General features: G+C 69.8%; 56 protein-coding genes, 1 tRNA gene and 1 riboswitch (2 of these 58 running past the window's edge). Of the genes, 23 read left to right on the top strand and 34 right to left on the bottom strand.

The genetic code is table 11. The annotated features are described in order from the left end of the window. From Afe05nite_RS29110 to Afe05nite_RS29135, 6 genes are all read right to left on the bottom strand, one after another. Positions 1–479 carry the 5' portion of an ABC transporter ATP-binding protein gene (locus tag Afe05nite_RS29110; protein ID WP_239118278.1) on the bottom strand. The gene continues 241 nt to the left of window position 1, outside the view, so 479 of the gene's 720 nt are visible here — the first part of the coding sequence; it begins with the start codon at positions 477–479; the stop codon falls past the left edge of the window. A 221-nt stretch (positions 480–700) separates the two neighbouring features. Next, on the bottom strand, positions 701–1,753 hold the full coding sequence (locus tag Afe05nite_RS29115; RefSeq protein ID WP_203820419.1) for a FecCD family ABC transporter permease: 1,053 nt from the start codon (positions 1,751–1,753) through the stop codon (positions 701–703). Further along, complete coding sequence (locus Afe05nite_RS29120; protein ID WP_203820420.1) at positions 1,750–2,670, bottom strand: ABC transporter substrate-binding protein; 921 nt, start codon at positions 2,668–2,670, stop codon at positions 1,750–1,752. Before Afe05nite_RS29120 ends, Afe05nite_RS29115 begins: the two co-directional genes overlap by 4 nt. 123 nt (positions 2,671–2,793) lie before the next feature. Beyond that, positions 2,794–2,866, bottom strand: a riboswitch (cobalamin riboswitch). A 59-nt stretch (positions 2,867–2,925) separates the two neighbouring features. Further along, positions 2,926–3,276, bottom strand: a complete 351-nt coding sequence (locus Afe05nite_RS29125; RefSeq protein ID WP_203820421.1) for a DUF4229 domain-containing protein — start codon at positions 3,274–3,276, stop codon at positions 2,926–2,928. A gap of 10 nt (positions 3,277–3,286) precedes the next feature. Beyond that, positions 3,287–3,718: a hypothetical protein gene (locus Afe05nite_RS29130; protein WP_203820422.1), complete on the bottom strand. Its 432-nt coding sequence runs from the start codon at positions 3,716–3,718 to the stop codon at positions 3,287–3,289. A 23-nt stretch (positions 3,719–3,741) separates the two neighbouring features. Further along, the gene (locus Afe05nite_RS29135) at positions 3,742–4,815 is read right to left on the bottom strand and encodes a radical SAM protein (protein WP_203820423.1); all 1,074 of its coding nucleotides are present in this window, start codon (positions 4,813–4,815) and stop codon (positions 3,742–3,744) included. Between the two features lie 273 nt (positions 4,816–5,088). Here Afe05nite_RS29135 and Afe05nite_RS29140 point away from each other — a divergent pair, with 273 nt between their 5' ends. Beyond that, on the top strand, positions 5,089–6,696 hold the full coding sequence (locus Afe05nite_RS29140; RefSeq protein WP_239118279.1) for a C40 family peptidase: 1,608 nt from the start codon (positions 5,089–5,091) through the stop codon (positions 6,694–6,696). Positions 6,697–7,578: 882 nt separating this feature from the next. On the opposite strand, the gene Afe05nite_RS29145 is transcribed toward Afe05nite_RS29140, so the two are convergent. Further along, the gene (locus Afe05nite_RS29145; protein ID WP_203820425.1) at positions 7,579–7,875 is read right to left on the bottom strand and encodes a hypothetical protein; all 297 of its coding nucleotides are present in this window, start codon (positions 7,873–7,875) and stop codon (positions 7,579–7,581) included. Positions 7,876–8,440: 565 nt separating this feature from the next. On the opposite strand from Afe05nite_RS29145, the gene Afe05nite_RS29150 reads away from it, so the two are divergent. From Afe05nite_RS29150 to Afe05nite_RS29160, 3 genes are all read left to right on the top strand, one after another. Then, positions 8,441–8,815 carry a hypothetical protein gene (locus tag Afe05nite_RS29150; protein ID WP_203820426.1) on the top strand — a complete coding sequence of 125 codons (375 nt, stop codon included), beginning with the start codon at positions 8,441–8,443 and terminating at the stop codon, positions 8,813–8,815. 254 nt (positions 8,816–9,069) lie between these two features. Then, entirely contained in the window at positions 9,070–10,635 is a 1,566-nt protein-coding gene (locus tag Afe05nite_RS29155; protein WP_239118268.1) for a DEAD/DEAH box helicase, read from the top strand. Between the two features lie 56 nt (positions 10,636–10,691). Further along, complete coding sequence (locus tag Afe05nite_RS29160; RefSeq protein WP_203820428.1) at positions 10,692–11,318, top strand: putative glycolipid-binding domain-containing protein; 627 nt, start codon at positions 10,692–10,694, stop codon at positions 11,316–11,318. Here the strand turns inward: Afe05nite_RS29160 and Afe05nite_RS29165 are convergent. After that, positions 11,308–11,760, bottom strand: a complete 453-nt coding sequence (locus tag Afe05nite_RS29165) for an Lrp/AsnC family transcriptional regulator (protein ID WP_203820429.1) — start codon at positions 11,758–11,760, stop codon at positions 11,308–11,310. The two genes, Afe05nite_RS29160 and Afe05nite_RS29165, sit on opposite strands and share 11 nt — an antisense overlap. A 210-nt stretch (positions 11,761–11,970) precedes the next feature. Between Afe05nite_RS29165 and Afe05nite_RS29170 the strand changes: the two genes are divergently transcribed. Next, positions 11,971–12,246, top strand: a complete 276-nt coding sequence (locus Afe05nite_RS29170) for a BldC family transcriptional regulator (protein WP_203820430.1) — start codon at positions 11,971–11,973, stop codon at positions 12,244–12,246. On the opposite strand, the gene Afe05nite_RS29175 is transcribed toward Afe05nite_RS29170, so the two are convergent. The 3 genes from Afe05nite_RS29175 to Afe05nite_RS29185 form a co-directional block, all read right to left on the bottom strand. After that, positions 12,219–12,857: a UbiX family flavin prenyltransferase gene (locus Afe05nite_RS29175; RefSeq protein ID WP_203820431.1), complete on the bottom strand. Its 639-nt coding sequence runs from the start codon at positions 12,855–12,857 to the stop codon at positions 12,219–12,221. The two genes, Afe05nite_RS29170 and Afe05nite_RS29175, sit on opposite strands and share 28 nt — an antisense overlap. Before the next feature lie 108 nt (positions 12,858–12,965). Beyond that, positions 12,966–13,862, bottom strand: a complete 897-nt coding sequence (mqnP, locus tag Afe05nite_RS29180) for a menaquinone biosynthesis prenyltransferase MqnP (RefSeq protein ID WP_203820432.1) — start codon at positions 13,860–13,862, stop codon at positions 12,966–12,968. Next, positions 13,859–15,319, bottom strand: a complete 1,461-nt coding sequence (locus tag Afe05nite_RS29185; RefSeq protein ID WP_203820433.1) for a menaquinone biosynthesis decarboxylase — start codon at positions 15,317–15,319, stop codon at positions 13,859–13,861. The genes mqnP and Afe05nite_RS29185 overlap by 4 nt, the downstream gene beginning before the upstream one ends. A gap of 114 nt (positions 15,320–15,433) precedes the next feature. Between Afe05nite_RS29185 and Afe05nite_RS29190 the strand changes: the two genes are divergently transcribed. Continuing rightward, positions 15,434–16,444 (top strand): hypothetical protein, encoded by a 1,011-nt coding sequence (locus Afe05nite_RS29190; RefSeq protein WP_239118269.1) that lies wholly within the window; start codon positions 15,434–15,436, stop codon positions 16,442–16,444. On the opposite strand, the gene ccsB is transcribed toward Afe05nite_RS29190, so the two are convergent. From ccsB to hemL, 6 genes are read right to left on the bottom strand one after another with little or no spacing between them, the layout of a single operon-like run. Beyond that, positions 16,445–17,437 carry a c-type cytochrome biogenesis protein CcsB gene (gene ccsB, locus Afe05nite_RS29195; protein ID WP_203820434.1) on the bottom strand — a complete coding sequence of 331 codons (993 nt, stop codon included), beginning with the start codon at positions 17,435–17,437 and terminating at the stop codon, positions 16,445–16,447. Further along, on the bottom strand, positions 17,361–19,025 hold the full coding sequence (resB, locus tag Afe05nite_RS29200; RefSeq protein ID WP_203820435.1) for a cytochrome c biogenesis protein ResB: 1,665 nt from the start codon (positions 19,023–19,025) through the stop codon (positions 17,361–17,363). The genes ccsB and resB overlap by 77 nt, the downstream gene beginning before the upstream one ends. Then, positions 19,022–19,825 carry a cytochrome c biogenesis CcdA family protein gene (locus Afe05nite_RS29205; RefSeq protein ID WP_203820436.1) on the bottom strand — a complete coding sequence of 268 codons (804 nt, stop codon included), beginning with the start codon at positions 19,823–19,825 and terminating at the stop codon, positions 19,022–19,024. The genes resB and Afe05nite_RS29205 overlap by 4 nt, the downstream gene beginning before the upstream one ends. Then, the gene (locus Afe05nite_RS29210) at positions 19,825–20,385 is read right to left on the bottom strand and encodes a TlpA family protein disulfide reductase (protein ID WP_438869066.1); all 561 of its coding nucleotides are present in this window, start codon (positions 20,383–20,385) and stop codon (positions 19,825–19,827) included. The genes Afe05nite_RS29205 and Afe05nite_RS29210 overlap by 1 nt, the downstream gene beginning before the upstream one ends. Next, positions 20,382–21,029: a histidine phosphatase family protein gene (locus Afe05nite_RS29215; RefSeq protein WP_203820438.1), complete on the bottom strand. Its 648-nt coding sequence runs from the start codon at positions 21,027–21,029 to the stop codon at positions 20,382–20,384. Before Afe05nite_RS29215 ends, Afe05nite_RS29210 begins: the two co-directional genes overlap by 4 nt. Continuing rightward, positions 21,026–22,366 (bottom strand): glutamate-1-semialdehyde 2,1-aminomutase, encoded by a 1,341-nt coding sequence (gene hemL / locus Afe05nite_RS29220; protein ID WP_203820439.1) that lies wholly within the window; start codon positions 22,364–22,366, stop codon positions 21,026–21,028. Before hemL ends, Afe05nite_RS29215 begins: the two co-directional genes overlap by 4 nt. A gap of 134 nt (positions 22,367–22,500) precedes the next feature. On the opposite strand from hemL, the gene Afe05nite_RS29225 reads away from it, so the two are divergent. From Afe05nite_RS29225 to Afe05nite_RS29235, 3 genes are read left to right on the top strand one after another with little or no spacing between them, the layout of a single operon-like run. Continuing rightward, complete coding sequence (locus Afe05nite_RS29225; RefSeq protein WP_203820440.1) at positions 22,501–22,830, top strand: STAS domain-containing protein; 330 nt, start codon at positions 22,501–22,503, stop codon at positions 22,828–22,830. Positions 22,831–22,878: 48 nt separating this feature from the next. Further along, positions 22,879–23,256: a MerR family transcriptional regulator gene (locus tag Afe05nite_RS29230; protein ID WP_203820441.1), complete on the top strand. Its 378-nt coding sequence runs from the start codon at positions 22,879–22,881 to the stop codon at positions 23,254–23,256. Next, entirely contained in the window at positions 23,241–23,576 is a 336-nt protein-coding gene (locus tag Afe05nite_RS29235; RefSeq protein WP_203820442.1) for a thioredoxin family protein, read from the top strand. Before Afe05nite_RS29230 ends, Afe05nite_RS29235 begins: the two co-directional genes overlap by 16 nt. 28 nt (positions 23,577–23,604) lie before the next feature. Here the strand turns inward: Afe05nite_RS29235 and Afe05nite_RS29240 are convergent, their stop codons facing one another. Together Afe05nite_RS29240 and Afe05nite_RS29245 are read right to left on the bottom strand one after the other, a co-directional pair. After that, entirely contained in the window at positions 23,605–24,153 is a 549-nt protein-coding gene (locus Afe05nite_RS29240) for a response regulator (RefSeq protein ID WP_203820443.1), read from the bottom strand. Between the two features lie 11 nt (positions 24,154–24,164). After that, positions 24,165–28,553 (bottom strand): HAMP domain-containing protein, encoded by a 4,389-nt coding sequence (locus Afe05nite_RS29245; protein WP_203820444.1) that lies wholly within the window; start codon positions 28,551–28,553, stop codon positions 24,165–24,167. A gap of 123 nt (positions 28,554–28,676) precedes the next feature. Here Afe05nite_RS29245 and Afe05nite_RS29250 point away from each other — a divergent pair, with 123 nt between their 5' ends. Together Afe05nite_RS29250 and Afe05nite_RS29255 are read left to right on the top strand one after the other, a co-directional pair. Next, positions 28,677–30,752 carry a SpoIIE family protein phosphatase gene (locus Afe05nite_RS29250; RefSeq protein WP_203820445.1) on the top strand — a complete coding sequence of 692 codons (2,076 nt, stop codon included), beginning with the start codon at positions 28,677–28,679 and terminating at the stop codon, positions 30,750–30,752. Positions 30,753–30,780: 28 nt separating this feature from the next. Next, complete coding sequence (locus Afe05nite_RS29255) at positions 30,781–31,389, top strand: dihydrofolate reductase family protein (RefSeq protein WP_203820446.1); 609 nt, start codon at positions 30,781–30,783, stop codon at positions 31,387–31,389. A 4-nt stretch (positions 31,390–31,393) separates the two neighbouring features. On the opposite strand, the gene Afe05nite_RS29260 is transcribed toward Afe05nite_RS29255, so the two are convergent. Continuing rightward, entirely contained in the window at positions 31,394–32,497 is a 1,104-nt protein-coding gene (locus tag Afe05nite_RS29260) for an FAD-binding oxidoreductase (RefSeq protein ID WP_239118270.1), read from the bottom strand. A 160-nt stretch (positions 32,498–32,657) separates the two neighbouring features. Here Afe05nite_RS29260 and Afe05nite_RS29265 point away from each other — a divergent pair, with 160 nt between their 5' ends. Beyond that, on the top strand, positions 32,658–34,730 hold the full coding sequence (locus Afe05nite_RS29265) for a S9 family peptidase (RefSeq protein WP_203820447.1): 2,073 nt from the start codon (positions 32,658–32,660) through the stop codon (positions 34,728–34,730). A 61-nt stretch (positions 34,731–34,791) separates the two neighbouring features. Here the strand turns inward: Afe05nite_RS29265 and Afe05nite_RS29270 are convergent, their stop codons facing one another. Genes Afe05nite_RS29270 through Afe05nite_RS29295 form a run of 6 tightly spaced genes read right to left on the bottom strand, consistent with a single transcriptional unit; the run spans position 34,792 to position 40,346 of the window. Further along, positions 34,792–36,321: a SpoIIE family protein phosphatase gene (locus Afe05nite_RS29270; protein WP_203820448.1), complete on the bottom strand. Its 1,530-nt coding sequence runs from the start codon at positions 36,319–36,321 to the stop codon at positions 34,792–34,794. Next, positions 36,318–37,646, bottom strand: coding sequence for a sensor histidine kinase (locus Afe05nite_RS29275; RefSeq protein ID WP_203820497.1), 1,329 nt, complete (start codon positions 37,644–37,646; stop codon positions 36,318–36,320). The genes Afe05nite_RS29270 and Afe05nite_RS29275 overlap by 4 nt, the downstream gene beginning before the upstream one ends. A 14-nt stretch (positions 37,647–37,660) precedes the next feature. Further along, positions 37,661–38,689 (bottom strand): ATP-binding protein, encoded by a 1,029-nt coding sequence (locus tag Afe05nite_RS29280; protein WP_203820449.1) that lies wholly within the window; start codon positions 38,687–38,689, stop codon positions 37,661–37,663. Beyond that, positions 38,686–39,090: an ATP-binding protein gene (locus Afe05nite_RS29285; protein WP_203820450.1), complete on the bottom strand. Its 405-nt coding sequence runs from the start codon at positions 39,088–39,090 to the stop codon at positions 38,686–38,688. The genes Afe05nite_RS29280 and Afe05nite_RS29285 overlap by 4 nt, the downstream gene beginning before the upstream one ends. After that, positions 39,087–39,500 carry an STAS domain-containing protein gene (locus tag Afe05nite_RS29290; protein WP_203820451.1) on the bottom strand — a complete coding sequence of 138 codons (414 nt, stop codon included), beginning with the start codon at positions 39,498–39,500 and terminating at the stop codon, positions 39,087–39,089. Before Afe05nite_RS29290 ends, Afe05nite_RS29285 begins: the two co-directional genes overlap by 4 nt. Further along, positions 39,501–40,346: an STAS domain-containing protein gene (locus tag Afe05nite_RS29295; RefSeq protein WP_203820452.1), complete on the bottom strand. Its 846-nt coding sequence runs from the start codon at positions 40,344–40,346 to the stop codon at positions 39,501–39,503. A 168-nt stretch (positions 40,347–40,514) separates the two neighbouring features. On the opposite strand from Afe05nite_RS29295, the gene Afe05nite_RS29300 reads away from it, so the two are divergent. The 3 genes from Afe05nite_RS29300 to Afe05nite_RS29310 all read left to right on the top strand — a co-directional run bounded on the left by Afe05nite_RS29300 (position 40,515) and on the right by Afe05nite_RS29310 (position 41,730). After that, entirely contained in the window at positions 40,515–40,865 is a 351-nt protein-coding gene (locus Afe05nite_RS29300) for an STAS domain-containing protein (RefSeq protein ID WP_203820453.1), read from the top strand. 115 nt (positions 40,866–40,980) lie between these two features. After that, on the top strand, positions 40,981–41,433 hold the full coding sequence (mscL, locus tag Afe05nite_RS29305; protein WP_203820498.1) for a large conductance mechanosensitive channel protein MscL: 453 nt from the start codon (positions 40,981–40,983) through the stop codon (positions 41,431–41,433). 63 nt (positions 41,434–41,496) lie between these two features. After that, positions 41,497–41,730, top strand: coding sequence for a hypothetical protein (locus Afe05nite_RS29310; RefSeq protein WP_203820454.1), 234 nt, complete (start codon positions 41,497–41,499; stop codon positions 41,728–41,730). A 43-nt stretch (positions 41,731–41,773) separates the two neighbouring features. On the opposite strand, the gene Afe05nite_RS29315 is transcribed toward Afe05nite_RS29310, so the two are convergent. After that, positions 41,774–42,667: a zf-HC2 domain-containing protein gene (locus Afe05nite_RS29315; protein ID WP_307835656.1), complete on the bottom strand. Its 894-nt coding sequence runs from the start codon at positions 42,665–42,667 to the stop codon at positions 41,774–41,776. 73 nt (positions 42,668–42,740) lie between these two features. Next, positions 42,741–43,379 (bottom strand): CGNR zinc finger domain-containing protein, encoded by a 639-nt coding sequence (locus Afe05nite_RS29320; RefSeq protein ID WP_239118272.1) that lies wholly within the window; start codon positions 43,377–43,379, stop codon positions 42,741–42,743. Positions 43,380–43,541: 162 nt separating this feature from the next. Between Afe05nite_RS29320 and Afe05nite_RS29325 the strand changes: the two genes are divergently transcribed. Beyond that, positions 43,542–44,360 carry a L,D-transpeptidase family protein gene (locus Afe05nite_RS29325; RefSeq protein ID WP_239118273.1) on the top strand — a complete coding sequence of 273 codons (819 nt, stop codon included), beginning with the start codon at positions 43,542–43,544 and terminating at the stop codon, positions 44,358–44,360. Here Afe05nite_RS29325 and sthA read toward each other — a convergent pair. Further along, positions 44,357–45,760 carry a Si-specific NAD(P)(+) transhydrogenase gene (gene sthA / locus Afe05nite_RS29330; RefSeq protein ID WP_203820456.1) on the bottom strand — a complete coding sequence of 468 codons (1,404 nt, stop codon included), beginning with the start codon at positions 45,758–45,760 and terminating at the stop codon, positions 44,357–44,359. The genes Afe05nite_RS29325 and sthA overlap by 4 nt on opposite strands. A gap of 203 nt (positions 45,761–45,963) precedes the next feature. Beyond that, positions 45,964–47,148: a cellulose-binding domain-containing protein gene (locus tag Afe05nite_RS29335; RefSeq protein ID WP_203820457.1), complete on the bottom strand. Its 1,185-nt coding sequence runs from the start codon at positions 47,146–47,148 to the stop codon at positions 45,964–45,966. A gap of 156 nt (positions 47,149–47,304) precedes the next feature. Here Afe05nite_RS29335 and Afe05nite_RS29340 point away from each other — a divergent pair, with 156 nt between their 5' ends. The 3 genes from Afe05nite_RS29340 to Afe05nite_RS29350 all read left to right on the top strand — a co-directional run bounded on the left by Afe05nite_RS29340 (position 47,305) and on the right by Afe05nite_RS29350 (position 50,438). Next, positions 47,305–47,985 carry an MBL fold metallo-hydrolase gene (locus Afe05nite_RS29340; protein WP_203820458.1) on the top strand — a complete coding sequence of 227 codons (681 nt, stop codon included), beginning with the start codon at positions 47,305–47,307 and terminating at the stop codon, positions 47,983–47,985. A 105-nt stretch (positions 47,986–48,090) separates the two neighbouring features. Beyond that, positions 48,091–49,236 carry a glycosyltransferase family 4 protein gene (locus Afe05nite_RS29345; RefSeq protein WP_203820459.1) on the top strand — a complete coding sequence of 382 codons (1,146 nt, stop codon included), beginning with the start codon at positions 48,091–48,093 and terminating at the stop codon, positions 49,234–49,236. Then, positions 49,233–50,438, top strand: a complete 1,206-nt coding sequence (locus tag Afe05nite_RS29350; protein WP_203820460.1) for a glycosyltransferase — start codon at positions 49,233–49,235, stop codon at positions 50,436–50,438. Before Afe05nite_RS29345 ends, Afe05nite_RS29350 begins: the two co-directional genes overlap by 4 nt. On the opposite strand, the gene Afe05nite_RS29355 is transcribed toward Afe05nite_RS29350, so the two are convergent. Continuing rightward, positions 50,334–50,714: an STAS domain-containing protein gene (locus Afe05nite_RS29355; RefSeq protein WP_203820461.1), complete on the bottom strand. Its 381-nt coding sequence runs from the start codon at positions 50,712–50,714 to the stop codon at positions 50,334–50,336. The genes Afe05nite_RS29350 and Afe05nite_RS29355 overlap by 105 nt on opposite strands. A 382-nt stretch (positions 50,715–51,096) precedes the next feature. Here Afe05nite_RS29355 and Afe05nite_RS44860 point away from each other — a divergent pair, with 382 nt between their 5' ends. Genes Afe05nite_RS44860 through Afe05nite_RS29370 form a run of 3 tightly spaced genes read left to right on the top strand, consistent with a single transcriptional unit; the run spans position 51,097 to position 53,598 of the window. Continuing rightward, positions 51,097–51,432 carry a YciI family protein gene (locus Afe05nite_RS44860; RefSeq protein ID WP_203820501.1) on the top strand — a complete coding sequence of 112 codons (336 nt, stop codon included), beginning with the start codon at positions 51,097–51,099 and terminating at the stop codon, positions 51,430–51,432. Beyond that, positions 51,429–52,676, top strand: coding sequence for an RNA polymerase sigma factor (locus Afe05nite_RS29365; RefSeq protein ID WP_203820462.1), 1,248 nt, complete (start codon positions 51,429–51,431; stop codon positions 52,674–52,676). Before Afe05nite_RS44860 ends, Afe05nite_RS29365 begins: the two co-directional genes overlap by 4 nt. Before the next feature lie 43 nt (positions 52,677–52,719). Continuing rightward, entirely contained in the window at positions 52,720–53,598 is an 879-nt protein-coding gene (locus Afe05nite_RS29370) for a hypothetical protein (protein WP_203820463.1), read from the top strand. 3 nt (positions 53,599–53,601) lie between these two features. On the opposite strand, the gene Afe05nite_RS29375 is transcribed toward Afe05nite_RS29370, so the two are convergent. The 3 genes from Afe05nite_RS29375 to Afe05nite_RS29385 form a co-directional block, all read right to left on the bottom strand. Next, positions 53,602–53,676 (bottom strand) — tRNA-Lys (locus tag Afe05nite_RS29375). A 211-nt stretch (positions 53,677–53,887) separates the two neighbouring features. Beyond that, positions 53,888–54,070, bottom strand: coding sequence for a hypothetical protein (locus Afe05nite_RS29380; RefSeq protein ID WP_203820464.1), 183 nt, complete (start codon positions 54,068–54,070; stop codon positions 53,888–53,890). Between the two features lie 280 nt (positions 54,071–54,350). Then, a complete protein-coding gene (locus Afe05nite_RS29385) occupies positions 54,351–55,007 on the bottom strand; it encodes a methyl-accepting chemotaxis protein (protein ID WP_203820465.1) in 657 nt (218 codons plus the stop codon). On the opposite strand from Afe05nite_RS29385, the gene Afe05nite_RS29390 reads away from it, so the two are divergent. Then, positions 54,976–55,629, top strand: partial view of a GGDEF domain-containing protein gene (locus Afe05nite_RS29390; protein ID WP_203820466.1) — the 5' portion only. 540 nt of this gene lie beyond the right edge of the window; only the first 654 of its 1,194 coding nucleotides appear in the window; its start codon is at positions 54,976–54,978; its stop codon lies off the right edge, out of view. The genes Afe05nite_RS29385 and Afe05nite_RS29390 overlap by 32 nt on opposite strands.

Here is a 55,629-nt window from a genome sequence, read left to right on the forward strand (position 1 = left end):
ACTTCCTGCTGGTGCCCGATGTCGAGGGCGCTGGTCGGCTCGTCGAGCAGCAGGATGCGAGCGCCCTGCGCCAGCGCCCGGGCGAGGAAGACCCGCTGCCGTTCGCCTCCGCTGAGCGTGTCGAGCCGCCGCCCGGCGAACCGCTCCAGGTCGAGTGCCACCAGCACGTCCTCGACGGCGGCGAGGTCGGCTTCCGACTCCCGGCCCAGCGGCGGCACATAGGGCGTACGCCCGAGCAGCACGTAGTCGAAGACCCGCATGGCGGACGGAACCACCGGCGACTGCGTGACGGTGGCGATCGTCTTGGCCCGTTCGCGCCGGGGCAACCGCTCGACGGCCGCCCCGTCCAACTCGACGCTGCCCTCGAAGGGAAGCAGCCCGCCGATGGCCCGGAGCGCTGTCGACTTGCCCGCCCCGTTCGGCCCGATGATCGTCACCCATTCCCCCCGGGCGACGTCGAGGTCGACACCGTCCACGATGAGCGTCCGCTCGAGCCGGACCCGAAGCCCCCGAACCGCGACAGCCGGCCCGGCCCCGCCTCGGTCGGCCCCGCCCCGGTCGGCCCCGCCCCGGTCGGCAGCCGTCTTCGGCCGGTCGTTCCCGGCGTCGCCCAGCGCCGGAGTCGCGGGTGCGGCGGTGGGGCGGCGGCCCGAGGTCGGGGCGTGCGGGCCGGGGCCGGGTGGGGCCGGGTCGAGGGTGGTCACAGGGCGGCCGTCCGGGTGGTTCGGAGGACGACGATGAAGAACGGGGCGCCGAAGAGCGCGGTCACCACCCCGATCGGGATCTCGGCCGCGCCGCCGGCGGTTCGGGCGACCAGGTCGGCGAGGGTCAGGAACGCGCCGCCGAACAGGACCGACAGCGGGAGGATCGAGCGGTAGCTCGGGCCGGCGAGCAGGCGCATCGTGTGCGGGACGATGATGCCGACGAAGCCGATCAAACCGGAGACCGACACCGCCGCAGCCGTGCCCAGGGACGCCGCGATGATCAGCAGATAGCGGCTCCGCTGCGGGTGCAGACCCAGGCCGGCTGCTTCCTCGTCACCCACCGTCAGGACGTCCAGTTCGCGGCGCTGCGACAGGACGATCGCCCCGGTCACTGCGGCGTAGGGCAGAACCAGCAGCACATCGTGCCAACCGGCGGTGGCGAGGCGGCCGAGCAGCCACGAGTAGACCTCACGCAGGGTGTCGACGTGCTGCTGCATGACATAGGTCTGGGCGGCGGCAAGGAACGTCGAGACCGCGACCCCGGCCAGGATCAACGTGGCCGGTGCGCGGTCCCGGCCACCCGCGGCGCCGAGGAGCCAGGTCAGCGCGGTCGCGACGAGCGCGCCCGCGAACGCCGCGAACGGGACACCGAACGGGAGGTTGGTGGTGGCCTCGCCGGCCGTCGAACGGAACGCGATCACCATGGTCACACCCAGGCCGGCGCCCGCCGCGACGCCCAGCAGGTGCGGGTCAGCCAGCGGGTTACGGAAGACGCCCTGGTAGGCGGCACCGGCCAGGGCCAGCATGCCGCCCACCAGCAGGCCGAGGAGCACGCGCGGCAGCCGCAGCTGGGTGACGATCGCGATCTCACGCTCGGTGAGACCGCTGTGCAGCCGTACACCGGGAATGAGATTCAGCAGTTCGGCCGCGACCCCGGCGGGCGGGAGCGCGACCGAGCCGAAGGCGAGGCCGGCGACCACCGCCACCAACACCGCGAGAAGGCCCGCCAGAAGCCAGACCGGCCGCAGGCCGGCGGGCCGAACATTCACGCCGGGACCTTGGCCACCGCGTCCGCGACAGACTGCACGAGATCAACGGTACGGGGGCCCCAGCGCGACGCGATGTCGTCGTCGAGGGCGTAGATTCGGCCGGCCTTGACCGCGTTGATGGTGTTCCAGCCCTTGCGCGTGGTGACCGTCTGCGCCGACTGCTGGCAGCACTTGCTGTCGGCCAGGAAGATCGTGTCCGGATTGGACTTGATCAGCGCTTCCTGGGAGAGCTGCGGGTAACCGCCCTTGGAACCGTCGGCGTCGGCGGCGTCCGCCACATTTGTCATGCCGAACAGCGTGAAGATCGAACCGATGAACGTCTTCGAGGTGACCGAGTAGAACGTCGGGTCGAGCTCGTAGTAATAGCTGAGCGGCTTCGACCGGGCCGGCACCTCCTTCACGATCTTGTCGATCTGGGTGGCCATCCGCTGGTGCAGCGCCTCGGCCTCGGCCTGATGGCCGGTGAGCGTGCCGATCTCGCCGATCTCCCGATAGCTGTCGTCCAGGGTGGTCGCGGCCGGAGTCAGGTAGACCGGGATCTTGAGGGTGGTCAGCTGCGACACGATCTTGTCGGTGTCGTTCGACAGGAGCACGAGGTCGGGGTTCTTGGCGGCGATCGCCTCGGCGTTGGGCTTGAAGCCGGAGAGGTCCGTCTTGGGCGCGTCGGCCGGGAAGTTCGACTGGTCGTCGACGGCCACGACCTGCGGGCCGGCCCCGATCGCGTACAGCATCTCGGTGCCGCTCGGGGTGAGCGAGACGATCCGCTCGGGTCGCTTGTCGAGCGTCACGCTCCCGGCCGTGACCGGATAGGCGGCTGATGCCGAAGTGGTGGGCGACACCTGTGTCTTGTCGTCGCCGCACCCGCCGGCAAGCAGCAGGGCGGCGGTGGTCACGGCGGCGATGAGCACACGTTTCATGTGGGTCCTCCGGTCGGCTCGGCGTGCGGTGGTGCTTCGCCGACAGGACCCGGGACGATCACCGGTCCGTCCGCGAGGCGCCCCTCCCCGAGAGCGCTTTCTTCGCGACCGTCGTCCAGGCGACCTGGCTGAACCTCGCCGTTCTCAGCAAACGGGAGGCATCACAGTTGCGGGACAGCGCCGGACTCGCACCGGCTTCGCTGAGACGCGGTCACCAGCACGCTATCCCACGAGATGGACACGGGCGGCGCCGGATTACTTCTTGGGCTCGTCCGCCGGCTCACTGTCGAGCTGGACGACCCGATCGCCGGTCGCCGGCTCGCTGTCGTGCCGGACCACCCGGTCGCCGGCCGCCGCGGCATCCTCGTCGCCGGCCAGGGCGGCCCGCAGCCGCTCCTTCTCGGTGGTGCGCCGGGACGCGGCCCCGGCCAGCTGCTCGCCCAGCCGGTTGCGCCAGTCGGCCAGCAGGAAGTAGGACAGCACGGCCGAGGCCAGCAGCGCGAGCATCGCTTTCACCAGGATGTTCAGCGGAAGCGGCAGCATCAGCACGAAGAGCAGCACGAACAGGCCGAGCCGGCCGAGCGTGTATTTGATGGCGGGACTCATGAGCTCTTTCCTAACCCGCGCGGTGGCTGAGCCACCGAAGGCCGTAGAACCAGATCAGGCAATAGACGAGCGTGAAGCCGGCGGCGCCGGCGATGCCACTGATGAGTACGGGGAAAAGCGGCGCCGCCAAGCTCGCGAAACTCAGCCCGGTCGCCACCCCGAAGCCCGCCGCCAGCACCGCCACCACGACCCGGTTCGGTCCGCTCGGACGGGCCGCCCGGAACTCCTCGACGAAGAGCCACAGCGGCAGGGCGAGGGCGAGCCAGCCACTGGTGTCGCCGAAGTCACCGGCCCGCACCAGCGCCAGGATCGCCTCGAAGGCGAGCAGCAGGACGACGCCGATCACCAGTCCGGCAAGCGCGGTGCCGAGCAGATCGCCGATGGTGGCCAGGCGTCCGCTCGCGTCACGGCGTGGTCGCCGCTCACTCTTGGTCTCGGTCATGACCCCCCGAGGGTACTGCTCGTTTACGCCCAGACCGTGGCCGGCTCGGCGCGGCGCGATGCCAAGGACGGGGCCGGCTCGTGTTCGCGGACCACCTCGTAGCGCGAGTTGCGCTCGACCGGCTGGAAACCGGCATCCCAGATCAGCTCGAGCACGTCGTCGCGGTGCATCGAGTGCGGTGTCGCCTCGGCCGTCACCACCGAGCCGTCGAGGTCGTCGGCGCCGAAGTTGAGGGTGAGCTGGGCGACGGACGGCCCGTGCATCGCCCAGATGCTCTTCAGGTGCGGCACGTTGTCGAACAGCAGCCGGGACACCGCGAACGTCTTCAGCGACTCGGCCGGCGCCGTGCCGCCCTCGTCGCGCACCGGGATGAGGACCGCGAAGCCGCCGGTCTCGTCCTGCAGCTCGCGCAGCCGGAGCACGTGATCGACCCGCCGGCGGGGCTCGTCGCGGGGGCCGTAGAGCATCGTGGCCGGCGTCTTCATACCTTTTTCATGGGCGACGCGATGGATGCGCGCCCAGTCGTCCCACCGGTTGTCGTCGCGGTCGAAGATCTCCGAACCGCCGCCGGTGAGCGACTCGAGGCCGGCGTCCCGCAACTCGTCGAGGATCTCGCCCGCGGAGCGCCCGCTGATCTGCTCGAGGCGCTGGATCTCGGTGGCGTTGAAAGCGAGGAGCTCGACCCCGGGCAACGCGGCCGTCAGCTCCCGCAGGGCCTCGGCATATCGACTCAGTGGCAGCGCGAGCCGCAGGCCGTCGACGAGGTGCAGCTCGGACAGCTGCTCGCCGGCCATCTCCCGGGCCGTGCGCACGACCTCGTCGAGGCCAAGCGCCCCTCCGGAACTAGGGGGGTTTTCGTCCGATTCGCGGCTGAAGGAACAATAGGCGCAACTTGCCGCGCAGACATTTGTCAGATTGAGGTGCCGGTTGACGTTGAACATCACCCGCTCGCCGTTCAACTCGGTGCGCCGGCGATGGGCCAGCCGACCAAGCCAGGCGAGGTCGTCCGACCCGTACAGCGCGACGCCGTCCTCGCGGGTCAATCGCTCACCTGCATATACCTTGGCCTCGAGCTCACGCTTGCGTCCGGCATCCATCGGCGCCCCTCCTTCTACCCGCGGACGAGCCTACGTCCCACCCCTGACAAGATCACGACCGCCGGGTTCCGGGGCGGCCCGGCCCACGATGTCGATCTTCGGATTTACAGGCTTCTTTCATCTCTGATCAATCGACAGCCGTAGGAGCCATGAGGTAAGCCTTTAGAGGGACGAGAAGTGGCGAGTACCTTCGTCACGGACGGGGAGCAAATGGCTACTGCACGTTACGGAGACCGGCGAAGGCGATCGGCGCGCCCATGGTGGCGCCCCGTGATGTTTTCGGCTGCCGCCGCCGCTGCGATCGCCGCCCTGTTCAACCCTCTTCCCGCGGTCGCCGCCCCGCCGAGCGTGCCGCAGGTCCCGGCCGCTCCCGCCGTGCCCGACGCCGGCTCCCGACCGATGGCGCTCGGCACCCTGTTGATGCCCGGTCAGGTCGCGTCCACACCCACGGTCACGCCGACCCTGATCGGGTCCGCGACCAGCCCCGTGCTGCAGCAGATCGAGAAGGGCCGCGCCGAGATCGCCACCATGGGCGACGATCTGATCAAGCTCGGCCAGGACCGCGATCTCGCGCAGACCCAGTTCAAGACCACCGAGCAGCGTTACGACGACGCCGCCGCCAACCTCCAGGACGCGCGTACCGCCGCCGCCGACGCCGCGGCCAAGGCGCTGCGCGAAGCCGCCGCGATGCCACCTGGCGCCTACGTTCCCGGCCTGGCCGGGCTCGACGACCTGGCCCGCATCCAGCGCGGTGACGCCTCCACCGAGCAGGCGACGACCCGCCAGATCGAGTCGGCCGAGACCGCCGTCCAGCTCGCTCTCGACGAGGAGACCCTCGCCAAGAAGCACTGGGACGACCTGGTCGCGCAATACACCAAGACCAACACCACGCTCAACCAGAAGCAGGCGGCGCAGCAGACCCTCGAGCTCGCCCACGTCGACGAGCTCAGCGCGGCCGAGACCAGCGAGACCGCCGCCGACAGCGCCCTGGGCGCGCAGTACCTGACCGGCGCCGAAGCCGGCCGCGGCGCCGACGCGCGCGCCGTCAAGGCCGTGGAGTTCGCGCTGTCCCAGCGCGGCAAGCCATACGAGTGGTCCGAGGAGGGCCCGAACACCTACGACTGCTCCGGCCTGATGTGGGCGTCCTACCGCACGGTCGGATTCCAGCTCCAGCGCGTCTCCCGCGACCAGTACTGGCAGACCCGCAACAAGGTCGTCGACCGCTATTCGCTGCTCCCCGGCGACCTGCTGTTCTTCAGCTATTCGAACAGCTGGCGCGGCATCCACCACGTCGCGATGTACGCGGGCAACGGCATGATGGTCGAGGCCCCGCGCACCGGCCTCAACGTCCGCCTCACCCCGGTCCGCTGGTCCCGGCTCTTCCAGGCCACCCGGGTCTTCGGCTCGGTGCCCGGGGTCACCGAGGGCCCCGTGCTCGGCGCCCCCGACCCCGACCCGGCCGACTCCGCCACCGGCGGCCCGAAGCCGCCCACGACCCCGGCCGGCAGCAGCAAGCCGACCACCCCGACCACCCCCGCCAAGCCCACCACAAGCCCGACCGGCGGCACCAAGCCGACCACGAGCCCGACCCCGAGCGGCTCCACCCCCGCCACGCCGCCCACGACCACGCCGCCCACCACGACGCCGCCGGTAACGACGACGTCGCCGCAGCCCGCGGAGACCTCCGCGCCGCCCACCGGCGGCACCAGCTCGGGTGGCACCAGCTCGGGCGGCACCAGCTCGGGCGGCACCAGCTCCGGCAGCGAGAGCAAGCCGGCCAGCAGCTCGACGTCGTCGCGGGCGAGCGCGACAAAGGAAACCAGTTCCTCCAGCGCCGCTCAGTCGGCATCGTCGTCCTCGGCGTCCGCATCCTCAGACTGAGCCGCCCGTTTGCCTTGGAAACCGGGCGGGAAAGATCGTCTTTTCCGGTGGCAACCCACCGGCCGCACGATTGGCCCCACTCGGTGCCGGGTGCGTTCACGAGCACGGATGTGGCACGGTAGGGACACAGCGTCCGGCGTCCGAACCGTCGGCACGCGGTCGGGAGGCTTTCATGGACGAGCGGCAGGCGACACCGGACAACGGCACAAAGCCGACATCCGGTGACGACCAGGAGGCGTACGCTCCGCCGCCGCCCCCTGCCCCCGGCGCCCTCTGGGCACCGTCGGCCCCGCCCGCAGCCGCACCACTCTCGGCCCCGCCCGCAGCCGAGCCACTCTCGGCCCCGCCCGCAGCCGAACCTTCCGCTGCCCAGCCGTCCGTCGCCGGAGCCTCCGTCGCCGCGCCCGCCGCTGCCCCGCCCGGCAACCGCACCGCCAGCGGGCGCGCCACCGTGGGCCGCCCGACCGGCTCCAGCTCCGCCAGCGGCTCCAGCTCCGTCAGCGGCTCCAGCTCCAGCTCCCTGAGCGGCTCCAGCTCCCCGAGCGGCTCCAGCTCCCCGAGCGGCTCCAGCTCCGGTTCTAACTCCCTGAGCGGCTCCGGCTCCGTCAGTGACTCCGGTTCGGTGAGCGGGCCCGGTTCGGTGAGCGCTTCCGTTCCCGTGTCGACCAACCCGGCCTCCGCCACAAGCGGCCGGGTCACCGGATCCGCGCGGCCGGTCAGCGCGCCCGCTGCCGGACCGATCCCGGAGCGGGTCGACGGCTCGTCTCGTCAGTTGCCCAGCCAGCCGAGTTCCGGCGCGGCTCGGGCCTCGGTGCCCGGCTCCATCAGCCCCGACTCGGCCGCCGTGCGCGCCGCGACGTGGCCGAGCGGCCAGGCGAAGGTCTACGGGGGCGCAAGCAGCAGCCCGGCCGAGTTCGAGTCGAGCCCGAAGCCGTCGGTCTCCTCGACATCGATCGGCACTGCCTCGGTGTCCATCAAGCCGCCCACCGACGAAAAGCCCGCCCCGGACGCGCAGCTGCCCACGGACGGCAAGCTCGCCACGGACGCGAAACCGGAGTCGCAGTCGGCCGCGGCGAAGACCGCGAACGGCAACTTCGTGGATGCCCGGCCCGCGGAGGCGAAGCGGGCCGACTCGTGGCCCGCCAGTGCGGCGTTCGACGATGCGACGTTCGTGGGCAAGGCCGCGGAGCCCGAGCAGCCGGGCGACCCGAAGCCGGCCGAACCCGAGCCCAGCGAGCCCGACCCGGTCAAACCGCAGCCGAGCGAGCCCGAGCCGGCCCCGGGGCCGGCTCCGGAGCCGGCCCCGGACAAGCCCTGGCCGACCCCGGAGAAGCCGGAGCCACTGCGCCCGGCACCGAGGCCCGAGCCGGGCCCGTTCGAGCCGCCCGCACCGACCCCGTTCCCGCAGCCCAGGCCGTTCCCGGGGCCCGCGCCGACGCCGCCCGGTCCAGTTCCGCCGAGCCCCGGTCCCTCCCCGGTGCCGCCGAGCCCCGGTCCCTCCCCGGTGCCGCCAGGGCCAGGGCCGTCACCGGTGCCGCCCGGTCCAGGACCCTCGCCGGTGCCGCCAGGGCCGGGGCCCTCGCCCGTACCGCCGGGTCCAGGTCCCGTCCCGGGGCCGCTCTTCCCGCCACCAACGATCTCGGAGCCGACCCTGCCTTCCTATTCCGTCCCGCCGTCGGCGGGATCGCGGCCGACAGTTACGCCGCCCCCGGCCAACCCATACGGGGTCGCCGGTCCGGCCGCAATGACCCAGCCGTTCGGCGTAACCGCTGCGCCGACCAAGCAGGCCAGTCCCCCACCGGCGTACCCCGTTGGGTTCGATCCGAATTTGACCGCGCCGGTCCCTCACCAGCGGGGCCAGGTCTATGGCGCCGGTGGATACGAGATGATTGACACAACCATGCCGGTTTCGATGAATCCCGTGGAAAACTCGGGGTCACTGACCGGCCACATCCTGGCTCAGGGCTGGCGTGATGAGATCGTCGACCGGCGCCGCAGCAACCTCAAAGTAGTCATCGCGATGCTTGTGGTGCTGGGGTTGTTGGTGGCGGTCAGTGTGGTGTTCATGCTGACGGCCGGCAGTGCCTTCAGCGACATGCTGGACGGACTGTTCTCCTGAGTTTCACTCCGGCAGTTTGTCGGACGGCCCCGGTGGACCTATCCTTGCGAAGTTGCGCCGGGGGGTGAGCCTGCCCACTGCCGGGGCGGAATGCGGTCGGCGTCCGAAACGTTGAGCCGTACACTTATGACAGTTATTGAAGCGGCGTGCCTTAACAGCGCGCGCCACGGGCGTTCTTGCGGGCATTACAGCGGTCGGCTCTCAGCAGCCGCGGCGGGCCATTCGCGAGCATGCGCCCCCGTAGAGAGGTTCTCTTGACCACTTTCGCTGATCCCAGCACGTTCCCGTCCGTCTTCGAAGCCCCTGTTCCCGCAACAACCGACGAAACCCCGGCCGAGACTTCGGCCGAGGCTCCCACCAAGACCTTCGCTGAGCTGGGCCTGGCGCCTGAGCTAGTGCGTGTGCTCAGCCGTGAGGGCATCAACGCTCCGTTCGAGATCCAGGCCGCGACGATTCCCGACGCGCTGGCCGGCCGGGACGTTCTCGGTCGTGGCCAGACCGGCTCCGGCAAGACCCTGGCGTTCGGCCTGCCGCTTCTGGCTCGGGTCGCGCAGGGCGGCCGGGCCAAGCCGCACCACCCGAAGGCCCTGATCATGGTGCCGACGCGTGAGCTGGCCATGCAGGTCGCCGACGCACTTCAGCCGCTGGGCCGGTCGGTCGGCGTGTTCCTGAAGACCGCAGTCGGCGGCGTGCCGTACGACCGTCAGATGGACGCTCTGCGCCGTGGCGTCGAGGTGATTGTCGCCACGCCGGGCCGTCTCGGTGACCTGATCGAGCGCGGCGCCTGCAACCTCGACGAGGTCGAGGTGACCGTTCTCGACGAGGCCGACCAGATGGCCGACATGGGCTTCCTGCCCGAGGTCACCGAGCTGCTGGCGAAGACCCCGGAGCACGCGCAGCGTCTGCTCTTCTCGGCCACCCTCGACGGTGACGTCGACACCCTGGTCAAGCGGTTCATGCACGACCCGGTCACGCACTCGACCGATCCGTCCGAGGCCAGCGTGTCCACGATGGATCACCACCTGCTGCTGATCCCGCCGCAGGAGAAGTTCCCGATCACCGCCGCGATCGCCAACCGGTCGGGCAAGACCATCGTCTTCGCCCGCACCCAGATGGGCGTCGACCGGCTGGTCGAGCAGCTGCGCCAGGTCGGTGTCCGGGCCGGCGCTCTGCACGGTGGCAAGACGCAGCGGGTCCGCACCCGCACGCTGGCGGAGTTCAAGGAAGGCCGCACCAACGTGCTGGTGGCCACCGACGTGGCGGCTCGTGGCATCCACGTCGACGGCATCTCGCTCGTCGTGCACGTCGACCCGCCCAAGGACCCGAAGGACTACCTGCACCGGGCCGGTCGCACGGCGCGGGCCGGCGAGTCCGGCGGGGTGGTGACGCTGGTTCTGCCGAAGCAGCGTCGCAGCACGCAGGCCATGATGGGCAAGGCCGGGGTCGCTCCGGCTGAGGTCCGGGTCCGGCTGGGCGACGAGAAGCTGGCCGAGGTCACCGGAGCTCGCGAGCCGAGCGGTGTGCCGGTGGTCGAGGAGCCGGAGCCCCGCCGCGAGCGTGGCGACCGGCCGCGTGGTCGCTTCGGTGACCGCCCGCAGCGTTCGTACGGTGACCGTCCGCAGCGTACGTTCAGTGACCGGCCTCGCCGGGACCGTGCGGAGGGTGACCGCCCGCAGCGTCCGGTCGAGGACCGTCCGCTCGCGGACCGGCCCCGTAACGGTGAGCGGACCGGTGGATTCCGACGCGACAGCGGCCAGCGCAACGACCGGCGCGAAGGCACGGGTGGCCGCTACGGCGCCCGCCCCGCTCGCACCTACTGAGTAATCAACAGAGGCTCCGGCAGGAAAACTGCCGGGGTCTCTGTTGTCATATAGGCATGCCGTCACTGCCTGATTCGCTTTTCTGGGAACGCACGGACACCACCGGCGTCGAGCACACGCTGATCGACGCGCGGAACGGGCTGCACGCTCGGGGCACCATCCTGGCCGTCAAGCCGGTCCCGTTCACCTGCCGTTACGAGCTGCGTACGGACTCCGGCTGGGCCACCGCCCATCTGGACGTGACCGTGGAGGGTGCGGGCTTCAAGCGCAGCGTCCGCTTGGAGTTGGCCGCTCGCCGGTGGCGCGCGGTGACCGCCGAGCAGGGCAGCCTGGACGCGGAGTTGTCGGCGGCCGGGCATCCGGGCGCCGGCCTGCCGGGCATCGAGGACCCTGATCTGCTGTTCGGGGCGTACGACGTGGATCTGGGTGGTTCCCCGCTGACGAACACGTTGCCGATCCGCCGCCTCAACCTGTTGAAGGCGGAAACGGGCGTGGCCCATCGGATCAGCGTCGCCTGGGTGCTGCTGCCGAGCCTCGAAGTGGTTCAGGCGGATCAGATCTACACGCCGTTGAGCGCCAACAGCATCCGGTATGCGAGTGAGACGTTCAGTGCGGATCTGACCGTCGACGACGACGGCTTCGTCGTGGACTATCCCGGGCTTGCCAAGCAAATCACGAGGTGACGCCCGGCTGGGGGCGGTTCTCCCACTTCGTGCTGAGGGCGATCGCCGTACGCGTGGAGGCCACCCCCGGCGTGCGGTTGATCCGCACGATGAGCTGTTCGAGCTCGGCGATCGTGCCGACCCGCACGGTCAGCTGGTACGACTCCACACCGGCCATGAAGTAGCAACTCTCCACCTCGGGCATCGCCCGCACCGCGGCGAGCACGTCGTCGGTGTCGGCTCCGGAGTCCTCGATGATGCCGATCAGCGCGGTTACTCCGAGACCGAGCGCTTCGTGGTCGACGTCAGCCTGGTAACCGCGGATGGTTCCGGTCGCTTCGAGCTTGCCGACGCGCTCGTGCACGGCCGGCGCCGACAGCCCGACCTTGCGGGCCAGTTCGGCGTACGACGAGCGCGCGTTCTCCCGTAGCAGGTCGATCAGCCGTAGGTCGATGGAGTCCATAGCTCAGACCCTAAACGGGTGGCAGATCGCTACTCACGCCCGGTAGCGAGGAATGGGCGGCAGGATAACGATCACTGTCGCAATTAGGGCTTTTTCCGCATTCCAGGGACTCGGTTCCGGGGCAATGCTCTAATGGCTTTACGTCCCGATCGAGCATGCCGACACTCACCGTGATCACGGCCGCTCCAGAACCGACGCGAGGAGGGGGTTGTGGACACTGGAGATCGTCTGCTGACACCGGGCGAGGTGGCCGCGCTGTTCCGCGTCGACCCCAAAACGGTCACGCGCTGGGCCGCCGCCGGTCGTATCGGCAGCATCCGTACTCCGGGTGGCCACCGCCGGTTCCGCGAGTCCGAGGTCCGCGCGTTGCTCGAGGGCGACGGCGTGGTCGAGGAAATGCGCGAGGACGACGCAGCGAATCGTCCCCGCAATTCGGGTCCGAACAACCCGGGTATGGGTTACGGCCCGCCCAATGGGTTGCGCTGAGCATTCAGCTCACCCTTCCAACGGGTCAAAAGCGTGTGGGGTACGCCCATGGCGTCCAACACCTTTCCCGCGACGAAGTCGATGAGTTGTGGTGCGGTCGCCGCCGCCCCGGATCCGTAGAATCCGGGGCTGGCCGGCAAGACCACCGCTCCTGCATCGTGGAGCGCGATCAGGTGCTCCAGATGGCTACGAGTCACCGGAGTTTCCCGGGGCACCACCACGGTGCGCCGGCGCTCCTTCAGGTTGACTTCGGCGGCCCGCTGCAGCAGATCCTTGGAGAGCCCGATGGCGATGCCCGCGCAGGCTGCGGTGCTCGCCGGCACGACCACCATGCCCTTGGCCGGGTAGGAGCCGCTGCTCGGCCCGGCCGCCAGGTCACCGGCCGGCCAATAGGTCAGGTCGCCCAGCTCACGGCCGAGCCAGCCGGCCACGTCGTCCTTCCAGTGCGCGTCCCGCACGCTCGCCCCGGTCTCGTCGAGCAGGGTGAGCCGGGCCGCCCGGGACACGACCAGGTCGACTGACTCGCCGGCATCGAGCAGGGCGGTCAGCACAGCTTTGGCGTACGGCGTCCCGGAAGCCCCCGAGACGCCGACAACCCATGGTTCACGCATACCTCAAGTGTGCCCGCTAGTGTGCGCACGCAGGCTGCTTGCCGGGATGGCTCCATCCGGCCCCACTTCACGTACAGCCGGGCCGGCCGGCAGCCGGAGAGCCGGGGGTTACAACAGAATCAGGTCGAGCAGCGCGAAGAGGAACAGCGCGATCCCGACGAAGCCGTTGGCCGTGAAGAACGCCCGGTTGACTTTGGAGAGGTCGTTCTCGGCGACGACGACGTGCTGGTAGATGAAGGCGGCGGCGGTCAGGGCCAGCCCGATCCACCAGAGCCAGCCGAGGCCGACCAGCTCTCCGAACCAGACGAACAGGGCGAACGTCACGATGTGCGTGGCGGTGGAGATCCGCAGGGCGTTGCGCACACCCCACCGGGCCGGCGTCGAGTGCACCCCGATCTTCCGGTCGATCTCCACGTCCTGGCAGGCGTAGATGATGTCGAAGCCACCGATCCACAGGCCCACCGCGGCGCCGAGCAGCCAGGCCGGTCCGGAGCCGGCGAACGTGCCGGTGATGCCCAGCCAGGCGCCGACCGGTGCGACCGCTTGAGCGAGCGCCAGGATGTAGTGCGGGTAGTTGGTGAACCTCTTGCCGTACGGGTAGATCACCAGCGGGATCACCGCGAGCGGGAAGAGCACCAGGCAGAGCCAGTTGAGCAGGCCCGCCGCGACGGCCATGACGACGAGGGAGACGGCCGCGCCGGTCCACGCCGTGCGCGGGCTCACCGCGCCGGTCACCAGCTCGCGGTTCTGCGTGCGCGGGTTCAGCGCGTCGATCCGGCGGTCGAGGAGGCGGTTGGCGGCCATCGCGAACGTGCGCCCGGACACCATCGCGATGGTGATCAGCAACAGGTCGATCCAGTGGATGCCGGTGTCGAGGCGATCAAGAGCGACGAACGCCGACAGGTACGCGAAGGGGAGTGCGAAAACCGAGTGCTCGATCGCGACCAGCCGCAGGAACGACTTGACCTTGCCCGGCTTCTCCGGAACCGAAGCGACCGCCGTCATATCCCGTATTCCTTCCACCGCTTGTCCACCAGCGAGACCACCTCGGGTGACATGACCATCTCGTCCGGCCAGCCGCGGGTGTAACCCTCGCCGGGCAGCTTACGGGTGGCGTCGAGACCCGCCTTGCCGCCCCAGAACTGCTGGTAGGAGGCGTGATCGAGGTGGTCGACAGGGCCCTGGGTGATGAGCAGGTCACGGTCGTAGTCGACGTTGCCGAACGCCCGGAACGCCACCTCGGCGTAGTCGTGCACGTCGCAGTCCTCGTCGACGACCACGATCAGTTTCGACAGCGACATCAGGTGGGCGCCCCAGATCGCGTTCATGATCTTCTGGGCATGCTTCGGATAGCGCTTGCGGATCGAGACGATCACGCAGTTGTGGAAGACGCCGGCGGCCGGCATGTCGTAGTCGGCGATGTCCGGGATCAGCATCCGCAGCAGCGGCAGGAAGATCCGCTCGGTGGCCTTGCCCAGGCCGTGGTCCTCCTGCGGAGGCTTGGACGTGATGATCGAGTGGTAGATCGGCTTCTTCCGCATGGTCATCGTCTCGATGTGCAGCACCGGGAACGGCTCGACCGGGGTGTAGAAACCGGTGTGGTCGCCGAACGGGCCCTCGGGGTGCCGCTCGCCCGGCTCCAGGTAACCCTCGAGCACCACCTGCGCGTGCGCCGGCACCTGGAGCGGCACGGTCAGGCAGTCGACCATCTCGACCCGCTCGCCGCGCAGGAACCCGGCGAACAGGTATTCGTCGATGTCGGACGGCAACGGCGCGCTGGCCGCGTACGACACGACCGGGTCGCAGCCGATCGCGACGGCCACCGGCAGTCGCTGACCGAGCCGCTCGGCGACGGCGTGGTGGGCGGTCGAGTCCTTGTGGATCTGCCAGTGCATGCCGAGCGTGTTCTTCGAGTGCTGCTGGAGCCGGTAGAGGCCGAGGTTGCGCTTGCCGGTCTCCGGGTGCTTCGTGTGGGTCAGCCCGTAGTTGTGGTAGATGCCGCCGTCCTCCGGCCACACCTGCAGGCCGGGCAGCAGGCCCAGGTCGACGTCGTCGCCCTTGAGCACAACTTCCTGGCAGGGGGCGTTCTTCACCTTCTTCGGCGGCAGCGACTTGAGCTGAAGTGCCTTACCGATGCCCTCACGGATGCCGGCGAAGCCGACCGGGAGCTCCGGCTTGATCAACGCGCCGATCCGGTCGCCGACCTCGTCGAGCGAATCGACGCCGAGCGCCATCGCCATCCGCTTCTCGGTGCCGAACAGGTTGATCGCCACCGGCATGTCACCGCGGGTGGGTTTCTCGAAGAGCAGAGCCGGCCCGCCGGCCCGGACGGTGCGGGTGACGACCTCGCTGATCTCCAGCGTGGGGTCCGCCGGAACCCTGACCCGGCGCAGCTCACCGGCTGCTTCGAGGGCGGCGAGGAAGCTCTGCAGATCGTCGTACGGAAACCCACGAGGCGCCATGGATACCAGTGTTCACCACGGCTGGCTGTGAGCTACGCCCGGGCGATCACCGTCACTCCCGCTCTCCGGTTCGCGTTGAGCCGGGCAAGTGATCCGACAAGGCCGGGAGGTGCCGTGCAGGTCCGAGAAGCCACACGCCGGGGCGCACTCGCCGCACTCGGCGCCGTGCTGGCGATCACGGCGGTCACTGCCCCGGCGTCGGCCCCCCGCGCGGTCGCCTCCCCGAAACCCGCCGCGACACCGGAAACTGCCCCGACCGCGAGGCTTCCCGCGTGCCCGGCCGGGCGCGCGCCGACCAGGCCGCCCACCCGAGCGGCCGGGCCGGACACCCCCGGTGCCTGCCGGGCAGCCGGGCGGATCACCGAGTCCGGCGTGCGGCTCAGCCGGCCGGCGACCGGCTTCACCCCGAGCGGCTACCACCATCTCGGCGCCAACTCGGCCGGCGAGTGGAGCGGCGTCTCCGGGCGGTTCTCCGTGGTGAACGGCTCGATCAGGCCGGCCAGTTACGACTTCATCTCGACACGGTTCATGGCCAAACGGAACATGGGCGGCGGGCGGATCAACTGGCTCGAAGCCGGCTGGGCCCAGACCGGCTGGTCGGGGCCGGGCCGGCAGCGCGTCTACACGTTCAACACCAACACCCTCACCTGGCAGTTCTTCGACCAATATCAACTGCGGACGGGCGACCGGGTCTGGGTGGACATTCACAGCGACGCCGACGGCGTGTGGGCGGCCTGGCTGTGGTGGGGCAACCGGTGGAACCTGCTCACCGCCCAGCGGCTGCCGATCGGCCCGGCCGCGATCATCGAGCAGTACGTCGAGGTGCACGTCGACTCCACCCGCCCGACCCGGGTGCTGGTGGACGTGCCCGAGGTGAAGGTCGACAACGTGCAGCTGCGACCGGCGGACGGCGGGGCGGCCCGCTACTGGCGCGCCGACGTGCCGACGCTCACCGGAAACTTCGGGGCCCAGCAGCGCGTCGGCGGATTCTGCCTGAACTGGCTCAACCGTTACGACACCTGGACGGCCGGGGACTGCGAGGCCGACGTCGTACCCGTCTCGCCGATGGCGGCACCGACGCCGACCACGTTCCGGGCGCCCGGCCCCGCCGTCACGAGCGGTTAGCTACATGCCGCCCGCGTTGGCGTAGGAGTGCAGGCCACTGAAGAACAGGTTGACGCCGAACAGGTTCATCAGCATGGTCGCGAACCCGAGCAGGGCGATCCAGGTCGCCACCGTGCGCTTCACGCTGGGCGTGGCCCGGGCGTGCAGGTAGCCGGCGTAGACGACCCAGGAGATGAACGCCCAGACCTCTTTGGGGTCCCAGTTCCAGTAGCGGCCCCAGGACGCCTCGGCCCAGATCGGACCGGCGATCAGCGCACCAAACGTGAACAGCGGGAACGCGAACGCGTGCAGCCGGAAGGTGAGCCGCTCGAGCAGGGTCGCGTCGGGCACGTTGCGGCCCAGCGAGTACGGGAAGCGGCGCTTGCCCTTGTCGTACCCGTCACGGATCAGGAACATCGTGGCCGGCACCGCGCCGATCAGCAGAATGCCGGAGGACAGGATGATCGTCGCGACGTGGATGATGAACCAGTACGACTGCAGGGCCGGCACCAGCGGCCCCACCGGCGTGTAGGCGATCATGCCGTCGGCGCCGAGCAGCAGCACGAGCGCGAGCGAGACGAAGAGGCCGACGTGCCGCAGGGCCGGGCGGCGGAGCAGCACGCCCACCCAGACCGCCGAGCCGACGAAGCCGGCCGACAGGATGTATTCGTACATGTTGCCCCAGGGCATCCGGTCGGCGGCGATGCCACGGGTGACCAGGGTGCCGAGGTGCAGCAGAAGGGCGATCAGGTTGGCGGCGACGGCGGCGCGGCCGACCCACTCAGCGCGGCGATCCGGCGCCGGCTCGACCGAAGTTTCGGCCGGGATATCCGAGCTCGCCGGGATGTCGAGGTCGATCGGGGCACCCGCGCCGACCAGCTGACGGGCCGGGCGAACCGCCGCCCGCCCGATCCGGCTCTTGTTGCCGAAGGCGTATTCACCGGCGTAGAGAACCATCGCGGCCAGGTAGGCCAGGACGGTCACGGCCATCAGTTGATTGGACAGCTCCGCCATCACGGATTCCTTCCTCGGCGGCCTTCACCAACCCCGCGAACTCGTCGGCGAAACCGGGATAATCGGTGCGTGGCAGCCCACCGGCCACCAACAACGTACCGCTGCTGTTCTCCGACGTTGCTGGCAGGGCGCGGAACCAGACCCGGCGCCGGCGCCCGCTGAGCGAGAGCATCAGGCCGACGAGCCCGACCACGGCGCCGATCAGGATCAGGAACTGCGTCGGGTCGTACCGGATGGCCAGCGTGGCGTACGGCCTGGTGCCGACGAACTCCAGCTTGGTGCCGTCGTCCAGGGTCCAGCTCTCGCCGATCTTCAGCTCGTGCGGCCGCGCGCCGCTCACGTTCTTCAGGTCGCCGGTCGCGATCTGCCCCTGGTCGAGAGCGTAGACCGAGCCGGGCGTGCCCACGTCGAGACCGAGATCACCGCGGTAGGCGGTGAGGAACAACGCCGGCGCGTTCTCGGCCGGGAACGTCGATGCGGCGCCGGTGCCGACGGTCGGCAGGTAACGGCCCTCGAAGCCCATCTGCAGCGTGGCGTCACGCTTGTTGGTCTTGGGCTCGATGTTCACGTCCGGGAACTGGGCGACGCCCTCGCTGGTGAACATCCCGTCGACCGGCAGGAACGGGACTGTCTTGGTCTGCGATTCGCCATAGCGGTCGGTGTAGCGCACGGTGACCGCGTATCCGTGGCCGATCAGGTGCACGTTGGCGTGGTGCAGCCGCAACGGGTCGTTGACCGTGAACCGGCGGGTCTTGATCGGGCCGCCGTTCTCGCTGACCCCGACCGTGGCGTCGAAGCCCTTCGGCTGGCCGGTGTCCTGGTAACTGGCGGTGAACTTGTCCAGCTGAAGACAGAAGTTCGGCAGGTCGGCCGGGTCGACGCGGGGACCGAGTGTCGAGTCGTCGTACTGCGCGAGGGCGTTGCAGAAGCCCTGGTCGGCACCCTGCACGAGGATGCGGTTGCCGTGCCAGCCGTACCAGTGCCCGAACCCGACCCCGATCAGCACGGCGAGCAGGGCGAGGTGGAAGAGCAGGTTGCCGGTCTCCTTGAGGTAGCCCTTCTCGGCGGAGACGGTCCAGCTGCCGTCCTCGTGCTCGCGCACCTTGCTGCGGAATCGGCGTTTGCGCAGCATGCGGGCAAGGTCGGCGGCCTGCCCGGCATACCGGATGTCCGATCTGTGCTGGGGCAGCCGCTCCAGCCGGCGCGGGGCGTCCGGCACGGCCTGCCGCAACGCGCGGACCTGATCCAGCAGTCGCGGCACCACGCAGCCGATGAGCGAGGTGAACAGCAGCAGGTAGATCGAGGCGAACCAGGGCGAGCCGTAGACCTCGAAACCGCCGACCCGCTCCAGGAACGGCGCGAGCTTCGGGTGCGCCGCGTAGTACTCGGTGACGCGCTGCGAGTCGACCGCACGCTGCGGGAAGATCGAGCCCGGAACGGCGGCCACGGCCAGGAGGAAGAGCAGGACCAACGCCGTACGCATGGAGGTCAGCTGGCGCCACGAATTGCGCAACAGCGCCCACAGGCGGTTGACCGGACGCGGCGGCGGCGCCGCGGGCGGCGCCGGGCGTTCCTCCACCACGGTCACAGCAGCGTCCCCCCGTTGAAGTCGAAGGTGGTCAGCAGCCAGACCAGGAAATGGTCCCAACCGCCGGTGACCAGCGCGATGCCAACAAGTATGAGCAGGACGCCGCCGATCCGGGTCACCCAGCGGCTGTTCCGGCGAATGGCTTTGAAAACGCCGAGCAGCTTTTGAAAGAACAGCCCGAAAAGCACGAACGGAATGCCCAGCCCCAGGCTGTACGCGAAGGCCAGCGTCGCCGCCCGGCCCGTTTCACCGGTGGTGGTGGCCAGCGCCAGCACCGTCATGAGGGTCGGGCCGGTGCACGGCAGCCAGGACAGCGCGAAGATCCCGCCGAAGATCGGCGCCCCGATCAGCCCGGCCGCCGGGAGCTTGCTGATCCGCATCTCCCGTTGCAGGCCCGGGATCCAGCCCAGATAGCCGAGGCCGAGCACGATGACCAGCACGCCGAGGGCGACGTTGAGGGCGTCCTGATGGCTCTTGAGCGTGAAGGCGATATTCGCCACCAGGGTCACGAGCAGGGTGTACATGATCGCGAAGCCGAGCACGAAGAGGGAAGTCCCGGCGAGGACCCGGCTCCGGACCGACCGACGGGTCGCCACGGCCACGCCGCCTCCGCCCTGGGTCTCGGCTTCCTGACGGGCGTCGAGGTCCGAGCCGGCCAGCCCGGTGACGTACGACAGGTAGCCGGGCACCAGCGGCAACACGCACGGCGACAGGATGCTCACCAGGCCCGCGACGGCCGCGACCCCGATCGCCAGCACCAGGGGGCCGTCACCCGCTATGTCCGCGAAGCTCGACGCCATCAGCCGGTCCCCTCCGCGGCGATCTTCTCGACCAGCGGCTGCAACTGCGCCTTCGTGGTCGCCGCCCGCAGCGCCACCGCGATCCGCCCCTCGCGGTCGAGGATCAGGGTGGCGGGCGTGCTGGTCTGGGTCACGTCGAATTTCAGCGCGACCTTGCCGTCGAAATCATAAATGCTCGGGTAGGTCACCCGGCCACGCTCGAACGCCTTGGCCGCGTCCCGGTCGTCGCGCGAGTTGATCCCGATGAACGTGACGCCCTTGGCCTGGGTGGCCTGGAAGGTGGTCTCCAGGTCGTCGGCCTCGGCCCGGCACGGCGCGCACCAGGAACCCCAGAAGTTGACCACCACGACCTTGCCGCGGTCCTGCGCGATGTCGTATTTTCCGCCGTCGAGCAACTCACCGGTGACCTCCGCGACCTGCGGACGCTGGGTCGGGGTGCACTCCACCACGGTGCCGGTGGTGGTGCACTTCTTCGCCCAGTTCTCCCCGCCGCAGCCGGCCAGGACGGTCGCCGACAGGGCGGCGACGGTCAGCAAGAGGGCGGCGCGGCGCATGGTCAAGCTCCCTTGGCGTTCTTCGCGGTCGCGGACATGGCCACCAGGTGGGCGGCCGGTTCGGCGTAGTCGATGCCGACCACCGTGGAGTCCTCGAAGTGGAACGAGGTGAGGCTGGCCAGGCCGCACTGCCGTTTCCGCGGGTCGTGCCAGAGCCGCTTCTTCTCCACGTAGCGCCGCAGCGTCCAGATCGGCAGCTGATGGGAGACGCAGAGGGCCTCGTGGCCCTCGGCGACGACCCGGGCCGCCTGCACCGCCGCGAACATCCGCTGGGCGATCTGCAGGTAGGGCTCGCCCCAGGACGGGGTGACCGGGTCGCGCAGCACCCACCAGTGCCGCGGGTTGGTGAGCGCGCCGTCGCCGACGCCGACCGTCTTGCCCTCGAAGTAGTTGGCGCTCTCGATCAGCCGCACGTCGGAAGCGGTGTCGAGCTTGAACTCGGCCGCGAACGGCGCAGCCGTCTCCTGCGCCCGCTCCAACGGGCTGGCCACGACATGGGTGATGTCGTGCCCGGCCAACGACTGGGCCGCGGCCTTGGCCATCTGGACACCGAGCTCGGACAGATGGAAGTCGGGCAGGCGCCCGTACAGGACCTTGGTGGGGTTGAAGACCTCGCCGTGCCGCAGCACATGCACCGTGGTTTTGCTCATGCCTTGCTCCCGGCGGCCCGTGCCGCGTGCGGCAGAGCCGCCGCGATCTGCTCCAGCGCCGCGTCGTCCAGCGCCGTCGAGACGAACCACGACTCGAAGGCGCTGGGCGGCAGATAGACCCCGCGCGCCAGCATCTCGTGGAAGAAGCCCTTGAAGGCGGCCGCGTCCTGGGTCTTCGCCGAGTCGTAATCGACCACCTCGGTCTCGGTGAAGAAGATCGAGAACATATTGCCGGCGTACGACAACCGGTGCGCGACGCCGGCCGCGGTCAGTGCCGCCGAGGCGAGTGCGCCGACCGTCGTGGCCAGCTCGTCGAGCCGCTTGTAGGCCGTCTCGTCGGCGAGCCGCAGCGAGGCCAGGCCGGCCGCGCAGGCCAGCGGGTTCCCGGAGAGCGTGCCGGCCTGGTAGACCGGGCCGGCCGGGGCGAGTCGCGACATGATCTCGCGGCGCCCGCCGAACGCGGCCGCGGGCAGGCCACCGCCCATCACCTTGCCGAACGTGAACAGGTCGGCGTCGACCGGGTCGAGCCCGGCCCAGCCACCCGCCGACACCCGGAAGCCGGTCATCACCTCGTCGACGATCAGCAACGCCCCGTGCGCGTGCGCGATCTCGGCGAGCCGCTGGTTGAAGCCCTCACGCGGCGGGACCACGCCCATGTTGCCGGCCGCCGCCTCGGTGATGATCGCGGCGATCTCGGTGCCGTTCTCGGCGAAGGCCGCCTCGACCGCGGCGACGTCGTTGTACGGCAGCACGATCGTCTCGGCCGTGGCGGCGCCGGTGACGCCGGGCGAGTCGGGCAGGCCGAGCGTGGCCAGCCCCGAGCCGGCCGCGGCGAGCAGGGCATCGACATGTCCGTGATAGCAGCCGGCGAACTTCACGACCTTGGCCCGCCCGGTGAAGCCGCGAGCCAGCCGGATCGCCGTCATCGTCGCCTCGGTGCCGGAGTTGACCAGGCGAACCTCATCGATCGGGGTGCGCCGCACGATCTCCTCGGCCAGGTCGACCTCGCCCGCCGTCGGCGTGCCGAAGCTGGTGCCGCGGGCGGCGGCCTCCTGCACGGCGGTGACGATCTCGGGGTGCGCGTGGCCGTGGAGCAGCGGGCCCCACGAGCAGACCAGGTCGACATAACGCCGGCCGTCGGCGTCGGTCAGCCACGGTCCCTGGCCGGAAGACATGAATCGGGGCGTGCCACCGACCGCTCGGAACGCACGCACGGGTGAATTGACCCCGCCGGGCACGATGGCTGAGGCGCGGTCGAAGAGGGCCTGGGAGGCCGGGGCGTCCGGCGGGTACGGGACGCCCTCGGCGCGGTATGTGGTGGTCACAGCGTCTCCCATTCTGGCAGCGACGGTCTTCTGCCGTCTCAAGAGGGTTGTCCAGATCGCTGGCCCGTCACACCAGCATGTCCCGTTCCGCGCCGCCCCAGAGCGCCCGGCGGGCAGATCCAAAGCTCGGGCGATAGGCTGAGCCGGTGGAGCGACCGGAGTTGACCATCGAGGTCGAGCGCACCCCCGAAGAGGTCGTCCTGCACCTCACCGGGGAGATTGACGTGCTTACGGTCACGAACCTCTCCGCCATCGTCAATGAGACCTTGGCCGAGCCTCCCGCGCGCATCGTCCTCGACATGGCGGGCGTCACATTTTGCGATTCCCAGGGTCTCGGCACCCTCGTCGTGCTCAGCCGTAAGGCCCAGCATGCCCGCGCGGTGCTCTCCCTGACCAACGTCGGCGAGTTCCTCATGCGCGTCCTCGACATCACCGGCCTGCGCAGCGCCCTCATGATCAGCTCGGTCTCGTCCTAGCCCGTCGCCCTTGCCTTGACGCCGGTGTGAAGGCCTACCGTCGGCGACATGTTGATCGGCGAGCTGGCTTCGCGCGCTAACACCAGCACCCGCACCCTGCGCTACTACGAGGAGCAGGGATTGGTGCGGCCGCGACGCGACGCGAACGGCTATCGACAGTACGACGACGCCGAACTGCGCGTGGTGCACGAGATCCGGTCGCTGCTCGCCGTCGGTTTCGGGCTCGACGACATCAAGCCGTTCGTCGCCTGCCTGCGGGCCGGCAACTCGGCCGGCCACGTGTGCCCCGACTCGGTGGCGGTGCTGCGCCGCAAGCTCGCCGAGGTGGACGGCTACCTTTCGCAGCTCACCGAGGTCCGGCGGCAACTGCACACCCAGTTGACCCAGGCCGTCGAACACCGGGAGACCCGATGCTCATCACTCTGACCGACGCCACCTTCGCCGACCTCGTGCTCCGCTCCGACCTGCCGTTCGTGGTCGACTTCTGGGCCGACTGGTGCCCACCGTGCGGCCCGATGGCGAAGACCCTGGCCGAGCTGGCCCCCGAATTCGTCGGCCGGCTGCGCATCGGCAAGATCAACGCGGACGAGAACCCGGCGACGACCCGCGACTACCGCGTCATGTCCATGCCCACGTTGCTGTTCTTCACCGCCGGCAGCGTCACCGCCACCCTGGTCGGCGCCCGCCCGAAGTCGATGCTGCGGTCCGCCCTGACCAACTCCCTGACCCCGTACGTCAACCGCTGACCCTCAGCGGCGGCCGACAAGCAGCGGGTCAGCCGCCCCAGCGGGCCTTCTCGAGAAGGGCAAGCGCCTCGGCACCGGCCTCGTCGCCGCCGGCTCGCAGCACCCGGGCGGCCTCGTCGACCGTCTCGGTCAGGCGCTGCCATTGGGCGTCGCGTTCCCGGGTGGCGTCGTTCTGGGCCTTGAGCTGCTGCGTCTTGGTCCACAGCTCGACGAAGATGGACACCTTCGCGCGCAGCACCCACGGGTCGAACGGCTTGGTGAGGTAGTCGACGGCGCCGACCGCGTAACCCCGCAGGGCGAGCTGGGCGTCGCGGTCGGCCGCGGTCAGGAACAGGATCGGTACGTGCCGGGTGCGCTCCCGCCGCTTGATGTGGCTGGCCGTCTCGAATCCGTCCATGTTGGGCATCTGCGCGTCCAGCAGGATGACCGCGAAGTCGTCCGTGAGCAGCTGTTTGAGCGCAGCCTCGCCACTCTCCACGGCGACCGCGGTCACCGGCAGGCCCTGGAGGATGGCCTCCAGGGCGAGCAGGTTGTCCTTCCGGTCGTCAACCAGCAGGGCTTTGGCGCGATCCGCCACTCCCCTACCCCCTATCCGCGTTCCGGCTCGGTGGCTGTGTCGGCGTTCACCCAGCGGGCCATCAGCTCGATCAGCTCGTCCAGGTCGACCGGCTTGGTGATGTAATCGCTCGCACCGGCGGCGAGGGCTGACTCCCGGTCACCGGGCATGGCCTTCGCGGTTAGGAAGACTACCGGCAGGTCGCGGAAGCGCTGGTTACGGCGGATGCCCCGGGTCGTCTCATAACCGTCCTGGTCGGGCATCATCGCATCCATCAGGACGATGTCGACCTCCGGGTGTTCGGCCAGGATGCGTACGCCGTCGACGCCGTTGTCCGAGTACAGCACGTTCAGTCCGTGCATCTCGAGCGCGCTGGTCAGGGCGAACACGTTACGCACGTCGTCGTCGACGATGAGCACCGTGGCACCGTCGAGCTGCCGGCCGGCCGGACTGATCGACGTCTCGAGGTCGGCCCGCGGGGTGATCACCGGCAGTTCCATCAGCGGCATGCCGACCGACTGCATCGGGCGTACGACAACCGTGTTGGACGGCTGCGACGGCAGGGCGAGCCCCGGCGCCGACTCGGGCGTCAGCGCGTCCGGGACGTACAGCGTGAAGGTCGATCCTTCGCCCGGGACCGACGAGACGACGATCGTGCCGCCGAGCAGGGACGCGAACTCCCGACTGATCGACAGGCCGAGGCCGGTGCCGCCGTACTTCCTGGTGGTCGTGCCGTCGGCCTGCTGGAACGGCTCGAAGATGAGCGCCAGCTTCTCGTCGGAGATGCCGATGCCGGTGTCGGCGACCGCGAACGCCACCACCTGCCCGGCCTGGCTCAGCGCCGGGATGTCGAAGTCGGTGGTGGGCGGCGCCGCGAAGATGCTCAGCGTGACCGAGCCGGCGTCGGTGAACTTCACCGCGTTGGACAGCAGGTTGCGCAGGATCTGCTGGAGCCGCTGACCGTCGGTGACTATCGAGGCCGGCAGGCCGGCCGCCACGTCGACCCGGAAGTCGAGGCTCTTCTCCTGCGCCTGCGGGACGAAGGCCTGCTCGACGTACGACCGGATGCCGTCGAAGTCGATCTGGTCGACGTCGACGTCCATCCGGCCCGCCTCGATCTTGGCGAGGTCGAGGATGTCATCGATCAGCGAGAGCAGGTCGGAGCCGGCGCTGTGGATCGTGCGGGCGAACTCGATCTGCTTGTCCGACAGGTTCCGCTCGGAGTTGTCGGCGAGCAGCCGGGCCAGCAGCAGCAGCGAGTTGAGTGGCGTGCGCAGCTCGTGACTCATGTTGGCCAGGAACTCCGACTTGTAGGCACTCGCCCGGGACAGCTGCTGCGCCTTCTCCTCGAGGCCGAGCCGGGCCTGCTCGATCTCGAGGTTCTTCGTCTCGATGTTCGCCTTCTGCTCGCTGAGCAGCTGCGCCTTGTCCTCAAGCTCGGCGTTGGTGCGCTGGAGCTCGGCCGACTGGTCCTGCATCTCCCGGGCGAGCCGCTGCGACTGGGAGAGCAACTCCTCCGTACGCCGGTTGGCCTGGATGGTGTTGAGCGCGACGCCGATGGTGGCGACCAGCCGCTCCAGGAACGTCAGGTGTAGCCCGGAGAACGCGGCGACGGAGGCGAACTCGATGACGCCGAGCATCTCGCCCTCGAACAGCACCGGGAGCACGACCAGGTCGTTCGGCGGCATTGACATCAGACCCGAGCGCATGGTCAGGATGCCGTCGTGGGTCGCGCGGACCCGGATCGTACGGCGGGAGACCGCGGCCTGGCCGACCAGGCCCTCACCCGGCCCGAACGTGACCTCGTGGTTGCGGGCGACGTAGCCGTAGGAGGCGGCCAGCCGCAGGCGCATGACCGCCTGCTCGTTGTCGACCAGGAAGAACGCGCCGAGCTGGGCGTCGACGAGCGGTGTCACCTCGGTCATGATCATGCGGCAGACCTCGCCGAGATCGCGCTGGCCCTGCAGCAGGCCACCGATGCGGGCCAGGTTGGAGTCGAGCCAGCCCTGCTCGGCGTTCGCCTTGGTGGTCTCGCGCAAGGTGACGATCATCTGGTTGATGTTGTCCTTGAGCTCGGCGACCTCGCCCTGGGCCACGACCGCGATGCTCTGGGTCAGGTCACCGCGGGTCACGGCGGTGGACACCTCGGCGATCGCCCGCAGCTGCGTGGTGAGCGTGGAGGCCAGCTGGTTCACGTTGTCGGTGAGGTCCTGCCAGGTGCCGGACACGCCCTTGACCTGGGCCTGGCCGCCGAGCTTGCCCTCCACGCCGACCTCCCGGCCGACCCGGGTGACCTCGGTGGCGAAGCTGGAGAGCTGGTCGACCATCGTGTTCACGGTGTCCTTGAGCTCGAGGATCTCCCCCCGGGCGTCGACCGTGATCTTCTGCGACAGGTCGCCCTTGGCCACCGCCGTGGTCACCGAGGCGATGTTTCGCACCTGGGCGGTGAGGTTGGACGCCATGTAGTTGACGTTGTCGGTGAGGTCGCGCCACGTGCCGGCCACGCCCCGCACCTGGGCCTGACCACCGAGTTTGCCTTCCGAGCCGACCTCGCGGGCGACTCGGGTGACCTCGTCGGCGAACGACGACAGCTGGTCGACCATGGTGTTCACGGTGTTCTTCAGCTCGAGGATCTCGCCCTGCGCGTCGACCGTGATCTTCTGCGACAGGTCACCCTTGGCGACCGCGGTCGAGACCTGGGCGATGTTTCGCACCTGGGCGGTCAGGTTGGACGCCATCGAGTTGACGTTGTCGGTGAGGTCGCGCCACGTGCCGGCCACGCCCCGCACCTGGGCCTGACCACCCAGCTTGCCCTCGGTGCCGACCTCCCGGGCCACTCGGGTGACCTCGTCGGCGAACGACGACAGCTGGTCGACCATCGTGTTGACGGTGGTCTTGAGCTCGAGAATCTCACCGCGGGCGTCGACCGTGATCTTCTGTGACAGGTCACCCTTGGCCACCGCCGTGGTCACCGACGAGATGTTGCGCACCTGGCTCGTCAGGTTGGAGGCCATGTAGTTGACGTTGTCGGTGAGGTCGCGCCACGTTCCCGAGACGCCCTTGACCTGGGCCTGACCACCCAGCTTGCCCTCCGAGCCGACCTCGCGGGCGACTCGGGTGACCTCGTCGGCGAACGACGACAACTGGTCGACCATGGTGTTCACGGTGTTCTTCAGCTCGAGGATCTCGCCCCGGGCGTCGACCGTGATCTTCTGCGACAGGTCACCCTTGGCCACCGCGGTCGAGACCTGGGCGATGTTGCGGACCTGGTCGGTGAGGTTGTTGGCGAGCTGATTCACGTTTTCGGTGAGGTCGCGCCACGTTCCCGAGACGCCTCGGACCTGGGCCTGGCCACCGAGCTTGCCCTCGGTGCCGACCTCCCGGGCCACCCGGGTGACCTCGTCGGCGAACGACGACAACTGGTCGACCATCGTGTTGACGGTGTCCTTGAGCTCCAGGATCTCGCCCTGCGCGGCAACCGTGATCTTCTGCGACAGGTCACCCTTGGCCACCGCCGTCGAGACCTGGGCGATGTTGCGCACCTGGCTCGTCAGGTTGGAGGCCATCGAGTTGACCGAGTCGGTGAGGTCCTTCCAGGTGCCGGCGACGTTCGGCACGTCGGCCTGGCCACCCAGCTTGCCCTCGGTGCCGACCTCGCGCGCCACTCTGGTCACCTGCTCGGCGAAGAGGCGCAGCGTGTCGGTGAGGCCGTTCATGGTGTCGGCCAGCTCGGCCACCTCACCACGGGCCGACACCGTGATCTTCTGCGACAGGTCGCCGCGGGCCACCGCCGTCGCCACCTGCGAGATCGAGCGCACCTGGTGGGTCAGGTTGGACGCCATCAGGTTCACCGAGTCGGTCAGGTCCTTCCACGTGCCGGCCACGCCCCGAACGTCGGCCTGGCCGCCCAACTCGCCCTCGGTGCCCACCTCCCGGGCCACCCGGGTGACCTCGTCGGCGAACGACGACAACTGGTCGACCATCGTGTTGACGGTGCGGCCGATGCGCAGGAATTCACCCCGGAGGGGACGGCCGTCCATTTCCAGCGCCATGTGCTGGGAGAGGTCGCCCTCGGCCACCGCCACGATGACCCGGGAGATCTCGGTGGTCGGCCGGCCCAGGTCGTCGATGAGCGAGTTGACCGACCGGACGCTGTCCGCCCACGAGCCGTCGAGACCCTCGTCGTCGAGCCGCTCGGTGAGCCGGCCGTCCCGGCCGACGATCCGGCTGATCCGGCGGAGGTCGAGATTCTGGCGTTCCTGCAGGGACACGACCTCGTTGAAGGCGTCCGCCACCTCGCCGGCCGCCCCGGCCCGCCGGGGCAGCCGAACCTTGAGGTCACCGCGGCGCACCCGCCGCAAAGCGTCGGTGAGCTCGCCGAGCAGGGCGGCCTCGTCGTGGGCTTCCTTAGCCGCAGTCATGCTGTCCTCACTCGCTGTTCAACTGAACTCGCTTTTCCGACTGCCGTGGGCTACCTATCTTCTCTCGCTCGACCGGGTCAATGCGACCCACGACTTTGTGCATCCCCCTCCCGACAGGAGAAGATGCAGGGCGTGTCAGCTTCCGATCCCTCGACGGGCGGCTACGTCCGGCGGGTGCGGCTGCCCAACGATCGGCGCACCCCGGCCGCGGCCCGAGCCCTGGTCCGCTCGGTGCTCGAGGAGGCCGGGCTCGATGTGCTGCTCAACGAGGCCCTGCTGCTGACCACCGAGCTGTCCACCAACGCTGTCGTGCACGCCAACACCGAGCTGGACATCGAGGTCAGCGCCGACCGGGTGGGGCTGACCGTGACGGTCACCGACTTCGCCCCCGGCCCCGTCGAGCAGCTGGCGATCGGCCCGCGCAACGAGAGCGTCGACATCGGCGAGGTGGCCGAGCGCGGCCGCGGCCTGTTGCTGGTCGACCACTTCGCGGCTCGCTGGGGCACCGTGCACGAGGGCACCGGCAAGGGCGTCTGGTTCCGCCTGGAGCGCACGCCGGGGCCCGAGCCGACCACCGCTGTGGTGCCGGCGGGCAACGTGGTCGAGGCCGGCACGCCGAGCGTGGGCGCGCTGACCGCGCTGCTCCAGATCAACCCGGAGCGGCAGACCGACGAGGCCCTCGCCGAGTTCGCCACCGACCTGCTGGCCCGGCTCGCCCGGCTGACCGGTGCGGCCGGCGGGGTGGTGCGGCTCGACCGTGGCGACGGCGGCGGCCGGCAGCTGCTGGCCCGCTACGGGCGCCACCCCCGGGAGGACGCCGACACGATAGTGGTGCCGCTGTCGGTGCACCGCCCGTACGCGGGCGAGCTCGAGTTGGACGCCGCCCCGACCGGTTATGCCCAGCCGCTCGCCACGATCGTCGCCGAGCGCTTCTCGCTGCACCTGGAGAACGACCGCCTGCGCCGCACCGACCTGCGCCGGCAGACCTGGTTGACGTTCCTGGCCGAGGCCAGCGAGCTGCTCGCCCAGTCGCTCGACGTCAACCTCACGATGGCACTCATCCCGCAGCTCGTCGTGCCCCGGCTCGGCCTGTGGTGCGCCGTGCACACCACCGACGCGTGGGGCCGGCTGCAGCTCGCCGCCGCCACCCACTCCGACGAGGGCATGCTGCCCCAGCTGCACGAGACGCTCGCCGACACCGGACCCGACGCGATTCTGGCCCGGCTCGAGGAGGCGTCCCGGCTCGGCACCCAGGTCATGTTCGGCACCCCGGCCGAGTCGTCGCGCGGCGGAAAGCCCCAGAAGATGACGATCGAGGGTTTCGCGGTGCCGCTGGTGGCGCGCGGCACCCGGCTCGGCACCCTGGCGATCGGTCGGCACCCGCGGCACCGGCACGACGTCGAGGAGGTCGCCGTCCTCGAGGACGTCGCCCGCCGCGCCGCCCTGGCCATCGACAACGCGCGCATCCACGACGAGCGCCACAAGGTGGCCCGCACCCTGCAGGCGTCGCTGCTCCCGCCGGCCCTGCCCAAGGTCGACGGGGTCGGTTTCGCCGCTGAATACGTGCCGACCGGCTCCGAGGTGGGCGGCGACTTCTACGACGTGCTGCCGTCCGGCGAGGACCGCTGGCTGGTCGTGGTGGGCGATGTCTCGGGCAAGGGCGTGCAGGCCGCGACCGTGACCGGCCTGGTCCGCGACGTGATCCGCATCCTGGTCGACGACGGCAAGCCGATGACCGAGATCCTCGGCCGGGTCAACCGCACTCTCGTCCAGCGGGGCGGGGGGCGCTATTGCACCCTGGCGATGGCCTCGGTCAAGCGGGAGCCCACCGGCGCTCTCGCGGTGTGCCTGCACCTGGCCGGGCACGATCGGGCGGTGCTGGTGCGGGCCGATGGCAAGACCTCGTTCGTGGGCGAGGGCGGCACCGCGCTGGGCCTGCTGGAGACGATCTCCTCGCCCGACGCCGAGGTGCGGCTGGGTCCCGGTGATTCGCTGATCTTCTACACCGACGGTGTCACCGAGCGCCGGCGTGGCCGGGAGCTGTTCGGCACGGGCCGGCTGCGGGAGGCGGCCGGGCCGCTGGCCGGCTATCCGGCCGACGTGATGGCCGCCCGACTGCGCTCCATCACGATCAACTTCTCGGTCGAGGAGCCGCGGGACGATATCGCGATCCTGGTTCTTCGGAATGACGCCGGTTAGTCGCTTTTAACCCCATAAAGTGGGTCACATGGCGAAGACCCAGTACTACACGGCCACGAGCATCGACGGATATACCGCCGACGAGAAGAACTCGCTCGACTGGCTTTTCGATGTCGACGGGGGCAGTGAGAACCCGTTCGGCGGTTTCATCGCCGGCGTGGGCGCGTTCGCCATGGGCGCCAACACGTACGAGTGGGTGATCAAGAACGACAACGTCCTCGAGCAGCCCGGCAACTGGCACGACCTCTACGGCGACCGCCCCTGCTGGGTCTTCACCCACCGGGATCTGCCGCCCGTGCCGGACGCCAACGTCTTCATGGTCAGCGGAGACGTGCGACGGGTGCACGAGGCCATGCTGGTGGCGGCCAAGGGCGGCAACGTCTGGCTGGTGGGCGGCGGCGACCTGGTCGGCCAGTTCGTCGACCACGGCCTGCTCGACGAGATCATCCTGGGCATCGCCCCGGTGCTGCTGGGCAGCGGCACACCCCTGCTGCCTCGCCACCTGACCTCCCGGCAACTGGTGCTTACCGGAAACGCGCAGGTGGGCCGCTTCGCCTATCTCACTTACGCGGTCGGCACCGAGCCCGTCCCGACCCGCCACCCGTCGACGCGCATCCGCGTGCCGGTGCGGAACTAGGGCCCTAGAACAACTCGTGCGGACCGGCCATCTCGAGCCGGGCCGCGAGCTCGGGTGGGGCCGTGACCAGCACCGTTCGGCCACTGCGGGCCATCAGCACGTGGCCGAGGGTCGCCATGATCTGCTCGATGCGCTCGGGGGCCGGCGTGCCGGGCAGCACCGCGTGGACATTGCCGAGGCCGGCCGAGCCGCGCACCGGCACCCCCCGACCCACCGCGTCAGCCAGCGCATAGACGGTGGCGGCCAGGTCGTCGGGGGCGACCGAGATGCGCAGGACGACATCGCCGCGACCGAACGGGTATTGCCCCCACCACGGCGGCGCGACCGGGCTGACCGGCACGCCCCAGGCCGCCGCCAGCCGGCCGGCGTCGGCGTCCTCGAACAGGGCGGAAACGGTGCCGGGCCCCTCGGCGGGCAGGTCGGTCTCGACCGCGCTCACCTCGTGCGAGCTCGCCTCGGCCGCCAGCTTGGCCGCCTGGAGCGGATTGGACACCGGCGCGGTGACCCAGTGGCGAGCCGCCGGCAACTGCTGCAGCCGCACCACCGCCGAGGTGAGCACGCCGGCGATCTCGGCCAGCCCCGGCCGGTCGCCCTCGCCGTCGGACTCGCTCAGCACACCGGCGGGGTCGACATAGCTCACCCGCTCGACGTGCTCGGCCGGCGCGCCGAAACGGTGCCGCAGCGGCCCGGACTCGTTGACCGCCAGCATGCCGCCGACGGTGGCGGTGCGCGACGGCGGGTCGACCGGCAGGCGCTGGCCGCGCAGGGCCAGGGCGGCCTGGAGCGCGCGCACCGGCGTGCCGATGGCGACCTCGACGGTGCGGGCGGTCACGTCGTGATTCCACAGTCCGCTGAGGCGACCGGTGTCGAGAAGCAGATCGACGGCTTCCCGGGGCGTACCCCAATCGATCTTGCTGCCGGAACCGCGCGGCAGCAGCGCCAGCCGCTCGCCCGCGGCGAGCCCCAGGACGTCGCCGACGGCCTGGGCGGTCGCGGGAAGCGCGACGTGCCCGGCCCGGTGGCCGCCGACGGCGTCGCCGGAGCGTGCCGGCCGCGCATAGTCAGGGCCGCAGATATCCACAAGAGCGTCAAGAATTCGCACAGTCATATCCGCACACTCATATCCGCACAGTCATATTCGCACAGCCACAGATGAGCCCCGATGATCAAGGCTTAAGATCGTCCACTGTGGCAGATAGTACACATGTTCGAACGCGCACGGGGTCATCCGGACGGAAATCCCGGTGGCGACCGGTAACGTTGCTCCGGTGACGACCGAAACGCCCGACAGCCCGCCCACCGTTCAAGCGGTGCCCAGCGAGCGCACCTTCCACGGCGACACCGTGAGCGATGAATACGCCTGGCTTTCCGACAAGGAGAACCCGGACACGATCGCCTACCTGAAGGCCGAGAACTCCTGGACCGACCGGGCCACGGCACATCTGGCCGAGCTCCGCGACAAGATCTTCCAGGAGATCAAGAGCCGCACCCAGGAGACCGATCTGTCGGTGCCGAGTCGCAAGGGCGATTTCTGGTACTACACGCGCACGGTCGAGGGCAAGCAGTACGGCATCCAGTGCCGGGTCGCGGTGCAGCCGGGCGAGACCGATCCGCCGATGACCGAGGACAAGCCGGGCGAAGAGGTGCTGCTCGACGGCAACGCGCTGGCCGAGGGCAAGGAGTTCTTCGCGCTCGGCACGTTCGACGTGAGCCCCGACGGCAACTGGCTGGCCTACTCGACCGACTTCGACGGCGACGAGCGCTTCACCCTGCGCGTGAAAAACCTGGTCACCGGCGAGGTGCTGGCCGACGAGGTGCCCGACACGTTCTACGGCTCGGCCTGGTCGGCCGACGACAGCGCGTTGTTCTACACCACGGTCGACGACGCCTGGCGCCCCCACCGCGTCTGGCGGCACACGGTCGGCCGCCCCGCCGGCGAGGACGTGGTCGTCTTCGAGGAGCCCGACGAGCGTTTCTGGGTCGGCGTCGAGCTCACCCGCAGCGAGAAGTTCATCGTCATCGACACCCAGAGCAAGATCACTTCAGAGGTACGCGTCATCCCCGCCGACGCCCCGACCAGCGAGCCGGTTCTGGTCGCCCCGCGCGAGCAGGGTGTCGAATACTCCGTCGAGCATCACGGGCACCGCTTCCTGATCCTGCACAACAAGAACGCCGAGGATTTCGCCCTGGCGTACACGTCGGCGGATGCCCCCGGCGAGTGGGTCGAGCTGATCCCGCACGAGCCCGGCACCCGGCTCGAGTCGGTCGACGCGTTCGCCCGGCACCTGGTGATCTCGCAGCGCCGGGACGGCCTGACCGGCCTGCGCGTGATGGTCGACGGCAGCACCGACTCCTACCAGATGGAGTTCCCGGAGCCGCTGTTCAGCGTGGGTCTGACAAGCAACCCGGAATATGACACGGGATCCGTCCGGATCGCCTACACGTCGATGGTCACGCCCGACTCGATCTACGACGTCGACCTGGTCACCCGCCAGATGACGCTGCGCAAGCGCAAGCCGGTGCTCGGCGGTTACGACCCGGCCGACTACGAGCAGTTCCGCGAGTGGGCCCGGGCCGCCGACGGCACCCAGGTGCCGATCTCCATCGTGGTCCGCCGGGGCACCGGCAGGAACGCCCCGGCCGTCCTCTACGGCTACGGCTCCTACGAGCACAGCATCGACCCGTACTTCTCGATCGCTCGCCTCTCCCTGCTGGACCGCGGTGTCGTCTTCGCGATCGCGCACGTGCGCGGCGGCGGCGAGATGGGCCGGCGGTGGTACGAGGACGGCAAGATGCTCACCAAGAAGAACACCTTCACCGACTTCGTGGCGTGTGCCGAGACCCTGGTCGCGAAGGGCTGGACGACCGCCGACAAGCTGGTCGCCCGGGGCGGCTCGGCCGGTGGGCTGCTGATGGGGGCGATCGCCAACATCGCGCCCGACGACTTCGCCGGGATCGTGGCCCAGGTGCCGTTCGTCGACCCGCTGACCTCCATCCTCGACCCGTCGCTGCCGCTGACCGTGACCGAGTGGGAGGAGTGGGGCAACCCGATCGACTCCGCCGAGGTGTACGCCTACATGAAGTCGTACAGCCCCTACGAGAACGTCGCCAAGCTGAGTTACCCCAAGATCCTCGCGGTGACCAGCCTCAACGACACCCGGGTGCTCTACCACGAGCCGGCCAAGTGGATCGCCCGGCTGCGCGCGGTCGCCCCCGACGGCGAATATCTGCTGAAGACCGAGATGGGGGCGGGTCACGGCGGGCCGAGCGGCCGCTACGACTCCTGGAAAGAGGAGGCCTTCGTGGCCGCCTGGACCCTGGATGTCCTAGGTCTGGCGTAACTCTTCGAGGCCGGTACGGGCGTCGGCAGGCGCCCGTACCGGTCGGGAGGATGCGGATCGGCTAGGCGCGCCGAAGCGCCACCACGGCGATGTCGTCCGCCTGGGGTCCGCTGCCCGCCAACTGCAACACCAGGCGCTCGCAGAAGTCGTCGAGGTTCGACTCCACCTCGGCCGCCGCCCGGGACAGGGCGGACAGGCCGACGTCGATGTCGGAGTCCCGGCGCTCGACCAGCCCGTCGGTGTAGAGCACGAGCGTGCCGCCGGCCGGGATGGTGAACTCCAGATCGTCCGGACGGGACGCGTTGATGCCGAGCAGCGGGCCACGGGGCTGCAGGAACTTCACTTCCCCGGCCGTACGCAACAGAGGCGGCAGATGGCCGGCGCTCGCCATCCGCACCGCGCCCGTCGCCGGGTCCAGGGTGAACAGGCACAGGGTGGCCGATTCGGCCGGCAGCACGGTCCGCATGAACCGGTTGACCAGGCTCAGCACCGTACCCGGCGGGTGGCCCTCGACCGCATAGGCGCGCACCGCGTGCCGCACCTCGGCCATCACCGTGGCCGCGTGCAACGAGTGCCCGGCGACGTCGCCGATCGCCACCAGCAGCTTGCCACCGAGCATGGTCAGCTCGTAGAAGTCGCCGCCCACCTCGGTCTGCGCCGAGGCCGGCTCGTAGAGCACCCCGAGCTGGACCCCCGGCACGTCGGGCAGCCGCGACTGCAGCAGACTGCGCTGCAGCGTGACCGCGATGCGGTGCTCCTCGTCGTAGGAGCGCTGCGCCTCCACCGCCGCCGCGATGGCCTGGGAGAGCTGCCGCAGCACCGGGAAGCCCGCATGCTGCGTGGAGCTCGCCACCGCCACATAGACCGGTGGCCGGTCGATGCGCAGCCGGGCCGCGGCCACCGCCACCGACTCGCCCGCCGGCCAGTCGATGACGTCCCAGTCCTCCGGTTCGTCGGAGCGCACCAGCGAACCCACCGCGACGTTGCGCTCGGCCAGCGACCAGGGCTGCACCACCGGCGGCGAACCGATGGCGGCCAGGCTCTCGCCGTCGGCCGTCTCGGCCAGCACCACCACCGGGCCGCCGAAGATGTCGTTGGCTCCGGCCGCGGCCGCCTTGATCAGCTCGGGCAGCGTGGACGACGAGTTGATCGCGAGGGTGGTCTCGGCCAGCCGGACCATCCGCGCGGCCAGCGACTCGGCGCGCTGCCGGGCCGAGTAGTAGCGCAGCACCGCGTGGCAGGTGGCGATCAGCTCGTCCGGCTCGATCGGCTCCACCAGGTAGGCGTCCGCCCCCCGGTTGAGGCCCTGGGTGCGGTCGACGACGTCCACCGCGTGCGCCGACACGTGGATGACCGGCAGGGCGCCGAACTCGGGGTCGGACTTGATCCGTTCGCAGACCTCGAAGCCGCTCATGTCAGGCAGCTTCACGTCGAGGACCACCAGGTCGACCCCGGAGCCGGGCAGCATGCGCAACGCTTCGCCGCCGGTCTCCGCCTGCTGAACCGTGAAACCGGCCCGGGTTAGCCAGCTGACCAGCAGGTATCGCTTCGTCGCACTGTCGTCGACGACGAGAAGAGTGGCCGGGTTCATGATCCGTCGGCCGGTAGCCGGACGGTGAACGTGCTGCCCCGGCCGACCTCGGATTCGACGCGTAGTCCGCCACCGAGGATGCCGACCAGCCGCCGGGCGTACGGCAGGCCCAGTCCGGTGCCCTTGCCGAGTGCCGACCGGCTGCCCGGCACCTGGTAGAACTCCTCGAAGACCCGCTCCTGCAACTCGGGCGGGATGCCGGACCCGGTGTCGGTGACGGTGAACTCGATGTCGTCGTCGACCATCCGCACCTTGAGCCGCACCGACCCCTCGGACGTGAACTTGATCGCGTTGGTCAGCAGGTTGCGCAGCACCCGGGTGAGCAGCACCTCGTCGGTGCGCAACGTCGGCACGGCCGGCTCGTCCACCTCGAAGTCGACCTCGGGCCGGGTGGCGAGGGGCCGCAGCGTGCCCCGCAACTGCCCGAAGACGGCGCGCAGATCCACCTCGGACCACTCCGGCTCGATCCGGCCGGCTTCCGCCTTGGCCAGGTCGAGCAGGTCGTTCACCAGGGTCAGCAGGTCACTGGCGGACGAACTGATCAGCTCGACCTGCCGGCGCTGCTCGCCTTGCAGCGGCTCCGACGACGGGTCGTTGAGCAGCCGGGCCAGCCCGATCACCGCGGTCACCGGGGCCCGCAACTCGTGGCTGACGTTCGCCAGGAACCGGCTCTTCGCCTCGCTGGCGGTGCGCAGCTGCTCGGATTTCTCATCGAGCTCGGCGTAGAGCGCGACCACACCGCGGTTGGTCTCCTCCAGCTCCTGGGAGAGCTGGTTGTAAAGGGCCATCACGCCGCGGTTGGTCTCCTCCAGCTCGGCGTTGAGCCGGGCCAGGTCGTCGCGCTGCGCCCGCACCTCGTCCAGGGCCGCGATGAGCTGCTGGTTCTGCACGGTCAGCTCGTCGAGGGGGGTGCCCGGGACGTGCTGAGCCAACCCGGCGCGGATCTCGTCCATGCGTTCCGGGGTCAGCCTCGGCGAGCTCGCCGGCAACCGTCGGGCCATCGAGACAACCGTACCGGTCTCACCATCGCTGACCTCCAACGTGTCGACCAGACGACCGACCTGACCGAGCTGCGGGCCGATCCTCGCGGCCCCGCCGGATTGCGGGTTCGCCACCGTGACACGCAAGGTAGGTACCCCGTTGACGTCCGCTTCGAACGCCACGTCGGCGGAGCGCGTGACGGCAAGCATCACTCGGCCTACTTCGCTGAGCGCGGTGGCGAGCCGAGTCTGGTCCTGCTGCTCCATCCCGACCGCCCGAGCCACCTCGCGGCCCATCTGGCGCGCCACGAAGACGTCCTGCTCCACTCGCAGGTGCACGCGCATCAGCGGTTCCGGCGTCACGGTAACCGCGCCACCACTACGCCGGCGTCGTCGCGGCGGGTTCCCGCGTCGCGCAGCACGGTCGCCGCGACCACCGCGGGCGATCGGAGCTGCAGACCCGGATAGTCCGCGAGGCTCCACCTGTCGACCACGCCGTCGCTGTGCATCAACACGAACGCGTCCGGGGTGATCGGGTAGTCGTACTGCCGGATCTGGCGGCGCTGATGTCCGGCGATGCCGGGCAGCGAGACCATGCCGCGGCGGATGCCGGGGGCGATCACCGTGCCGGAGATGTTGCCGAGCCCCGCATAGCGGACCAGGCCGGCTTCGGCGTCCAGCTCGGCCACGGCCAGCGCGGCGCCACGGGTGTGGTTGAGCCGGCGATGCAGCAGCTCGACGACGGCCGCGGGGGGTGCGACCGGGCCGTCCTTGAACGCGCGCACCGCCTCGTTCGACGCGGTCGCGGCCAGACCGCCGTGCCCCAGCCCGTCACACATGAGCACCTGGCGCCGGCCGTCGATCTCCCGCACCGCGAAGGCGTCCCCGCTTACCTGCTCGCCGGTCAGCGGGCGGGTCAAACCCGCCGCCCAGCCGGGTTGCGGCGGGTCGGCCGACCAGACCTGGGCGACGAGCACGGTCCCTTTGCCGGGTACGGAATGAAGATCGCACCAGGAAGCCTGACGCACGATCGCGCCGAGCCCGATGCCGAGCGTGCCGGCCGTGGAATGCCCGTCGCCGACCGCCGTGACCAGGTCGGCCATCCCCGGTCCGCGGTCGATCGCGATGATCTCGACCCCGGCGCTGAGTTCGGTGCGCACCGCCCGGACCAGCAGGACCCCCTCGTCGGCGTGCTTGACGAGATTGCCGCCCGCCTCGGCGGTGACGATCGACAGGTCGGCGATGCGGTTTTCCGGCAGCCCCAGCTCGGTGGCGAGACGCTCGGCGGCCCGCCGGGCAGCGGCGGCGGTCGCGGTGGCCTCCACCCGGAACCAGGCGCCCCCGTCCAGAAGCCCCTCGGGCAGCTGCCCCACCGTGCCTCCGCTCATCGGCACCACTTGGTGACAGTGATCGTCGTGCCGCGCCCGACCTCGGTGTCGATGGCGAACTCGTCGACCAGCCGGCGCGCGCCGCTCAACCCTAGCCCCATGCCACCGCCGGTGGTGTAACCGTCGGTGAGGGCCAGATCGAGGTCGGCTATGCCCGGCCCCTCGTCGGCGAAAACGATCCGGATCCCCTGCCGGCGACCGTTGTCGACCCGGGTCACCTCGGCCGATCCGCCCCCGCCGTAGACGAACGTGTTGCGCGCCAGCTCGCTCGCGGCGGTGACCAGCTTGGTCTGGTCGACGAGGGAGAGCTTCACCGCGACGGCGACCGTGCGCACGAGCTGCCGGACCCGGACGACGTCCTGATCCGAGTTGATCGCGAGCCGCTCCCCGGAGTCGCTCACGACTCGTTTACCACGACTGGGTCGGACTCGTCGTCCTGCTCGTCGTCGTACTCCTCGGCCCGGCTGCGGGCCAGCAGGTCCATGCCGAGCTCGACGTTCAGGGCGGTGCGGATGCCGGGCAGCGACAGGCCCAGCTCGACCAGGGTGATCGCCACGGCCGGGCGCATCCCGACCACCACCGTCTCGGCGTCCAGCACCCGGGAGATCGAGGCGATGGTGGCCAGCGTGCGGCCGACGAACGAGTCGACGATGTCGAGCGCGCTGATATCGATGATCACGCCGTGGCAACCGGTGACCACGATCCGCTCGGCGAGGTCTTCCTGCAGTTGCAGGGCGACCTGGTCCTCCATGTCGATCTGGATGGAGACGAGCAGGATGTCGCCGATCTTGAGGACCGGAACCCGTTCCACCTACCGCTCCCTGGGCTTACGAGCGCTCTGACCGGTCTTGCCGAGCACGTACCGCAGCGCGTCGGCCAGCGAGGCCTTCGTCGCGATGTCGCCGAACTCGATGCCCAGCGCCACGATGGTCTGCGCGATCTGCGGGCGGATGCCGGAGATGATGCAGTCGGCACCCATCAGCCGGGCGGCCACCACGGTCTTGAGGACGTGCTGCGCGACCTGGGTGTCGACGGCGGGCACGCCGGTGATGTCGATGATCGCGTACGGCGAGCCGGTGTCGACCAGCGTCTGCAGCAGCCGCTCCATCACGACCTGGGCGCGCGCCGAGTCCAGCGTGCCGACCAGCGGGACGGCGACCACGCCCTCCCACAGCTTGACCACCGGAGTGGACAGCTCGAGCAGCTGCTCGGCCTGGTCGGCGATCAGCGCCTCGCGCACCTGCACGTAGCTGTCGAAGGTGAACAGCGCGGCGGCGTCGACGAAGGTCGAGAACGCGATGTACTCCCGCAGGACGCTCGCGTCGTCGGGCAGCGACTCGAGCACCGCCTCCTTGAACGCGAAGACACTCACCGCCGTCTCGGTGGCTGTGAAGCCCTGCCGGGCCCGGCTCGTGGACAGCTCGCTGAGCTGGGCGCGCAGCTCGGCGGCCGAGGGGTCGGCGAGGCTTGTCGCACCACCGGCCAGCGCCAGCTGGAAGGCGCGGCGCAACTCACCGGTCTGCCGGTGCAATTCGGTACGGCTCAGCCGGCCGCGTAGGGTCTCGACAACCCGGTCGTTCCATGCCCCGACCAGAGCTTCCTGGTTTTCCTCGAGCAAGGCGGCGAACCGATCTGCCCCTTCTGAACTCAGCGCCACCGCGGCCTCCCGACTTCTCTGGTACGCGCAATCGGGCGGACTTTACCATCGCAAGGTCAAATATTTGCCGTAGGCCAACTAACCCCAGCAAGGTCACAAACGCCTAGCCCCATCCTGCCGATCAGACGGGACCTGGAGTACCGTTCTGCTCATACCTGGAGGTCCTGAATGTCCCTGACGGTACAAACGGAACAGCGCGCCGACATGGTCGTCGTCTCGGTGGCCGGTGAGCTCGACATGGCCACCGCGCCTCAGTTGCAGGACCAGATCAGCGACCTGCTCGAAAAAGGTCGCACCCGCCTGGTCTTCGACCTTGCCGAGGTGTCGTTCTGCGACTCCACCGGCCTTTCGGTCTTCGTGCGCGCCAAGAACAGCACCGACGATGCCGGCGGCACCGTCCGACTGGCCGCGCCGCAACGTGGTGTGCTGCGCATTCTCGAGGTCAGCGGCCTGGTCGAGGTGCTGCGCACCTACCCGACGGTCGACGAGGCCGTGTCGGCCCAGGAAGCTCTCGACTGAACTTGCCGGGGACCGGCTGCGTTCGCCTGGCCAGGGGCAGTAGTTTGTCGCCGAACGGCGGTGGGCACCTGCCGCCGGACGAACCCTCCGGCTCGTGGGAGCACCCGTGAAAAAGATCCTCCAAGGCTTCAAAGACTTCATCATGCGGGGCAACGTTGTCGACCTCGCGGTCGGCATCGTGATCGGTGCCGCGTTCACCGCCGTGGTGACCGCGTTCACCAACGGCTTCATCAAGCCGTTGATCCAGCTGATGGGCGGCGGGACCGGCACCGGCGCCGGCGCCTGGGAGCCCCGCAAGGGCGTCATCTTCGATTACGCCAGCTTCATCAACTCGATCATCACCTTCCTGATCACCGCCGCGGTTCTCTACTTCCTGGTGGTCATGCCGCTCAACTACCTGGCCGAGCGCCGCCGTCGCGGCGAGGAGCCGCCGCCGAAGGCGCCGAGCGAGGACATCGTCCTGCTCACCCAGATCCGCGACCTGCTGGCCAAGGACGCCGGAGCCTCCGGCGTGCAGGGCAGCGCCGTCGACGAGATCCTGCGCCGTGGGCAGGAGCCGCCGCGCTGACCCCGCGGAAAAAGATCAACCGGGCCCGGTACGGTTCGAACAAATGTTCGATACAGTGCCCGGATGGAGCAGCGTAAGCACTGGTGGAACGGTAAGTGGGGCCGCATCGCCCGCAAGGATGTCTTCCTGCGGGTGAGCGGCGACCAGTGGTATGTCGAGCAGCGCGCGGGCGGCGCCGACGGGGTCTCGCACTTCTTCGAGTTCCCCAGCGAGGATGCGGCCCTGGACACCGTGCGCGCGCTGCTGACCGGCCCGGACGACTGGCGCGAGCTCTCCGTCCGGCCGCCGGCCAGCTGACTCCCGGCCCCGCTCGCCGGCCCGCCGTTTCAGCGCTCGCGGGTCAGGCGGCCTGCCGCTCGTCGTGCTCCGCGGTCATCGGCCCGCGGGGCACCAGCCGCAGTCCTGGCCGGAACGCCGGCGCGGCGACCTCGTCCTCGAAGCGGGCCCGCCACCCCGAGCCGCGCCCACCGTCGACCCGCGCGCCGGGCGGCGTGGCGACGAACCCGTCCGGGATCCGCGACAGCGCGACGACGAGCAGATAGCCGAGGATGACGAACCCGTGGCTGATCAGCCGCGCGGAATCAACCCGGTCGCCGGTCAGGTCGTTCACCGACAACAGCAACAGCATGCCGACGAACGCGGTGAGCATCGGCACCAGGCCCGAGGGCCGCGTCCGCCGAAGCGCGATGAACAGGTAACCGGCGCCGACCGCGACGTTCCACGCGGCCGACTCGTGCCACAGATGCCCCGGCGTAGCTCCGGTCCCGGCATGATCGTGCACACCGGCGACCCCGCCCCCGATCTGATCGAGCCCGAGGATGAGCTGCACCGCGCCGACCGCCGCCAGCGCCAGGAACAGAGCGGTCGCCAGCGAGAACCGCCGCCAGACCGGCCACCCCCGGACGAGCTCGGGCACCCGCGCCCCAAGAACCCGCGCTCCAAGAACCCGCCACCCACGCGCGCTCGCCCCAGAGACGATCGACCCGGACGCGCTCGATCCGGCGGCGCCGGGCAGGGCCGCGAGAATGGCCGCACTCAGGTCGGGGGCCACCCCGATGCCGGTACGGGTCAGCCGGTTGACCGAGGCGGCCCGATCGAGCCACTCCCGGCATCCGGCACACCCGGCCAGATGCTCGTCGACCAGTTCGCGCTCGGCCGGGTCTTCTTCGCCGTCCAGCTGCGCAGACAGCATCTCGCGCCACCGTTCACACGCCATGTCCCCATAGTCGCGCATCGGCCGCCCGAAGTTCCCACCCGGAACGAGTCAGGACGCGGGTCCCACCGGCGCGGGCCGGACGACCCGCGGATCAGCGATAGTTCGGCGGGCCGACGACCGGTGGGCGGGACTGGCCGCCACTGCCGCCCATCAGCCGCTTACGCTCCCGGAAGGCCCGCAGGTTGGCGGTGTTCCCACAGGTGGAGACGTCGTGCCAGACGCCGCTGTTGTTGCGTGAGGTGTCGAAGAACGCGGCCCGGCAGTCGCCGTTGTGGCAGAGCTTCAGGCGCGGCCACAAACCGGCCTGCTGGGCCAGCAGAGCCTCGGCCCACAGCGCCGACGCCAGCCAGCGGGTGCCGCGACCGGTCGGGACCATCCGCACCCAGCCGTCGGCGTCGGGCACGAGGCTCACCGGCACGTCGGCGGGCGGCAGAGCGCCGTCGAACTGGGGCTCCTTGCCGGCGGCGAGGATGACGTTCTCGAAAGTGGTGCGCAGACGCCGCAGCGAGCGCAAATCACTCGAAGAGATGAGCAGCGTCGGCGCCGGGAGTCCGGACACCCGGGACCACGTGACGATCGCCTCGGTGAGCCAGAGCTGGGCGTCGTCGGCGGTCAGCAGCAGGTCGGCGCCGTAGTGCATCGTCGTGCGGGTGTTCAGCAACTCCTGCACGAGCGCGAGCCCGGCGGGGGCCTCCCGTACGCCGTGCCGGGCGCTGGCCATCCATGACATAGCCGAAGGGTACTTGACTCTTTTTCATGACGGTGTCCACCTCTCGTTTGATCTGCGCACGTGATCACCGACACACGGGTCACGAGTGAGATGCGAATGAGCCGTCCGCTGGTCTTTGTGAACCTTTTTCGGCAATGATCCGGGAAGCGACGGGAGGAATGCATGATGCGCAGGGCCCTGACACTGGCGGTCGCCGTGGCGACGACCCTGACCTTGGCAACCGCCTGCGACTCGGGCGATTCCGGCGGCAGCGGGGCGCAAGCTCCCACCGCCGTACCGTCCGCGGGGGTTTCCTCGGCACCCGGCGTGACCGACTCGCCGAGCGCGACGCCGTCCGGCATCCCCACCCCGACGCCCTCGGTGTCGGTGCCCGCGGCGAAGCTCAAGGTCGGCAGCGAAGGCGCCGATGTCCTCGCCGTCCAGCAGCGGCTCATCGAGCTGGGCTATTGGCTCAAGAAGGCGGACGGCAAGTTCGGCGCCACCACCCAGCAGGCGGTCCTCGCGATCCAGAAGGCGGCGGGCATCGGCCGGGACGGCTCGGTCGGCCCCAAGACCCGCAAGGCGCTCGACGACGGGGTGCGCCCGACCGCCAGGTCGACGGCCGGCAGCGGTTACCTGGTCGAGATCAACCTCAAGAAGCAGTTGCTCATGCTGGTCAAGGGCGGCCAGGTGGTGACGACGCTCAACACCTCGACCGGTTCCAACGAGCACTACGACTACGAGGGCCGGACGTACCTGGCCGACACCCCGACCGGCAAGTTCAAGGTCGGCCGGCAGATCGACGGGATGCGGCACGGACCGCTCGGCGATCTGTGGCGCCCGAAATACTTCAACGGCGGCATCGCCGTGCACGGCTCGCCCAGCATCCCGGGCTACGCCGCCTCCCACGGCTGCGCCCGGCTGTCGAACGCCGCCATGGACTGGATCTGGGCGACCGACAAGATCCCACTGAAGACGAAGGTCTGGGTCTACAACGCCTAGCCGTCGATCCGCGAGATGTTGCGGATCTTGTTGGCGGCGTCGAGGGCGGCCACCTTGTATGCCTCCGACAGGGTCGGGTAGTTGAAGACCGTGTCGACCAGGTAGTCGACCGTGCCGCCGCAGCCCATCACCGTCTGACCGATGTGGATGATCTCGGTGGCTCCGGTGCCGAAGACGTGCACGCCGAGCAGCTTGCCGTCGTCCGGCGAGACGAGCAGCTTGAGCATGCCGTAGGAGTCGCCGACGATCTGGCCGCGAGCCAGTTCGCGGTAGCGCGCGATGCCCACCTCGAACGGGGTCGCCGAGTCGGTCAGTTCGTCCTCGGTCTTCCCGACGAAGCTGATCTCGGGGATCGTGTAGATGCCGATCGGCTGGAGCGTGTGCATCTCGCGGGCCGGTTCGCCGCAGGCGTGGTGGGCGGCCAGGCGACCCTGCTCCATCGAGGTGGAGGCAAGTGCCGGAAAGCCGATCACGTCGCCGACCGCGTAGATGTTCTCCACCGCGGTGCGGTAGTTGCTGTCGACCTCGATCCGGCCCCGCTTGTCGGCGGTGAGGCCGGCCGCCTCCAGGTGCAGGGCGTCGGTCTGGCCCTGCCGGCCGGCCGAGTACATCACCGTGTCGGCGACGATCTTCTTGCCGCTCTTGAGGATGCAGAGCGCCGCGGTGGCGTGCCTCTCGACGGCGGCCACTTCCTCGCCGAAGCGGAACGTCACGCTCAGGTCGCGGAGGTGGTATTTCAGCGACTCGGTGATCTCCTCGTCGCAGAAGTCGAGCATCTTGTCGCGCCGCTCGACCACCGTGACCTTGGTGCCGAGGGCGGCGAACATCGAGGCGTACTCCATGCCGATGACGCCGGCGCCCACCACGACCATGCTGCGCGGCACGGACTCGAGGTTGATCACGCCGTCGGAGTCGACGATCGTCCGGTCGTCGAAGTCGACGCTGTCCGGGCGGGCCGGACGCGTACCCGCCGCAATAATGATCTTGTCCGCGGTGACCTTGGTGTCCCGGCCGTCGCCGCCGTCGATCCACAGCGAGTGCGCGTCGGCGAACCGGGCCGTGCCGGTCAGCATCGCCACGTGGTTGCGGGCGAGCTGGTTGCGGATGACATCGGTCTGCCGGCTGATCACGTGCTGGGTGCGCGCGGCCAGGTCGCTGACCGTGATCTCCTCCTTGACCCGATAGCTCGAGCCGTAGAGATCGCGCTGGCTGATGCCGGTCAGGTAGAGAACGGCCTCACGCAGCGTCTTCGACGGCACGGTGCCGGTGTTGATGCAGACGCCGCCGATCATGTCGCGGCGGTCCACTATGCCGACGCGGCGGCCCAACTTGGACGCGGCGATCGCGGCTTTCTGCCCACTGGGCCCGGAGCCCAACACCAACAGGTCGTAGTCATACACATCGCTTAGCGTCGCAGCGCGAGCGCCGGGGGTCTACCGGCCTGATCGGCCTTTTTCAAGTTGTTCATGAACCCGCCGCCCGGCCGACGCCGTCCCGGTCGACGTCGCCCCGCCGGCCGTCCCGCTGCCGTCTTCGGTGCGCTGGACCTCGTGCTGGTTCTGGCCGCGCTGCCCACCTCAGCGCGGCCGGTCCCGGTGCCGGTCTAGCGGCCGTAGCGGGTCTTCAGATGCCGCCACCAGTCGCGCAGCATCCACTTGTCGAAGTCGGTGATGGCGGTGGCGCTGCCGGCTTTCATGAGGAAGCCCTGGCCGGGGGTCGGATCCCAGTCGTAGAAGTCGTCCAGGCCGTAGGTGTGGCCCATCTCGTGCAACAGGATGTGGATGTTCTCGGCGTTCAGGTTGCTCAGGTAGTACTCGGAGCCGATCCGCTGCCCCCAGTCGCCGCCGGCGCCGCCGCTGAATCCGGCGGTGAGCCACAGCGAGTGGTCGTAGTGGTGGGACGCCCCGCCCGGACAGCCGGAGTAGTCGCCGTCCTGGTGGAAGAAGCGGCCGCACGGCGTACCGCATTGCGGCGCGTTCTCGCTGATGTCGTTGACGTAGATGTCGACCGCGGGGTCGGACCATTCGAGTTGCGCCCGGTCCCGCACCGCCCACCCGACGACCTTCACCGGCACCTGCCTGTACGGCCAGTTGTTCCAGCCCGCCCCGTCGTCGAGCAGGGCGTCCACCCATTTCTGGTACTGCCGTTGCAGGGCGCCCGCGATGGCATCGCGCTGAGCGGCCGTGACGTGCGCGGCCGAGTCCCACCGAACGCAGTAGTTGAGCTGGCCGCCCGCGGCGAACAACTGGTCCCACCCGTAGTTCTTGAACCCGAAGAGGTCGCTGTAGGTGGCTTCCTCGTGCGACCAGACCGCGGCGAGGGGTGACACCAGCGACGACGGCGGGTTCCAGGGGTCGCCGGCGGTCGGCGAGGTGGTGACCGGGGCCGCACCGACGCACGCCACCCCGTTGACCGTGAAGCCGGCCGGCGCCGGGTTGGACCCGCTCCACGAGCCGGTGAAGCCGACGTTCATCGAGGAGCCGGTCGGCACCGCGCCGTTGTATCCGGCGTTCGTCACGGTGACCGCGCGGCCGGACTGCGCCCAGGTGCCGGTCCAGCCCTGGACGACCTTCTGGGTCGAGTTCGGGAACGTGAAGCCCAGGCGCCACGAGGAGAGCGGATCACCGAGGTTGGTGATCGTCATCGACCCCTGGAAGCCACCCTGCCAACTGCTGGGCACGGCGTAGTCGACCCGGCATCCGGCGGTCGCGTAGGCCGGCTTGAGCGCGCCGACGACCGCGAACGCGGTTATGAGACAGGCCAGAGCCCAGACGAGGCAACGTCTCATCGAGTCCTCATTTCTGCGAGGTGATGAGAGCGGCCGACCGCAGGGAGACAGACGCCGCTCACTTACGATTGCCCTCGAAGCGCGGCGTGCACGGGTTCCTTGGCCAGGTTATGCCGCATAAAAATTGACGTCAATGAATCAAAGTCGGTGACTGGCGTGCGAGAGATCGTCGACGGCGTGTTCGAGCTGGGCCTCGGATTCGTCAACATGCATCTGGTGGTGACCGACGACGGTGTCGTCCTGGTCGACACGGGCCTGCCCCGCCGGTCCAAGCAGATCGAGCGGGCCCTGCGGGACATCCGTAAGCAGATCGGCGACGTGCGCACGATCCTGCTCACCCACCACCATTTCGACCACATCGGCAGCGTGGCCGACCTCCGGCAGCGCTCCGGCGCCCGGGTCATCGCGCACGCCGCCGACGCCCCGGTGATCACCGGGGCGATCCGGGCCGAGCCGACCGGCTTCCTGCCCCGGTTGATCGGCCGGGTGATGCGGGCCGAGCCCACCAAGGTCGATCAGCTGATCACCGCCGACGAGTCGGAGCCGATCCCCGGCTTCACCGCTGTGCACACGCCCGGCCACACCCGCGGTCATGTCTCCTATCTCCTCGACCGGGCCGGCGGCGTGCTGTTCGCCGGCGACACGGCCGGCGGCAAGAACGGCGCGGTGGTCAGCGGCCCGGCGCAGGTCTCGGACGATCCGGCCGAGCAGGACCGCAGCATCGCCAAGCTGGCCACGCACACCTTCGAGTACGCGGTGTTCGGCCACGGCGGCGCGGTCAAGGGCCAAGCGGTCGACCGGTTCCGGGAGTACGCGTCGGCGCTGCCCGGCGACTGATCGCGCGGCCGGGGGCTCGTCGCCGTACGCAAATTTGTGTTCTGTTGGCGAACCGGCCACGGACGAAGTGATGTGCCGGACATCGGCGCGGATCATCGTGACTGCATGCGAGTCGCTCTGGTCACGGAGTCCTTCCTGCCGGATGTCAACGGAGTCGCGCACTCGGTGGTGCGGACGGCCGAACATCTGCTGCGCCGGGGGCACCAACCGATGGTGATCGCCCCGCAGCCGCCACCCGCCGTGCGCGAGGTGCGTGTCGACGTTCCCTACCCGGTGGTGCGGATCCCCTCGGTGCGGATGCCCGGTTATCCCCAGATCCGGCTCGGGCTGCCGACCCCCACGATGACCGGCGCGATGCGCGCGCACGGCACCGACGTGGTGCACCTGGCCAGCCCGTTCGTGCTGGGCGCGTGGGGGATGGCGGCCGCCCGCTCGCTGCGGCTGCCGACCGTCGCCGTCTATCAGACCGATGTGGCCGCCTACGCTCGCGCCTACAAGGTCGGCATGACCGAAGGCGCGGCGTGGCGGTGGATCCGCACCGTGCACAACGCAGCGAACCGCACGCTGGTGCCGTCGAGCGAGTCCGGGCTGGCGCTTACCGCGCACGGCGTGGAGCGCATCCACCTGTGGCGGCGGGGCGTCGACGACGTGCAGTTCCACCCGGACCGGCGGACCGTCGGCATGCGTCGGGTGCTGGCCCCCGACAACGAGGTGGTGGTCGGCTTCGTCGGCCGGCTCGCCGTGGAGAAGCAGATCGACCTGCTCGCCGACGTCAGCCGGCTGCCCGGGGTGCGCCTGGTGATCGTCGGCGACGGACCGGCCGGACCGGCGCTGCGCAAGGCTCTGCCCCAGGCGAAGTTCCTCGGCGTACGCCGAGGGCGGCAACTGGCGCGCATCTACGCGAGCTTCGACATCTTCGCCCACACCGGACCGTACGAGACGTTCGGCCAGGCCGTGCAGGAGGCGATGGCGAGCGGGCTGCCGGTGGTGGCCCCCAACGCGGGCGGCCCGGTCGATCTGGTGCAGCATGGTCGTACCGGATATCTGGTTCCGCCGTTCGAGGCCGCCGGTTTCACCGAAGCCGTCTCCTCGCTCGCCGCGGACCCGCGGAGGCGGGCGGATCTCGGCGCGGCCGGACGCCGGGCGATCGAGGGACGGAGCTGGGCGGCGGTGGGTGACGAGTTGCTCGGGCACTACGAGGACGTACGCGCCGCGGCCGCGATGTTCGACCGGCCGGCGGTCGCCGCGTGAGGATCGTGCGGGTCGCCAACTATGTGGCACCCCGATCGGGCGGCCTCAAGACGGCACTGCGCCACCTGGGTGCCGGTTATCAGGCCGCCGGGCACGAATCGGTCCTGATCATCCCGGGCGAGAAGGAATCCGTCACCGACACCGAACAGGGCCGGACGATCACCCTGCCCGGCCCCTATGTTCCCGGGGTCGGCGGCTATCGCGTGCTCCTCGACCGCCGGCGCCTCGCCGCGACGTTGCGCATCCTGCGGCCCGACCGCATCGAGATCTCCGACCGCACCACGCTGCGCTGGCTCGGCCGGTGGGCGCGCCGCCACGACGTGCCGTCCATGATGGTCTCCCACGAGAGCCTCGACGGCCTGCTGCGGCTCTTCGGCCCGGCGTCCGGCCGGCGCGTCGCCGACGTCCTCAACGGCCGCACCGCCGCCGACCACGACAAGATCGTCTGCACGACCCGGTGGGCCTCGGCGGAGTTCGAGCGCATCGGCCGGCCGGTCACCCGGGTGCCGCTCGGCGTCGACCTCGACCGTTTCCGGCCGGATCGGCGCTCCGAAAGCATGCGGTCCCGCTGGGCCGGTCCCGACGACGTGCTGCTTCTGCACTGCGGCCGGCTTTCGCCGGAGAAGAAACCCCGCCGTTCGCTCGCGGCGCTGGAGGGCCTGCGCCATCAGGGTGTACGGGCGGTGCTCGTCGTCGCCGGAGCCGGGCCGCTGCGCAACGCGCTGCAGGAAGAGGCCGCGGCCCGGGGACTGCCGGTGCGCTTCCTCGGTCACCTCGGCGACCCCCTCGAGGTGGCCGCGCTCCAGGCCTCGGCCGACGTGGCGATCGCCCCCGGCCCGATCGAGACGTTCGGCCTGTCCGCCCTGGAGACCCTGGCCAGCGGTACGCCGGTGGTGGTGAGCTCGGAGAGCGCCCTGCCCGAGGTGATCGGCTCGGCCGGCCTGGCCGCCGCGGGTGAGGGCCCGGGTTACGTCTCCGCCGTTCTGGACCTGTTGTCCCACCCGGAGGCAGCCCGGCGCCAGGCGGCCCGGACGCAGGCGGAGAAGTTTCCCTGGTCAGCCTCCGTCGACGGGTTCCTGGCCGCGCACGGTGCCGCCTCAGGCGCTCATCGGTCCAGCGGTGATCGGCCCGGCGCTGATCGGGTTGGCGTTGATCGTGTCGGGGGCGCGGAGACGCTGGGCCGGGACGCCGGCCGCGCGTAGGTCGGCAGCGAGCTCGCCCGACGCCCCCGGCAGGAAGACGATCACCCGATGGTCGTCGGCGAGGTCGCAGAGCGCGGCCAGGGTGCCCAAGTTGATCGGGTCGAGCACGGTCACCCCGGACAGGTCGACGATCAGCCGCAGTGGCCGCAGCTTACGAACGGCGTGCACGAGGGTCTGGCGGAACTGCACGGCACAGTCGGTGTCCAACACGGCCTGCGGGGTCACCACAAGACTCCCGTCGGCGTCCGTTCGGACCTCGACCGCGAAATCCGGCATCTCTGTAAGCCCTCCGTCGCCCCGAGTTTGCCAGGGGGTAACGAAGCTTAAGCGCAGATGACGGAAGACGTCGATCCGTCATGCACCACGCGAGGAAAGACTCAGAGTGCGCCAGTCGACGAACTTGAAGTCCGTGCTCACCCGGCCCCGCGCCCCGGTCGACGCGGTTGACCCAGATCGCCGGGTCGTCGGCATCGGCTTCGCCACCGGCCTCGTCGTCGAAGAGCGCCGGTGTCTCGACGGACGCGGCGATCTCCCGGCCCGCCGGGTGGCCGGCGGCTCAACAATCCTCGGAAAAGCATGTCGGATCGCGCCGGTGTGGTTCGTAGCTAGGTTGAAGGGCGCCCCGACGGCGGCTACCGAGCAGCAGGAGACGATCCGGATGACCCAGTACATGATGTCCGTGCTTTTCGACGAGAACTCCGGGCCCGGCACCGAGGAGGAGATGGCCGCGGTCAGCGCCTTCAACCGGCGACTGCAGGCGGCCGGGCACTGGGTCTTCGCCAACGGACTGGCCGACCCGGAGTCGGCCACCGTCGTCGACGGCCGGGGCGCTGAGCCGGTGTTCACCGACGGTCCCTACATCGAGTCGAAGGAATACATCGGCGGCCTCTGGATCATCGAGGCCCCGCACCTGGACGTCGCTCTGCGCCTTGCCGCCGAAGGGTCCGAACACTGCAACCGGCGGGTCGAGCTCCGCCCCTGCCACTCGGCGTGACCGACGTCGACGCCATCATCACCCGGGTCCACCACCAGGAATGGGCCCGGGTGGTGGCCGCCCTGGCCCGGCGTTTCGGCGACCTCGACATCGCCGAGGAGATGACCGCCGAGGCGTTCGCGATCGCCGTCGAACGCTGGCCGGCCGACGGTGTCCCGCCGAATCCCGGCGCGTGGCTGACCACTACCGCTGTTCGCCGCGCCATCGACCGGGTGCGCCGCGAGGCCAAGCGCGAGGAGAAGCACCGGGAGGCCCTGATGTTGTCCGACACCGAACCGCCGGAGCCTCTCGGCGCCATCGACGACGACCGGCTGCGGCTGGTCTTCACCTGCTGCCACCCGGCCCTCGCCATGGAGGCGCGCGTCGCTCTGACGCTCCGGATGGTCGGCGGCCTCACCGTGGCCGAGATCGCCCGCGCGTTCCTGGTCCAGGAGACCGCCATGAGCCGGCGGATCACCAGGGCCAAAGACAAGATCAAGGCCGCCCGGATTCCGTACGGGGTTCCGCTGCGTTCCGACCTACCCGCCCGGATCACCGGCGTCCTCGCCGTTCTCTACCTGATCTTCAACGAGGGCTACCTGGCTTCCCACCCGGCCACCGACCCGGTCCGCGCCGACCTGACCGCCGAGGCGATCCGCCTGACCCGGCTCCTGCACGCCCTGATGCCGGTCGACGGCGAGGTGGTCGGCCTGCTGGCCCTGATGCTGCTCACCGAGGCCCGCCGCGCCGCCCGCATCTCGGCGACCGGGGAACTCGTGTCGCTGGCCGACCAGGACCGCGGAGCTTGGAACCGGTCCCTGATCGCCGAGGGCCACGCCCTGGTCCGCGCCCGCGTGGCTTCCGGCCACCCGCCGGGCCGCTACCAGATCCTGGCCGCGATAAATGCCGTGCACACCGATGCCCCCGACGTACGCGACACCGACTGGTCGCAGGTCGTAGCCCTCTACAACCAACTGCTCCGCCTCGATCCGTCACCGATCGTCCGGCTGAACCGGGCGGTGGCGGTGGCCGAACTGGACGGCCCCGAAGTGGCCCTGGCCGAGATCGACACCCTGCCCCTGGACGGCTATCACGCCCAGCACGCCACCCGAGCCGAACTGTTGCGCCGGCTGGGCCGCAGCGCGGAGTCCAGAGCCGCCTACGACCGAGCGATCGAACTGGCCGGCAACAGCGCCGAAACCGCGTTCCTGATCCGCCGCCGCGACCAGCTGGCCGGGGACACCGTCGATCGATCGGACGGGTGACCGGCGGCGGCCGAGATCCCCGACCGTGCGGCAAGATTGGCGCATGAGTCCCGTCAGTCGTGGCCGCAAGAAGGCAAAGTCCAGCCGGATCATCCGACGAGTCCCGGACCCGGCGACAGCGGTCCCGGACGTCTGCGACTGTCCGGCCTGCCGAGCCGGCAGCGACCCGGAAGCGCTCGCCGCCGATCTGGCCGTTACCGGCGCCGACCTTCTCGCCGTCGAGGATCCGCTGACCGTGGAGATGCTCGGCTCGAGCTTGGTGGCCTCGGTGGACGTCGGCGGCGAGGGGCTCGTCGAGGCATTGTCCGAGGGACTCATTCCCGCGGTGGCTGCCACGTCCACTCCGGAGTCGCTGGCAGTCCTGCTGGCCATCGCGGCGGTGGAGAACCGCGCGACCGCCGGCGCCGAGGCGCAGCGTCTGCGGGAGGCCGGCGTGCCCGACCCGGGCTGGGTCGAGGCGCTGTCCGACCCGGTGAAGCCGGAGATTCTACGGCTCTACCGAGAACCGACAGGCGAGTCCGCCGTCCTGCTGGGCACGTTCGCCCGCGCCGGACAGTCGCACGGTTTCGTCATCGGCATCAGTCACCTCGACTGTGATGCGGCAACCGACATCCTGATGTTCCCCGGCGAGTCCCTGGAGCAGGCTGAACAGCTCGTCGTGGAAGACGGCCAACGAAGCGGCATAACGTTCACCGCCGAGGACATGGAGCCGGCCGACTTCCGTTGGCAGGCCGACCGCGCTCTGACCGCCCGCGCCGTCCACGACTGGGAAGACAGCGTGCCGGACACCGGCGACGGCTTCGACGAGAACGGCCAGCCCGACTACTACACGTCGGCTGTCCTGCTTCGTGCCCGGCTCCGCGTTCTCCCCGAGCCCACCCGTCCCCCCGCACCGCACGGCAGCAGCGCTGGACCGGCGTGAAGCTGGTGGGCCGCCGGGGATTCGAACCCCGAACCTAAGGATTAAAAGTCCTCAGCTCTGCCATTGAGCTAGCGGCCCGCGATCATAGAGTACCTGCGACGACCGGAGTCACCGAACAGGTATACGGACCAGGGGCGTTTTTGCAGTTCAGAGGACTTGGTCCGGTGTCATGTGCTGTAGTTCTACGCAGCCTGCCGCTCGGCTCATGACCTACTCATCCGCACGCCCACCAATCAGACATCGGCACAGCTTGAAGGTCACGACCTCGAGCGATGACGAACTACACAGTTCACAAACCGCCCCCCGGTAGCGCCTGCGCCAGATGATCGGTCACGCGTTGCAGGCCCTCGGTGGTGTCGTGGGGCAGGGCCCGCATCGCCGCCGCGACCGCGAGGATCCGGGCGGGGGCGAACAGCGGATCGCCGCTCTGAGCGTGGCGAGGCAGGGACCGGTTCGAGGTAATGGTGGTCAACCGAGTAACTCCCCCTGAGACGGACGACCTGGTGTCGCGTTATGACGTTAAGTCGACCGAGGTCCCATCCACGTGCGAATACGTTGCCGGCCGGGAGCATGCGTGGCCTCCACCCCGGCCGGATGTGTAGATGGCTGGGGCCGGCCTCCATGGCTGCGGGTCGTTCGCTGCAGTGACTTGGAAGCTGGCGAGAAGGTACCCATCCCGACCCCGCTGAGACGGGCTGCGCGCGAGCGTATGGCTTACGCGTAGCGGTCCGTACGGAAGTTGGTCGCGTTTCTCAGACACGGTAGGCGGAGATCGTCTGGTGGAGTTCCTCCGCCATTCGGGCCAGCTCTTGGGCGGTGGCCTGGGTTTCGGTCGCGCCGGTTGCGGTGGCGTCGGCGGCCTGGGCTACGCCGGTGATGTTGGCGGCGATGTCGTGAGCGCTGGTGGACGCCTCGGCAACGCTGCGGGCCATCTCGCTGGTGGTAGCGGTCTGCTCCTCTACCGCGGCGGCGATGGTGGCGGCGTGGTCGTTGATACGTGCGGTCACTTCGGTGATCTCGCCGATGGCGGTGACGGCCTGGCCGGTCTCGGCCTGGATTGTCTGAACGCGGCGGGAGATGTCCTCGGTCGCTCGTGCGGTTTCCTGGGCCAGGTCTTTGACCTCGGAGGCGACGACGGCGAAGCCTTTGCCCATCTCGCCGGCGCGGGCCGCCTCGATGGTGGCGTTGAGGGCGAGCAGGTTGGTCTGCTCGGCGATCGAGGTGATCAGCTGCACCACGCTGCTGATCTCGGCGGACGACTGGCCGAGTTTAGTGACGATTGTGGCCGCAGCGCGACGATGGGTGGAGACCGTGGTGCAGGACGCCTGGGCGGCACGCCGGGCGGCGCAGGTCATCGCCGCCGTCACGGGTCTGGCGGTGCTGCTGTTCTCCGTGGCGCTCAATGCCATCGGCGAGCGCGATCGGGAGGTCAAGGCCCAGGACGACCGGCTCGGCGTGACCTTGAGTCAGCAGGTGGACGCGGTCGCTGGCTACTTCGAGCAAGCCCGCATGGCCGATCTGCTGGTGGCGCGGAACCCGGCCTTCACGGACTTCTACCGCACGCCGGGAACCACACGGCAGAAGATTGCCGTCGGGGGCGCCCTGACCCGGCGGGTCAACGATGCGCTGGCATCGTTGGAGCAGGTGTTCCCTGGACGCGTCGGAGAAGCGTGTTTCGTCAATGCCGACGGCGCTGAGATCGCCCGCGTGGTCAACGGCATGGCCGCCACCTCGGCGCAGCTGTCGAAGGACGAGAGCGCTAACGCGTTCTTCGCGCCCACGCTGGCGCTCGAGCCCGGCCGGGTCTACCAGGCCAAGAAGTACGTGTCCGAGGACACCCACGACGAGGTCGTCTCCAATTCCACCGTGGTGACAGCGGCCGGTCATCGAGGCTTGGTGCACTTCGAGATCGCGCTGGCCAGCTTCCGGATGCCGCAAACCGTCAGCGGGACCACAGCCACGATCGTCGACGCCGACTCGGGGCAGATCCTGGTCGACAGCCGGGCGGCGGACACCGACCACGCCCTCGCG

The organism is Paractinoplanes ferrugineus (genome assembly GCF_016862195.1).
Taxonomy (GTDB): domain Bacteria; phylum Actinomycetota; class Actinomycetes; order Mycobacteriales; family Micromonosporaceae; genus Actinoplanes; species Actinoplanes ferrugineus.

Coding starts and splice junctions, on each gene's coding strand:
- Afe05nite_RS29120 (WP_203820420.1), bottom strand. CDS start 2,670: ATGAAACGTGTGCTCATCGCCGCCGTGACCACCGCCGCCCTGCTGCTT.
- Afe05nite_RS29125 (WP_203820421.1), bottom strand. CDS start 3,276: ATGAGTCCCGCCATCAAATACACGCTCGGCCGGCTCGGCCTGTTCGTG.
- Afe05nite_RS29130 (WP_203820422.1), bottom strand. CDS start 3,718: ATGACCGAGACCAAGAGTGAGCGGCGACCACGCCGTGACGCGAGCGGA.
- Afe05nite_RS29135 (WP_203820423.1), bottom strand. CDS start 4,815: ATGGATGCCGGACGCAAGCGTGAGCTCGAGGCCAAGGTATATGCAGGT.
- Afe05nite_RS29140 (WP_239118279.1), top strand. CDS start 5,089: ATGTTTTCGGCTGCCGCCGCCGCTGCGATCGCCGCCCTGTTCAACCCT.
- Afe05nite_RS29150 (WP_203820426.1), top strand. CDS start 8,441: ATGACCCAGCCGTTCGGCGTAACCGCTGCGCCGACCAAGCAGGCCAGT.
- Afe05nite_RS29160 (WP_203820428.1), top strand. CDS start 10,692: ATGCCGTCACTGCCTGATTCGCTTTTCTGGGAACGCACGGACACCACC.
- Afe05nite_RS29165 (WP_203820429.1), bottom strand. CDS start 11,760: ATGGACTCCATCGACCTACGGCTGATCGACCTGCTACGGGAGAACGCG.
- Afe05nite_RS29175 (WP_203820431.1), bottom strand. CDS start 12,857: ATGCGTGAACCATGGGTTGTCGGCGTCTCGGGGGCTTCCGGGACGCCG.
- mqnP (WP_203820432.1), bottom strand. CDS start 13,862: ATGACGGCGGTCGCTTCGGTTCCGGAGAAGCCGGGCAAGGTCAAGTCG.
- Afe05nite_RS29185 (WP_203820433.1), bottom strand. CDS start 15,319: ATGGCGCCTCGTGGGTTTCCGTACGACGATCTGCAGAGCTTCCTCGCC.
- ccsB (WP_203820434.1), bottom strand. CDS start 17,437: ATGGCGGAGCTGTCCAATCAACTGATGGCCGTGACCGTCCTGGCCTAC.
- Afe05nite_RS29205 (WP_203820436.1), bottom strand. CDS start 19,825: ATGGCGTCGAGCTTCGCGGACATAGCGGGTGACGGCCCCCTGGTGCTG.
- Afe05nite_RS29215 (WP_203820438.1), bottom strand. CDS start 21,029: ATGAGCAAAACCACGGTGCATGTGCTGCGGCACGGCGAGGTCTTCAAC.
- hemL (WP_203820439.1), bottom strand. CDS start 22,366: ATGGGAGACGCTGTGACCACCACATACCGCGCCGAGGGCGTCCCGTAC.
- Afe05nite_RS29230 (WP_203820441.1), top strand. CDS start 22,879: ATGTTGATCGGCGAGCTGGCTTCGCGCGCTAACACCAGCACCCGCACC.
- Afe05nite_RS29235 (WP_203820442.1), top strand. CDS start 23,241: ATGCTCATCACTCTGACCGACGCCACCTTCGCCGACCTCGTGCTCCGC.
- Afe05nite_RS29245 (WP_203820444.1), bottom strand. CDS start 28,553: ATGACTGCGGCTAAGGAAGCCCACGACGAGGCCGCCCTGCTCGGCGAG.
- Afe05nite_RS29250 (WP_203820445.1), top strand. CDS start 28,677: ATGCAGGGCGTGTCAGCTTCCGATCCCTCGACGGGCGGCTACGTCCGG.
- Afe05nite_RS29255 (WP_203820446.1), top strand. CDS start 30,781: ATGGCGAAGACCCAGTACTACACGGCCACGAGCATCGACGGATATACC.
- Afe05nite_RS29260 (WP_239118270.1), bottom strand. CDS start 32,497: ATGACTGTGCGAATTCTTGACGCTCTTGTGGATATCTGCGGCCCTGAC.
- Afe05nite_RS29270 (WP_203820448.1), bottom strand. CDS start 36,321: ATGAACCCGGCCACTCTTCTCGTCGTCGACGACAGTGCGACGAAGCGA.
- Afe05nite_RS29275 (WP_203820497.1), bottom strand. CDS start 37,646: ATGCGCGTGCACCTGCGAGTGGAGCAGGACGTCTTCGTGGCGCGCCAG.
- Afe05nite_RS29280 (WP_203820449.1), bottom strand. CDS start 38,689: ATGAGCGGAGGCACGGTGGGGCAGCTGCCCGAGGGGCTTCTGGACGGG.
- Afe05nite_RS29300 (WP_203820453.1), top strand. CDS start 40,515: ATGTCCCTGACGGTACAAACGGAACAGCGCGCCGACATGGTCGTCGTC.
- Afe05nite_RS29310 (WP_203820454.1), top strand. CDS start 41,497: ATGGAGCAGCGTAAGCACTGGTGGAACGGTAAGTGGGGCCGCATCGCC.
- Afe05nite_RS29315 (WP_307835656.1), bottom strand. CDS start 42,667: ATGCGCGACTATGGGGACATGGCGTGTGAACGGTGGCGCGAGATGCTG.
- Afe05nite_RS29320 (WP_239118272.1), bottom strand. CDS start 43,379: ATGTCATGGATGGCCAGCGCCCGGCACGGCGTACGGGAGGCCCCCGCC.
- Afe05nite_RS29325 (WP_239118273.1), top strand. CDS start 43,542: ATGATGCGCAGGGCCCTGACACTGGCGGTCGCCGTGGCGACGACCCTG.
- Afe05nite_RS29335 (WP_203820457.1), bottom strand. CDS start 47,148: ATGAGACGTTGCCTCGTCTGGGCTCTGGCCTGTCTCATAACCGCGTTC.
- Afe05nite_RS29345 (WP_203820459.1), top strand. CDS start 48,091: ATGCGAGTCGCTCTGGTCACGGAGTCCTTCCTGCCGGATGTCAACGGA.
- Afe05nite_RS29355 (WP_203820461.1), bottom strand. CDS start 50,714: ATGCCGGATTTCGCGGTCGAGGTCCGAACGGACGCCGACGGGAGTCTT.
- Afe05nite_RS44860 (WP_203820501.1), top strand. CDS start 51,097: ATGACCCAGTACATGATGTCCGTGCTTTTCGACGAGAACTCCGGGCCC.
- Afe05nite_RS29370 (WP_203820463.1), top strand. CDS start 52,720: ATGAGTCCCGTCAGTCGTGGCCGCAAGAAGGCAAAGTCCAGCCGGATC.
- Afe05nite_RS29385 (WP_203820465.1), bottom strand. CDS start 55,007: ATGGCATTGAGCGCCACGGAGAACAGCAGCACCGCCAGACCCGTGACG.